The sequence below is a fragment of the Curtobacterium sp. 260 genome, from assembly GCF_030803485.1.
In the GTDB taxonomy this organism is placed as follows: Bacteria; Actinomycetota; Actinomycetes; order Actinomycetales; family Microbacteriaceae; genus Curtobacterium.
In genome coordinates this window covers 336,226-392,663 of the sequence record NZ_JAURUY010000003.1, presented here as the reverse complement: position 1 = coordinate 392,663, position 56,438 = coordinate 336,226, and the positions used below count along the sequence as shown (strand labels likewise).

57 protein-coding genes (2 of these 57 only partly in view) are annotated in these 56,438 nt (G+C 72.9%); 28 read left to right on the top strand and 29 right to left on the bottom strand.

Going from position 1 to position 56,438, the window contains the following annotated elements:
- The 3 genes from J2X59_RS06380 to J2X59_RS06370 all read left to right on the top strand — a co-directional run.
- Positions 1-291: the final stretch of an acrylyl-CoA reductase family protein gene (locus J2X59_RS06380; protein ID WP_326496093.1), read on the top strand. The gene continues 687 nt to the left of window position 1, outside the view; only the last 291 of its 978 coding nucleotides appear in the window; its start codon lies off the left edge, out of view; its stop codon occupies positions 289-291.
- 90 nt (positions 292-381) lie between these two features.
- Entirely contained in the window at positions 382-1,068 is a 687-nt protein-coding gene (locus tag J2X59_RS06375) for a GntR family transcriptional regulator (RefSeq protein WP_326496092.1), read from the top strand.
- 40 nt (positions 1,069-1,108) lie between these two features.
- Positions 1,109-1,894: an ABC transporter ATP-binding protein gene (locus J2X59_RS06370; protein WP_326496091.1), complete on the top strand. Its 786-nt coding sequence runs from the start codon at positions 1,109-1,111 to the stop codon at positions 1,892-1,894.
- A 119-nt stretch (positions 1,895-2,013) separates the two neighbouring features.
- On the opposite strand, the gene hemL is transcribed toward J2X59_RS06370, so the two are convergent.
- The 11 genes from hemL to hemE all read right to left on the bottom strand — a co-directional run bounded on the left by hemL (position 2,014) and on the right by hemE (position 11,960).
- On the bottom strand, positions 2,014-3,378 hold the full coding sequence (gene hemL, locus J2X59_RS06365; protein WP_251154343.1) for a glutamate-1-semialdehyde 2,1-aminomutase: 1,365 nt from the start codon (positions 3,376-3,378) through the stop codon (positions 2,014-2,016).
- Positions 3,375-4,430 (bottom strand): porphobilinogen synthase, encoded by a 1,056-nt coding sequence (hemB, locus tag J2X59_RS06360; RefSeq protein ID WP_326496090.1) that lies wholly within the window; start codon positions 4,428-4,430, stop codon positions 3,375-3,377. Before hemB ends, hemL begins: the two co-directional genes overlap by 4 nt.
- Entirely contained in the window at positions 4,427-5,176 is a 750-nt protein-coding gene (locus tag J2X59_RS06355; protein WP_326496102.1) for a uroporphyrinogen-III synthase, read from the bottom strand. The genes hemB and J2X59_RS06355 overlap by 4 nt, the downstream gene beginning before the upstream one ends.
- A 141-nt stretch (positions 5,177-5,317) precedes the next feature.
- The gene (gene hemC / locus J2X59_RS06350; RefSeq protein WP_326496089.1) at positions 5,318-6,385 is read right to left on the bottom strand and encodes a hydroxymethylbilane synthase; all 1,068 of its coding nucleotides are present in this window, start codon (positions 6,383-6,385) and stop codon (positions 5,318-5,320) included.
- A complete protein-coding gene (locus tag J2X59_RS06345; RefSeq protein ID WP_326496088.1) occupies positions 6,382-7,614 on the bottom strand; it encodes a ferrochelatase in 1,233 nt (410 codons plus the stop codon). The genes hemC and J2X59_RS06345 overlap by 4 nt, the downstream gene beginning before the upstream one ends.
- Positions 7,611-8,384: a hydrogen peroxide-dependent heme synthase gene (hemQ, locus tag J2X59_RS06340; RefSeq protein ID WP_326496087.1), complete on the bottom strand. Its 774-nt coding sequence runs from the start codon at positions 8,382-8,384 to the stop codon at positions 7,611-7,613. Before hemQ ends, J2X59_RS06345 begins: the two co-directional genes overlap by 4 nt.
- A gap of 72 nt (positions 8,385-8,456) precedes the next feature.
- Positions 8,457-8,687 (bottom strand): DUF3618 domain-containing protein, encoded by a 231-nt coding sequence (locus tag J2X59_RS06335; RefSeq protein WP_326496086.1) that lies wholly within the window; start codon positions 8,685-8,687, stop codon positions 8,457-8,459.
- Between the two features lie 34 nt (positions 8,688-8,721).
- Complete coding sequence (locus J2X59_RS06330) at positions 8,722-9,156, bottom strand: phage holin family protein (protein ID WP_326496085.1); 435 nt, start codon at positions 9,154-9,156, stop codon at positions 8,722-8,724.
- Positions 9,153-9,407, bottom strand: a complete 255-nt coding sequence (locus J2X59_RS06325) for a hypothetical protein (RefSeq protein WP_326496084.1) — start codon at positions 9,405-9,407, stop codon at positions 9,153-9,155. The genes J2X59_RS06330 and J2X59_RS06325 overlap by 4 nt, the downstream gene beginning before the upstream one ends.
- Before the next feature lie 97 nt (positions 9,408-9,504).
- Positions 9,505-10,833 (bottom strand): protoporphyrinogen/coproporphyrinogen oxidase, encoded by a 1,329-nt coding sequence (locus J2X59_RS06320; RefSeq protein WP_326496083.1) that lies wholly within the window; start codon positions 10,831-10,833, stop codon positions 9,505-9,507.
- Entirely contained in the window at positions 10,830-11,960 is a 1,131-nt protein-coding gene (gene hemE, locus J2X59_RS06315; RefSeq protein WP_326496082.1) for a uroporphyrinogen decarboxylase, read from the bottom strand. The genes J2X59_RS06320 and hemE overlap by 4 nt, the downstream gene beginning before the upstream one ends.
- A 122-nt stretch (positions 11,961-12,082) precedes the next feature.
- Here hemE and J2X59_RS06310 point away from each other — a divergent pair, with 122 nt between their 5' ends.
- Both J2X59_RS06310 and J2X59_RS06305 read left to right on the top strand, forming a co-directional pair.
- Positions 12,083-13,405 (top strand): glutamyl-tRNA reductase, encoded by a 1,323-nt coding sequence (locus J2X59_RS06310; RefSeq protein ID WP_326496081.1) that lies wholly within the window; start codon positions 12,083-12,085, stop codon positions 13,403-13,405.
- Between the two features lie 23 nt (positions 13,406-13,428).
- Positions 13,429-13,833: an NUDIX hydrolase gene (locus J2X59_RS06305; RefSeq protein ID WP_326496080.1), complete on the top strand. Its 405-nt coding sequence runs from the start codon at positions 13,429-13,431 to the stop codon at positions 13,831-13,833.
- A gap of 51 nt (positions 13,834-13,884) precedes the next feature.
- On the opposite strand, the gene J2X59_RS06300 is transcribed toward J2X59_RS06305, so the two are convergent.
- Complete coding sequence (locus J2X59_RS06300) at positions 13,885-14,163, bottom strand: hypothetical protein (RefSeq protein WP_209684668.1); 279 nt, start codon at positions 14,161-14,163, stop codon at positions 13,885-13,887.
- Positions 14,164-14,267: 104 nt separating this feature from the next.
- Here J2X59_RS06300 and J2X59_RS06295 point away from each other — a divergent pair, with 104 nt between their 5' ends.
- Complete coding sequence (locus J2X59_RS06295) at positions 14,268-14,960, top strand: DUF4232 domain-containing protein (protein WP_326496079.1); 693 nt, start codon at positions 14,268-14,270, stop codon at positions 14,958-14,960.
- Positions 14,961-15,017: 57 nt separating this feature from the next.
- Here J2X59_RS06295 and J2X59_RS06290 read toward each other — a convergent pair whose 3' ends face one another.
- Together J2X59_RS06290 and J2X59_RS06285 are read right to left on the bottom strand one after the other, a co-directional pair.
- A complete protein-coding gene (locus tag J2X59_RS06290; RefSeq protein WP_326496078.1) occupies positions 15,018-16,037 on the bottom strand; it encodes a serine hydrolase in 1,020 nt (339 codons plus the stop codon).
- Complete coding sequence (locus J2X59_RS06285) at positions 16,037-18,001, bottom strand: M13 family metallopeptidase (RefSeq protein WP_326496077.1); 1,965 nt, start codon at positions 17,999-18,001, stop codon at positions 16,037-16,039. Before J2X59_RS06285 ends, J2X59_RS06290 begins: the two co-directional genes overlap by 1 nt.
- A 70-nt stretch (positions 18,002-18,071) precedes the next feature.
- Between J2X59_RS06285 and J2X59_RS06280 the strand changes: the two genes are divergently transcribed.
- The gene (locus J2X59_RS06280; RefSeq protein WP_326496076.1) at positions 18,072-19,409 is read left to right on the top strand and encodes a uracil-xanthine permease family protein; all 1,338 of its coding nucleotides are present in this window, start codon (positions 18,072-18,074) and stop codon (positions 19,407-19,409) included.
- A 103-nt stretch (positions 19,410-19,512) separates the two neighbouring features.
- On the opposite strand, the gene J2X59_RS06275 is transcribed toward J2X59_RS06280, so the two are convergent.
- Complete coding sequence (locus tag J2X59_RS06275; RefSeq protein WP_326496075.1) at positions 19,513-20,175, bottom strand: GAP family protein; 663 nt, start codon at positions 20,173-20,175, stop codon at positions 19,513-19,515.
- 61 nt (positions 20,176-20,236) lie between these two features.
- Between J2X59_RS06275 and J2X59_RS06270 the strand changes: the two genes are divergently transcribed.
- Genes J2X59_RS06270 through J2X59_RS06260 form a run of 3 tightly spaced genes read left to right on the top strand, consistent with a single transcriptional unit; the run spans position 20,237 to position 24,004 of the window.
- Complete coding sequence (locus tag J2X59_RS06270; RefSeq protein WP_326496074.1) at positions 20,237-21,571, top strand: MATE family efflux transporter; 1,335 nt, start codon at positions 20,237-20,239, stop codon at positions 21,569-21,571.
- The gene (locus J2X59_RS06265) at positions 21,568-22,812 is read left to right on the top strand and encodes a lipopolysaccharide biosynthesis protein (RefSeq protein WP_326496073.1); all 1,245 of its coding nucleotides are present in this window, start codon (positions 21,568-21,570) and stop codon (positions 22,810-22,812) included. Before J2X59_RS06270 ends, J2X59_RS06265 begins: the two co-directional genes overlap by 4 nt.
- Before the next feature lie 43 nt (positions 22,813-22,855).
- Positions 22,856-24,004, top strand: a complete 1,149-nt coding sequence (locus J2X59_RS06260; RefSeq protein ID WP_326496072.1) for an ATP-binding protein — start codon at positions 22,856-22,858, stop codon at positions 24,002-24,004.
- Between the two features lie 39 nt (positions 24,005-24,043).
- On the opposite strand, the gene J2X59_RS06255 is transcribed toward J2X59_RS06260, so the two are convergent.
- Positions 24,044-25,123 carry an alpha/beta hydrolase gene (locus J2X59_RS06255; RefSeq protein WP_326496071.1) on the bottom strand — a complete coding sequence of 360 codons (1,080 nt, stop codon included), beginning with the start codon at positions 25,121-25,123 and terminating at the stop codon, positions 24,044-24,046.
- Positions 25,124-25,273: 150 nt separating this feature from the next.
- Here J2X59_RS06255 and J2X59_RS06250 point away from each other — a divergent pair, with 150 nt between their 5' ends.
- Positions 25,274-25,660 (top strand): DUF4190 domain-containing protein, encoded by a 387-nt coding sequence (locus tag J2X59_RS06250; RefSeq protein WP_326496070.1) that lies wholly within the window; start codon positions 25,274-25,276, stop codon positions 25,658-25,660.
- Positions 25,661-25,706: 46 nt separating this feature from the next.
- On the opposite strand, the gene J2X59_RS06245 is transcribed toward J2X59_RS06250, so the two are convergent.
- Positions 25,707-26,861: a substrate-binding domain-containing protein gene (locus tag J2X59_RS06245; RefSeq protein WP_326496069.1), complete on the bottom strand. Its 1,155-nt coding sequence runs from the start codon at positions 26,859-26,861 to the stop codon at positions 25,707-25,709.
- Positions 26,862-26,987: 126 nt separating this feature from the next.
- On the opposite strand from J2X59_RS06245, the gene J2X59_RS06240 reads away from it, so the two are divergent.
- The 4 genes from J2X59_RS06240 to J2X59_RS06225 all read left to right on the top strand — a co-directional run bounded on the left by J2X59_RS06240 (position 26,988) and on the right by J2X59_RS06225 (position 31,177).
- Positions 26,988-28,379, top strand: coding sequence for an MFS transporter (locus tag J2X59_RS06240; RefSeq protein ID WP_326496068.1), 1,392 nt, complete (start codon positions 26,988-26,990; stop codon positions 28,377-28,379).
- Positions 28,380-28,388: 9 nt separating this feature from the next.
- Positions 28,389-29,084 (top strand): endonuclease NucS, encoded by a 696-nt coding sequence (gene nucS / locus J2X59_RS06235; RefSeq protein ID WP_066651293.1) that lies wholly within the window; start codon positions 28,389-28,391, stop codon positions 29,082-29,084.
- Positions 29,085-29,250: 166 nt separating this feature from the next.
- A complete protein-coding gene (locus J2X59_RS06230) occupies positions 29,251-29,919 on the top strand; it encodes an HAD hydrolase-like protein (RefSeq protein ID WP_326496067.1) in 669 nt (222 codons plus the stop codon).
- 10 nt (positions 29,920-29,929) lie between these two features.
- Positions 29,930-31,177 (top strand): MFS transporter, encoded by a 1,248-nt coding sequence (locus J2X59_RS06225; RefSeq protein ID WP_326496066.1) that lies wholly within the window; start codon positions 29,930-29,932, stop codon positions 31,175-31,177.
- 204 nt (positions 31,178-31,381) lie between these two features.
- Here J2X59_RS06225 and J2X59_RS06220 read toward each other — a convergent pair whose 3' ends face one another.
- Together J2X59_RS06220 and J2X59_RS06215 are read right to left on the bottom strand one after the other, a co-directional pair.
- The gene (locus J2X59_RS06220) at positions 31,382-32,215 is read right to left on the bottom strand and encodes an NmrA family NAD(P)-binding protein (RefSeq protein WP_326496065.1); all 834 of its coding nucleotides are present in this window, start codon (positions 32,213-32,215) and stop codon (positions 31,382-31,384) included.
- 70 nt (positions 32,216-32,285) lie between these two features.
- On the bottom strand, positions 32,286-32,927 hold the full coding sequence (locus J2X59_RS06215) for a nucleoside/nucleotide kinase family protein (RefSeq protein ID WP_326496064.1): 642 nt from the start codon (positions 32,925-32,927) through the stop codon (positions 32,286-32,288).
- 37 nt (positions 32,928-32,964) lie between these two features.
- On the opposite strand from J2X59_RS06215, the gene J2X59_RS06210 reads away from it, so the two are divergent.
- Entirely contained in the window at positions 32,965-33,333 is a 369-nt protein-coding gene (locus J2X59_RS06210; RefSeq protein WP_251160072.1) for a VOC family protein, read from the top strand.
- Here the strand turns inward: J2X59_RS06210 and J2X59_RS06205 are convergent.
- Entirely contained in the window at positions 33,314-33,670 is a 357-nt protein-coding gene (locus J2X59_RS06205) for a hypothetical protein (protein WP_326496063.1), read from the bottom strand. The two genes, J2X59_RS06210 and J2X59_RS06205, sit on opposite strands and share 20 nt — an antisense overlap.
- Positions 33,667-34,101, bottom strand: coding sequence for an NUDIX hydrolase (locus tag J2X59_RS06200; protein ID WP_066651264.1), 435 nt, complete (start codon positions 34,099-34,101; stop codon positions 33,667-33,669). Before J2X59_RS06200 ends, J2X59_RS06205 begins: the two co-directional genes overlap by 4 nt.
- Positions 34,102-34,407: 306 nt before the next feature.
- Between J2X59_RS06200 and J2X59_RS06195 the strand changes: the two genes are divergently transcribed.
- Together J2X59_RS06195 and J2X59_RS06190 are read left to right on the top strand one after the other, a co-directional pair.
- Positions 34,408-35,709: an alpha/beta hydrolase gene (locus J2X59_RS06195; protein WP_326496062.1), complete on the top strand. Its 1,302-nt coding sequence runs from the start codon at positions 34,408-34,410 to the stop codon at positions 35,707-35,709.
- A 13-nt stretch (positions 35,710-35,722) separates the two neighbouring features.
- Positions 35,723-36,484 (top strand): DUF4184 family protein, encoded by a 762-nt coding sequence (locus tag J2X59_RS06190; protein WP_326496061.1) that lies wholly within the window; start codon positions 35,723-35,725, stop codon positions 36,482-36,484.
- Between the two features lie 97 nt (positions 36,485-36,581).
- On the opposite strand, the gene J2X59_RS06185 is transcribed toward J2X59_RS06190, so the two are convergent.
- Complete coding sequence (locus J2X59_RS06185) at positions 36,582-37,166, bottom strand: TetR/AcrR family transcriptional regulator (RefSeq protein ID WP_326496060.1); 585 nt, start codon at positions 37,164-37,166, stop codon at positions 36,582-36,584.
- Positions 37,167-37,327: 161 nt separating this feature from the next.
- Between J2X59_RS06185 and J2X59_RS06180 the strand changes: the two genes are divergently transcribed.
- Positions 37,328-37,966, top strand: a complete 639-nt coding sequence (locus J2X59_RS06180) for an AmiS/UreI family transporter (RefSeq protein WP_066657566.1) — start codon at positions 37,328-37,330, stop codon at positions 37,964-37,966.
- 31 nt (positions 37,967-37,997) lie between these two features.
- Positions 37,998-39,242 (top strand): acyl-CoA dehydrogenase family protein, encoded by a 1,245-nt coding sequence (locus tag J2X59_RS06175; RefSeq protein ID WP_326496059.1) that lies wholly within the window; start codon positions 37,998-38,000, stop codon positions 39,240-39,242.
- An 88-nt stretch (positions 39,243-39,330) separates the two neighbouring features.
- Here J2X59_RS06175 and J2X59_RS06170 read toward each other — a convergent pair whose 3' ends face one another.
- Complete coding sequence (locus tag J2X59_RS06170) at positions 39,331-40,653, bottom strand: carboxylesterase family protein (RefSeq protein ID WP_326496058.1); 1,323 nt, start codon at positions 40,651-40,653, stop codon at positions 39,331-39,333.
- 171 nt (positions 40,654-40,824) lie between these two features.
- Complete coding sequence (locus J2X59_RS06165) at positions 40,825-42,120, bottom strand: MFS transporter (RefSeq protein ID WP_066651247.1); 1,296 nt, start codon at positions 42,118-42,120, stop codon at positions 40,825-40,827.
- A gap of 239 nt (positions 42,121-42,359) precedes the next feature.
- On the opposite strand from J2X59_RS06165, the gene J2X59_RS06160 reads away from it, so the two are divergent.
- From J2X59_RS06160 to J2X59_RS06150, 3 genes are all read left to right on the top strand, one after another.
- Positions 42,360-43,160, top strand: a complete 801-nt coding sequence (locus J2X59_RS06160) for a sugar phosphate isomerase/epimerase family protein (RefSeq protein ID WP_326496057.1) — start codon at positions 42,360-42,362, stop codon at positions 43,158-43,160.
- Positions 43,157-44,272: a Gfo/Idh/MocA family protein gene (locus tag J2X59_RS06155; RefSeq protein ID WP_326496056.1), complete on the top strand. Its 1,116-nt coding sequence runs from the start codon at positions 43,157-43,159 to the stop codon at positions 44,270-44,272. Before J2X59_RS06160 ends, J2X59_RS06155 begins: the two co-directional genes overlap by 4 nt.
- Before the next feature lie 254 nt (positions 44,273-44,526).
- A complete protein-coding gene (locus J2X59_RS06150) occupies positions 44,527-45,069 on the top strand; it encodes a hypothetical protein (protein ID WP_326496055.1) in 543 nt (180 codons plus the stop codon).
- Positions 45,070-45,103: 34 nt separating this feature from the next.
- Here J2X59_RS06150 and J2X59_RS06145 read toward each other — a convergent pair whose 3' ends face one another.
- On the bottom strand, positions 45,104-45,907 hold the full coding sequence (locus J2X59_RS06145) for an SDR family NAD(P)-dependent oxidoreductase (protein ID WP_326496054.1): 804 nt from the start codon (positions 45,905-45,907) through the stop codon (positions 45,104-45,106).
- 147 nt (positions 45,908-46,054) lie between these two features.
- Between J2X59_RS06145 and J2X59_RS06140 the strand changes: the two genes are divergently transcribed.
- Both J2X59_RS06140 and J2X59_RS06135 read left to right on the top strand, forming a co-directional pair.
- The gene (locus J2X59_RS06140) at positions 46,055-47,572 is read left to right on the top strand and encodes an MFS transporter (protein ID WP_326496053.1); all 1,518 of its coding nucleotides are present in this window, start codon (positions 46,055-46,057) and stop codon (positions 47,570-47,572) included.
- The gene (locus J2X59_RS06135; RefSeq protein WP_326496052.1) at positions 47,565-48,557 is read left to right on the top strand and encodes an alpha/beta hydrolase; all 993 of its coding nucleotides are present in this window, start codon (positions 47,565-47,567) and stop codon (positions 48,555-48,557) included. Before J2X59_RS06140 ends, J2X59_RS06135 begins: the two co-directional genes overlap by 8 nt.
- 55 nt (positions 48,558-48,612) lie before the next feature.
- Here J2X59_RS06135 and J2X59_RS06130 read toward each other — a convergent pair whose 3' ends face one another.
- From J2X59_RS06130 to J2X59_RS06115, 4 genes are all read right to left on the bottom strand, one after another.
- A complete protein-coding gene (locus J2X59_RS06130; protein ID WP_326496051.1) occupies positions 48,613-49,539 on the bottom strand; it encodes a carbohydrate ABC transporter permease in 927 nt (308 codons plus the stop codon).
- Positions 49,536-50,378, bottom strand: coding sequence for a carbohydrate ABC transporter permease (locus J2X59_RS06125; protein WP_311205688.1), 843 nt, complete (start codon positions 50,376-50,378; stop codon positions 49,536-49,538). The genes J2X59_RS06130 and J2X59_RS06125 overlap by 4 nt, the downstream gene beginning before the upstream one ends.
- 220 nt (positions 50,379-50,598) lie before the next feature.
- Positions 50,599-51,927, bottom strand: a complete 1,329-nt coding sequence (locus J2X59_RS06120; RefSeq protein ID WP_326496050.1) for a sugar ABC transporter substrate-binding protein — start codon at positions 51,925-51,927, stop codon at positions 50,599-50,601.
- Positions 51,928-51,961: 34 nt separating this feature from the next.
- Complete coding sequence (locus tag J2X59_RS06115; RefSeq protein WP_251154378.1) at positions 51,962-53,110, bottom strand: ROK family transcriptional regulator; 1,149 nt, start codon at positions 53,108-53,110, stop codon at positions 51,962-51,964.
- Positions 53,111-53,326: 216 nt separating this feature from the next.
- Between J2X59_RS06115 and J2X59_RS06110 the strand changes: the two genes are divergently transcribed.
- The 3 genes from J2X59_RS06110 to J2X59_RS06100 form a co-directional block, all read left to right on the top strand.
- Positions 53,327-54,232, top strand: a complete 906-nt coding sequence (locus J2X59_RS06110) for an ROK family protein (RefSeq protein WP_326496049.1) — start codon at positions 53,327-53,329, stop codon at positions 54,230-54,232.
- A gap of 111 nt (positions 54,233-54,343) precedes the next feature.
- The gene (locus tag J2X59_RS06105; protein ID WP_326496048.1) at positions 54,344-55,666 is read left to right on the top strand and encodes a hypothetical protein; all 1,323 of its coding nucleotides are present in this window, start codon (positions 54,344-54,346) and stop codon (positions 55,664-55,666) included.
- Positions 55,667-55,709: 43 nt separating this feature from the next.
- Positions 55,710-56,438: the 5' end (the start) of a beta-N-acetylhexosaminidase gene (locus J2X59_RS06100; protein ID WP_326496047.1), read on the top strand. It continues 975 nt past the right edge of the window; 729 of the gene's 1,704 nt are visible here — the first part of the coding sequence; its start codon is at positions 55,710-55,712; its stop codon lies off the right edge, out of view.

Sequence of the window (56,438 nt, the reverse complement as noted above, 5' to 3'; positions counted from 1 at the left end):
GCGACGAAGTGGGGTGGCGCGGTGACGGCGTGCGGCCTGGCGCAGGACTCCGCCCTGCCGACGTCGGTGATGCCGTTCATCCTGCGCGCGGTCTCGTTGCTCGGCATCAACTCGGTCGAGGCGCCGCTGCCACTGCGACAGCGGGCGTGGGAGCGGCTCGCGACCGACCTCGACCCGGCACTGCTCGCCGACGTCACCCGCACGGTCGACCTCGAGCACGCCGTCGCGGTCGGCGCCGAGGTGGTCGCCGGACGGGTGCACGGCCGGACTGTGGTCGACCTGCGACGCTGATGCGATTCCCTTTCAGGTGATTTTCCGAACGCTTGCCAACTGACACGCTAGGTTTGGCACACAGAACATCCGAACCTGTGAGGAGCAGCCATGCCGGTACCCAAGTCGTCGATGGAGCCGTCCCCCCGGAAGCTCCTGCGCGATGTCGTGCTCGAGAAGATGCTCGCCGCGATCCAGGACGGCACACTGCAGGCCGGTGAACGCCTCAACGACGACGAGCTGGTCGCGTGGCTCGGCGTCAGTCGGACCCCGATCCGCGAGGCCATCGCGAAGCTCGTCGACTTCGGGCTCGTCGAGATGGAGGCGAACCGGTACACCCGCGTCGTGTCCCCGACCCGCGAGCAGTACGACGACGCGTTCCAGCTGCTCTTCGGCTTCGCCGAGCTCGCCGCCCGATGGGCCGTGCCGAACCTCGACGAGACCGCCGTGCAGCAGCTCAGCAAGCTCCTCGACCAGGCCCGCGAGCACGCGAACGCCGAGGACCGTGCCCTGAACGACGACGCCGGCGCGCTCATCGCGTTCCTGGTCGAGCACTCGGGCAACGAGCTGCTCATCAAGACGGCCGAGGGCGTCGTCAACCGCGCGAAGTTCGTCCGCCTCCAGCAGCCGGAGTTCGTCTTCTGGGACGTCGAGCACGGGCTCGAGTCGTTCCGCGCGGCGGCGAAGGCCCGCGACGGCGAGGCCGCCGGTGCCGTCATCCGCGGCATGTCCCGCGCGATGGCCGAGCACATGGCGGAGATCCGCGCCGCGAACGCCGACGCCGACGCGACCGCCTGAGACGGGCTGGCCGGGGTACCCGACCGGGCAGACTGGCCGGGTGACCGACGTCCTGCTCAGAACCGAAGCCCTCCGTGTCACCCGCTCCGGGCGGGACCTGCTGCACGACGTGGCGTTGACCGTCCGCAGCGGCGAGCACTGGGCGCTGCTGGGTCCGAACGGCGCGGGCAAGTCGACCCTGCTCGCCGTCCTCGGCGCGAACGGGCAGCCGACCGCGGGCACCGTCGAGCTGCTCGGGCGTCGGCTCGGCCGCGTCGACGTGCGGGAGCTCCGCGAGCACATCGGGCACGTCGACCCGCGGCACCGCATGCTGTCGCCGCTGACGGTCACCGAGACCGTCCTGACCGGGCTGACCGGCACGACGGACCTCATGATGCGGTGGGAGCCGACGCCGGACCAGCTCGAGACCGCCCGACGGCACGTCGCGGACGTCGGCCTCGCGGCACGGGCCGACGCCCGGTGGCCGGTGCTGTCGCAGGGCGAACGCGGGCGGACCCTCATCGCCCGGGCGTTGATGAGCGAACCGCGCCTGCTGCTGCTCGACGAGCCGGCCACCGGACTCGACGTCGCCGCGCGCGAGCACCTGCTCGAGACGGTCGACGCCCTGCGCCAGCGCCAGCCGGACATCGGCAGCGTGATGGTGACCCACCACCTCGAGGACCTGCCCGCGTCGACCTCGCACGCGATGCTGCTGCGCGACGGCGCCGTGGTGGCCCAGGGCCCGGCCGACGAGGTCGTCACGTCCGAGGCGGTGTCGCACGCCTTCGCCTTCCCGCTGGCCATCGAGCGGACCGCTGGCCGCTGGCAGGCGCGCCGCGCGGAGTAGCCGCACCGCGCCTCCCGTCCGCCACCTGGCCCGCGAAACGCAACGTCGGCGGCACCCCGCAGCGCTGTACTGCTGCGAGGAACCGCCGACGTTGCGTCTTGCGGAAGGGAGCGGGCGCGCTACGCCGTGGCGGCCGCCGCTGCCCGCGCGGCCGCGGGCAGCGCGTCGAGCACGCGACCGACGGCCTCGTCGTCGTGCGCCGCCGTGACGAACCACGCCTCGAACACGCTCGGCGGCAGGGTCACGCCCTGGTCGAGCATGCTGTGGAAGAACGGCGCGTAGCGGAAGGCCTCCTGCGCGCGGACGTCGTCGTAGTTCCGCGGTGCCTGCTCCACGAACGCGAACGAGAACAGGTTGCCGGCGTGCTGCACGGTGTGCGCGACCCCCTCGGCGGACAGCGCGGCGCTCGTGGCGTCGGCGATCGTCGCCGCGGTGCGGTCCAGGTGCGCGTACACGTCGGGCGTCGCGGCCCGGAGCGTGGCGGTGCCGGCCGCGACCGCGAGCGGGTTCCCGGACAGCGTGCCCGCCTGGTAGACCGGCCCGAGCGGGGCGAGGAAGTCCATGACCTCACGACGACCACCCAGCGCGGCGAGGGGCATGCCGCCGCCGATGACCTTGCCGAAGGTGACCAGGTCGGGCTTCCACCCGGTGCCCTCCGGGACGGTGCCGTCGGCCTCGAGGCCCCACCAGCCGGCCGGGCCGACGCGGAAGCCGGTCAGGACCTCGTCGACGATGAGCAGCGCACCCTGCGCCCGCGTGATCTCCGCGAGCGCCCGGTTGAACCCGGGCTCCGGCGCGAGGACGCCCATGTTGGCGGCGGCGGACTCGACGATCACGGCGGCGATGCGCTCGGAGTGCTCGTCGAACGCGGCGCGGACGGCGTCGAGGTCGTTGTACGGCAGCACCAGGGTCTGCGCGGCGGTCTCGGCGGTGATGCCCGCACTGCCCGGGAGCGCGAGCGTCGCGACACCCGATCCGGCCTCGGCCAGCAGCGAGTCCGAGTGCCCGTGGTAGTGCCCGGCGAACTTCACGAGGAGGTCACGGCCGGTGTACCCGCGAGCCAGGCGGATGGCGGTCATCGTCGCCTCGGTGCCGGTCGACACCATGCGGAGCTTCTCGATCGGCCCGTCGCCGTCGACCTGCACGCGCTGCTTCACGAGCTCGGCGAGCTCGGTCTCCCCCGGGGTCGACGCCCCGAAGGACAGGCCGCGGGATGCCGCCTGCTGCACGGCCTCGACCGTGCCGGGGTGCGCGTGCCCGAGGATCGCGGGGCCCCAGGACGCGACGAGGTCGACGTACTGCCGCCCCTCGGCGTCGGTGACGTAGGGGCCGTTCGCCGCGGTCAGGAACCGGGGCGTGCCGCCGACCGAGCCGTACGCGCGGACGGGCGAGTTCACCCCGCCGGGGATGCTGTCCTTCGCGCGGCCGAACAGCTCGTCGTTCGACACCGGAGCGGTGCCGGTGGAAGCGGTGGTGGTGGTCATTCGGGGGCCTTCCCGGTCGAGGCGACGCCGGACACCGCCGCGGTGCTGCCGGACGTGCGCAGGCCGGCCTCCTGGTTGAGCTTCCGTGCGATGTCCACGGCGAAGTACGTCAGGATCGCGTCCGCACCGGCGCGCTTGATGCCGACGAGGGCCTCCATCGCGGCGGCGTCCCGGTCGATCCACCCGTTCTGGGCGGCGGCCGTGATCATCGCGTACTCGCCGGAGATCTGGTACGCCCAGACGGGGACCTCGGAGACGTCGGCGGTGCGGGCGAGGACGTCGAGGTAGCTCATCGCAGGCTTCACCATGACGATGTCGGCGCCCTCCTCGATGTCGAGCAGGACCTCGCGCAGGCCCTGCCGGCCGTCGGCGGCGTCGATCTGGTACGTCCGTCGGTCGCCCTGCAGGGTCGATGCGACGGCCTCGCGGAAGGGACCGTAGAACGCGGACGCGTACTTCGCCGAGTACGCGAGCAGCGCCGTGCCGCTGTGGCCGGCGGTGTCGAGCGCGTCGCGCGCGGCGGCGATCTGGCCGTCCATCATGCCGCTCATGCAGACGAGCTCCGCGCCCGCCTCGGCCTGGGCCACCGCCATGTCGCGGTACCGCAGGAGCGTCGCGTCGTTGTCGACCGAGCCGTCCGCCGCCAGCACGCCGCAGTGGCCGTGGTCGGTGAACTCGTCGAGGCACAGGTCGGACTGCACGACGAGTGCGTCACCGACCTCCTCCTTCGCCACGCGGATCGCGACGTTCAGGATGCCGTCGGGGTCGGTCGCACCGGAGCCCTCGGCGTCCTTCGACGTCGGCACGCCGAACAGGTTCACACCGCCGACGCCCTGCGCCGCGGCCTCGTGCAACGCCCGGCGGAACGAGTCGAGCGAGTGCTGCTGCACGCCCGGCATGCTCGAGATGTCGATCGCATCGGTGGCGCCCTCGCGGATGAACATCGGCAGCACGAGCTCGGCGGGGTGGATCCGCGTCTCGGCGACGAGTCGTCGCATGGCGGGGGTGGCCCGCAGTCGGCGGGGGCGGACCTGGGGGAAGCGTCCGGTCACGATGACCTTCCTGTTCTGGGGTTCGGGTGGAGGGTCTCGACGACGGCGTCGAGCAGGGCTTCGGCGGACCGAGCGGCGGCGACCACGTGCACGGGGAGTCCCGCGGCACGGGCGGCGTCAGCGGTGGACGGTCCGATGCACGCGACGTGCGTGCTCGGGTCGAGCGGGGTCATCCGCGCTGCGACCTGTCGGGCGACGCTCCCGCTCGTCACGAGCACGGCGTCCGGTGGGGGGTCGAGGACGATCGGATCGTGGCCCGTCCCCACGGTACGGTACGCCACCACCTCCGACACGGCGATGCCGCGGGCGCGCAGTGCGTCGACCAGGGTGGTCGCGGCGATCTCGGATCGGGGGAACAGCACGGGTGCGGCGTCCGTCGGCAGGGCCGCGGCGAGCCCGGCGGCGGACTCCTCGTCCGGCACCAGGTCGACCGGCCACCCCGCCTGCCGCGCAGCACGCGCGGTCGCGTCACCGACGCAGGCCACGCGGACGCCGGCCGGGAGGCGCGGCACGCGCCCGGCGACCACGCGCACGGCCGTCGCACTGGTCACGACGAGCCAGGGGGCACCGGAGCAGGCTTCCCCGGGACGCGTGCCGACGGCGGGTGGTGCGTCGTGCCTCCCGGCCGGGGCGTCGACGACGGACGGTCCCGACGCGTGGTCGACGGACGGGGCGAGCGCGGCGTCTGCGAACCGGACGAGCGCCGCGTCGAGATCCGCCGGGTCGGCGGGCGGAGCGTCCGTGATGAGCGGGACGACGACGGGCGCGAGCCCGCGCTCCCGGGCCGCGGCGGCGACCGCGTCCCCCCACGCACCGCCGCGCGGGACGAGGACGACCGGGGGCCGTGCCTCGTCCGCGACGCGAGCGGTGTCGTCCGTGGTGACCGCCTAGGCCGTCGTCGTGGAGGTGTCGTCCGCCGGCTGCTCCGCGGCGGGGGTGGCGAGACCGGGCCCGGCGGAGTGGTCACCCTCGGCAGGGGCACCGGACACCGTCGACGCCAGGTCCGCCAGCTCGGCGGCACCGTTCTCGAGGAGCTCGGCGGCCACGCGACCGGCGACCTCGAGCGCCTCGTCGAGACGGTCCTGCGCAGACCCGTCGAGGTGTGCCGCGTGCGACGCCGTGCGGTACTCGGATCCGTCCGGGCGGTAGACCGTCGCGGACACGAGCAGCAGCTCGGCGTCGACCACGGCCGTGGCCCCGATCGGTGCCGAGCAGCCGGCCTCGAGCTTCGCGAGGACCTCGCGCTCGGCCGTCACCGTGAGGCGCGTCGGGGCGTGGTCGAGCTTGCGGAGCGCAGCGAGCAGGCCCTTGTCGGTCTCGTCCGCCCGGATCTCGACCGCGAGTGCTCCCTGGCCGGGCGCACTCGGCCAGAAGCCGAGGTCGAGGAGCTCCGTCGCCGCGTCGAGCCGATCGATGCGCCCGAGCCCGGCGGCGGCGAGCACCACCGCGTCGAGGTCGTCGTCGACGCGGCCCAGCCGGGTGTCGATGTTGCCGCGGATGTCCACGACGTCGAGGTCGGGACGCTTCGCCCTGAGCTGCGCGACGCGGCGGGGCGACCCCGTGCCGACCTTCGCGCCCTCGGGCAGGGTGTCCACCGTCGCGCCGTTCCGGGCGACCAGGACGTCACGGGCGTCCGCGCGCTTCGGCACCGACGCGATCGTGAGCCCGTCGTACGGAGCCGTGGGCAGGTCCTTCAGCGAGTGCACGAGCACATCGACCTCGCCGGCGACCAGGGCCTCGCGCAGGGCGCTGGCGAACACGCCGGTGCCGCCGAGGCTCGCCAGCGAGGCGCGGTTCGTGTCGCCCTCGCTCGTCACCGTGACGAGCTCGACCGGACGCCCCGCCGCCTTCGCCAGGCGGTCGGCGACGTCCTGCGACTGCGCCACCGCGAGCCGGCTGGCACGGGTGCCGAGCCGGATCGGGGCGGGACCGTCGGCCGCGGGACCGTCCGTCACGGGGCGACCCCGGCGGCCGCCGGCTTGAACCCGGCGCGGACGTTCTCGCAGCAGCCCGGGCGGCAGACGTCGTACCAGGGGCCGATGTCGGTCAGGTGCGGGCGCTCGGCCTTCGGCGTGCCGTTGACGCGCTCGAGCACGAGGTCGACGAGACCGGACACGTAGGCCGGGTCGACGCCGGGCGTCTGCGTGCGGAGCGACCAGAAGCCGAGTTCACCGGCGGTCTCGGTCGCCTCTTCGTCGAGGTCCCACATGACCTCCATGTGGTCGCTCACGAAGCCGAGCGGGACGATGAGCACGGCACGGGTCGGGCCGCCCTTGAGCTCCTCGTTCATGTAGTCGTTGATGTCGGGCTCGAGCCACGGCTGCGTCGGGGGGCCCGACCGCGACTGGTAGACGAGCTTCCACGCCGGCTTCGACGTGCCCTGCAGGTGGGCGAACTCCGGCTGCTCGAGCAGCTCGTTCCACGCCTGGTCGAGGACGACCTCGCCGACGGCCAGGTGCTGCGCCTCGTACGCACCGTGCTCGTCGAAGCCCCGGTAGTCCGGACCGGACTTGGCCGCGTCGGTCGACGGGATCGAGTGCGTCGAGAACAGCACGTGCAGCTCGGTGGCGACGTCGATGCCCTCGTTCTCGGTGATCGCGCGGGCCATGCCGTCGCGGACACCGTCGACGAACGGGCGGACGAAGCCCGGGTGGTCGAAGAACTGCCGGACCTTGTCGATCTGGATCGTGTCGGTCAGCCCGGTCTCGGTCAGCACGCGGGCGTAGTCCTCGCGGTACTGCCGGCAGCTCGAGAACGACGAGTAGGCGCTCGTCGCGATGGCGATGAGCTTGGTGTACCCCTTGTCGGCGGCCTCGGTGAAGGCTTCCTCGAGGTAGGGCGCCCAGTTGCGGTTGCCCCACAGCACGGGCATGTCGATGCCGCGCTTCGCGAGCTCGCCCTCGAGCGCTGCCTTGAGCGCACGGTTCTGCGCGTTGATCGGGCTGACGCCGCCGAAGTGTCGGTAGTGGTGTGCGACCTCCTCGAGACGCTCGTCCGGGATGCCCCGGCCGCGCGTGACGTTGCGGAGGAAGGGGATGACGTCGTCCTGGCCCTCGGGGCCGCCGAAGCCGGCGAGCAGGATCGCGTCGTACGCGGTCGGGACCTCGACGTGCTCGGGGCCGTCCGCCGCGGCGGGGGTCGCGGCGAGGACCTTCCCGTTGGTGATCTGGCTGGTGTCGGTCACGACAGCACCTCCGGCAGTTCGGCGGTCGTCACTCGACGACCGGTGAAGAAGGGGACCTCCTCGCGCACGTGCAGGCGCGCCTCGGTGTAGCGCAGGTCGCGCATGAGGTCGACGAGGTCGACGAGCTCCGGGCTCTCGAGCGGCAGGATCCACTCGTAGTCGCTGAGGGCGAAGGTCGCGATCGTGTTGGTGAGCACGCGGCGGTACTTCGCGCCGGCGATGCCGTGGTCGCGGAGCATCTTCGAGCGCTCCTCCTCCGGCAGGAGGTACCACTCGAAGGACCGGACGAACGGGTACACCGTGATCCAGGCCTCGGGGTCCTTGCCGCGCAGGAACGCCGGGGTGTGGCGCTTGTTGAACTCGGCCTCGCGGTGCATGGCCATCGCGTGCCAGACCGGCTCGGCGTCCTGGAACAACGCCGTGCGACGGAGATCGCGGAGCGCAGCCTGGATCGCCTGCGCGTCGTCGCCGTGCAGCCAGATCATGACGTCGGCGTCGGCCCGGAAGCCGGAGACGTCGTAGAAACCGCGGATCGTCACGCCCTGGCCGGCGGCGCGGGCGACCGCGGCGTCGAGCTCGGCGACGGCGTCGTCACCGACGCGGTGGATCGGCCCGAGCGGACGCCGGAACACGGCCCACAGCGCGTACGCCGTGAGGAGGTTCGGGTCGATCCCGCTCGCCGGGTCGGTCTCGTGCGCCGGGCTGCCGCCGTGCGCGGCGGCGTTGTCGGGGACGTTCTCGTGCGTGGCTGCGTGCACGTCGGAGCTCATGGTTCCTCGTCTTGTCGGTTGCCTGGGTCGTGGCTGCGCGCCGCGTCCGGGAGACCACCGATCAGAGGCGGTCTACCGCCGTCGGAGCACCACTACGACGATACTCCCGACCACCGCCACACCGGCTGCGAGGCCGGCCAGGTACGGCACCGGCTTCTCGTCGATCCCCTGCTTGACCCTGGACGCCGCGATGCCGAGCTGCTTCGGGACGTTGAGCTTGTCCTCGATGGCGTCGAGGGTCTCGAACAGCTGCGTGCGGGTCGCCGCGACGCGGTTCGCCAGGTCGTCGTGCTGATCGGTCACAGGGGTCCTCCGGTGGGGGTGTCGGTCGCCCCGCTCAGGAGCGGGTGATCCGGTCGTGCTGGCCGGGCTTGTTACCCATGCCCTTCACGGCGTTGATGTCGTCCTTGACGCTGTCGATCGTGCGCTTCGGGGTGAGGGGCAGGCCCTTCTTGAAGCGCTTCCAGCCGACGAATCCGAGGATGCCGGCCACGAGGAGCATGACGACGGCGAGCAGCAGGGCTGCGAGCCACGCCGGCATCACGGTCGCGAGGCCCATCACGGCAGCGGTCAGCAGCACGCCGATCGCGTACAGCACGATGACGAGCGCGCCGATGAGGAGCCCGGCGGCGAGGCCGAACACCTTCGCCTTGGCGATCATCTCGGCCTTCAGCAGGTCGATCTCGCCCTTGACGAGGTTCTTGACCAGCTTCGGGATGTCCCCGACCAGACCGAACAACGATCGCGACTTGCGGTCGCGGGTGTCGGTCATGAGGTGGTCGAGTCCTTCTTCTGGCTGACCTTGCGGACGACCTTCTTGGTCTGCTCACCGACGAACTCGGCGACGTCCGGGCCCTTGTCCTGGATGAACTCCTCGGCCCGGTGCACGCCCTTCTGGACGTTGCCGTTGTTCCAGATCTTGCCGCTGACGGTCTTGATCTGCTCGTACCGCGCCCGTCCGGCTCGCGATCCCAGGACGTACCCGAGTGCGGCGCCGGCGACGAACAGGAGCTTGCCTCGCATGTGCGATCCTCCGTTGTTGAGGGTGTGCGGTGGTCATGCGCCGAACGGAATACGTCCGGCGTCGTCAACAGTAGCCCTCGGGTGCTCCTCGGTCCGCTCAGGATCCCAGGATGCGTGCAGCGGACGCGCGGGCGGCGGCGACGATGCCCGCCAGACCACGGCCGGACGAGGTCTCCCCGATGCCGACGACCCCCTCGGCCAAGCCGGCTGCGGTCAGGTCCGGCCCGTGCCAGCGGACGCGGGCGGCGCCCTGCACACGGTCCGCGGTCACGGGGACGCCCAGGAGCGCGGTCGCGTCCCGGACGGCGCGGGTGCCGACGGTGTCCTCCGGGTCGACCGGGAGGCTCGTCCCCACCCCGTCGTCACCGGTCACCGGATCGTGGGGTGCGGTCGCGTAGCTGAGCCGCAGGACGTGGCGGCCCGCGGCCGCCTCGGCCAGCCAGGGCCACTTCACCGTCGCGTGCGTCAGGGCCTTCGCCCCGACCCCGGCGGCCTCCGGGTGCACGAGCATCCCGGTCCCGCGCGGCCCGGCGTCGAGCTCGGGCTGGTCGACGACCAGGGTGACGAGCTCGATGCCGGTGCGGTCGGCCGCCGCGGTCCGGCCCGGGTCGGCCGTCGACGCGAGGACGTGCTGTGCGGGCAGGCGCTCGCGGGTACCGTCCGCTGCCACGGTCTCGACGGCGAAGCGCTCGACCGCGGTGGCGCGGGTGCCCGTCCGGACGTCGACGCGGTAGGTCTCGAGGTCGGCCACGAGCTCGTCCACGAGCCGGGCGATGCCGCCGCGGATGCCCTGCACCGCCGAGCCCGCGGTGGACCGGGAGCGCAGGGCGAGCACGGCGCGGGCGAGGGAGCCCTCGCGCTGCAGGGCCGCACGGAGCCCGGGGGCGACGCGATCGGGGTCGAGCTGGTCGGGGTGCGTCGAGTACACGCCGCCCGCGACCGGGACGACCAGGTCGTCGAGCACGCGCTCCCCCATGCGCTTCCGCACGAGGGCGCCGAGCGACTGCGCCCGGGCACCGACGGGCGACGGCAGCAGCGAGTCCATCTGTGCGCGGAGGCCACCGCCCTGGCCGACCACCGCGAGGACGTCGGCGGCCATCGGGCTGCCCGGGATCCCGAGGAAGCCGGTCTGCGGGATCGGGGCCGTCCGGCCGTCGCGCGTCATCAGCCACGCACCGCGGGGGTCGGGCGACACGACGTCGTTCCCGAGGCCGAGCTCGGCCGCGAGCCGCTCGACGGCGTCGGTGCGGGTCGCGAAGGACTCCGCGCCCATGTCGAGGTCGAGCCCGGCGACGGTGTGCCGGCGGATCATCCCGCCCAGGCGCTCCCCGGCCTCGACGAGCACGACGTGCGCGCCGCCCTCGGCCAGGTCACGGGCGGCGACCAGGCCGGCGACCCCACCGCCGACCACGACGACGTCGGTCACGCCGCGGCTCCGGTCCCGTCGCCCCGGCCGTCGCCCAGCCCGTGGACCAGTTCGACCACGCGGGTGAGCACGGTCGGGTCGGTCTCCGGCGGGACACCGTGGCCCAGGTTGACCACGTGCGCCCGGGCAGCGCCGCCACGGCGGACGACGTCGCGCACGTGGGCCTCGAGCACCTCCCACGGGGCGGCGAGCATCGCGGGGTCGATGTTGCCCTGCACGGTGACGCCGGTGCCGACGCGGCGGACGGCCTCGTCGAGCGGGACACGCCAGTCGACGCCCACGGCATCGACCGCGACGGCGTCCGACGGGTCGCCGAGCGTCGTCATCTCGTGCAGGACCTCGCCGCTGCCGACGCCGAAGTGGATGCGCGGGACACCGAGGTCCGCCACGTGCGACAGCGCCGTCGCCGAGTGCGGGGCCACCGAGGCGACGTAGTCCCGGCGGGAGAGCGAGCCGACCCACGAGTCGAAGAGCTGCGCGGCCGAGGCACCGGCCGTCACCTGCGCACGGAGGAAGGCGCCCGAGACGCCGGCGGCCCAGTCGAGCAGCCGTGCCCAGGTCTCCGGGTCGCTGTGCATGAGCGTGCGCGCGCGGATGTGGTCCTTCGAGGGGCCGCCCTCGACCAGGTAGGCGGCGAGCGTGAACGGTGCACCCGCGAAGCCGATGAGCGGGGTGTCCCCGAGCTCGGCGACGGTGCGCTGCACGGCCTCGGTGATCGGCGCGAGGGCACCCGGGTCGAGCGGGGCGAGCGCGTCCACGTCGGCCGCCGTGCGGATCGGGGACCCGAGCACCGGGCCACGGCCGGGGACGATCTCGACGTCCACGCCCGCGAGCTTGATCGGCACGACGATGTCGCTGAAGAAGATGCCGGCGTCGACCCCGTGCCGACGGACCGGCTGCAGGGTGATCTCGGACGCCAGCGCCGGGTCGAGGCACGCGTCGAGCATCGCGGTGCCGACTCGCAGCTCCCGGTACTCCGGCAGTGATCGGCCGGCCTGCCGCATGAACCACACCGGCAGCGTCTCCGGACGGTCCCCGCGGAGCGCCCGGACGAGCGGTGACCCCGAGGTCCTGCCGGTCACGAGCGGGTGGCTGTCGGGCAGGGCGGCGGGTGCGGCGGAGGTCACCCGTCGATTGTCCCATCCGCGGCCGAGCACGACCCGCCCCGGACACGGGCGCCACCGCACAGTCTGCTGTGCACGCGGAGGGCGAACAGCCGGTGGCCCGAGCGCGAGTTACGATGGAAGACGTGCTCATCTGTCTCACGGCGTCGCACCGCAACGCCAGCTTCGACCTCCTGGAGCGACTGAGCATCGGCGCACCGACCGCCGCGAGCCGTCTGGTGACGGACTCCGACGTGCTCGACGGAGCCGTCGTCCTCGCCACCTGCAACCGCTTCGAGGCCTACCTCGACATCGCGGGCGACGACCGTGACTCCGCCGTGTCGGCCACCGTCGACGCCGTCGCCACAGCCAGCGACCTCGTCCCCGCCGAGGTCCTCGACTCCGTCAGCGTGCTCGGCGGCGGGGACGTCGTGCAGCACCTGTTCGCCGTGTCCAGCGGGCTCGAGTCCGTCGTCGTCGGCGAGACCGAGATCTCCGGCCAGGTCCGCCGGGCACTCGAGGACGCCCGCGCCAACGGCACCACGACGTCCGACCTGGAGCGCCTGTTCCAGGAGGCAGCGCACACCTCCCGCGGCGTCAAGACCCGCACCCGCATCGGTGCCGCCGGCAGGTCGCTCGTCCGTCTCGGGCTCGAGCTCGCCTCGTCGCGGATCACCGACTGGGCCCGGACCCGCGTGCTGCTCGTCGGCACCGGCAGCTACGCGGCCACCACCATCGCCGCGCTGCGTGACCGCGGCGCCGCCAACATCCAGGTCTTCTCGCCGTCCGGCCGCGCGCCCTGGTTCGCCGCGAAGCACGACCTGGTCGCCGCGACCGACCTGCGCCAGGCGATCGGCACGAGCGACGTCGTCATCACCTGCACCTCGAGCGAGGTCCCGGTCGTCGAACCGGCCGACCTCGCCGACGGCCAGCGCCGCATCGTCATCGACCTCGGGCTGCCCCGCAACGTCGACCCCGACGCGGCCCACGTCGAGGGCGTCGAGCTGCTCGACCTCGAGACGATCAGCATCCACGCGCCGATCGCCGAGCTGAACGCCGAGTCCGAGGCGCGTCAGATGGTCGACGACGCCGTGTCGCGCTTCCGTGCGCAGGCGCTCGAGCAGTCGACCACGCCGGCGCTCGTGGCCTTCCGCAAGCACGTCTTCGACATCCTCGACGACGAGATCGACCGCGCGAAGCGTCGCGACGGCGACCCGGAGTCCGTCGAGCAGACCGAACGGGCCCTCCGGCACCTGGTCGGGGTCCTGCTGCACCGCCCCTCGGTGCGTGCGCGTGAGCTCGGTCGCGCCGGTCGCGGCGAGGAGTTCGTCGGGGCGCTCGACGCCCTGTTCGGCGTGCACCCGGAGCCCGAGGCGGAGCTGCCGTCGCCGATCGTGCCGCTCGCGGAGCGCACCGCGCCCGAGTGCCCCGTCTTGACGGACCGCACCGGCGAGGCGGACGCGAGCTGAGCCTCCCGGCAGTCCCCCGCACGTTGCGCGTCAGCGCGCTGCTGCTGGTCCGTGACCGGCAGGTCCTGATGGTGCGTGCCCGCGGACGCGACGTGCTCTACCTGCCCGGCGGCAAGGCGGAGCCGCACGAGACCGACGTCGAAGCTGCGATCCGCGAGGCGCGCGAGGAGACCGGGCTGCACCTGACCGAGGCGGACCTCGAGCCGTTCGGCACGGTGACCGAGGCCGCGCACGGCCAGGGCGAGGGGACGATGGTCGCCATGGCCCTGTTCCGGGTCCGGCCGGGAGGCACCGCCGATGCCGCCTCGCCCGTCGCCTCCGCAGAGGTGGACGAGGTGGAGTGGGTCACCGCGGCGGACGCGGACCGGTGCCCGCCGGCGGGCGTCGAGACGCTCCGCCGGCTGGTCGCCGCCGATCTGGTCGACTGAGCTCCTGTCGCCTGAGGATCCGGTCAGCTCCGACCGGTGCCCCTCGGCGCCTCACTCGTCCTTGTCGACGTAGTGCCCGGCCTCGCCGTCCGGCGTGGGCTCGGCCTCGCCGGGGATGTCCGACTCGACGTACTCACCCTCGTCCGCGCCGCCCGCGCCCTGGGGCCGCGTCTCGCCGGGGATGTCGCTGGAGACGAACTCTCCCGCGGGCTCGTGCGACTCGACGTGCTGCTCGCCCGGGATCTCGCTGTCGGTGAAGGCGCCGGCGCGGGTGTCGACGCCGTCCGCCCGACCGTCCTCGCCGCGTGCCTGCTCGTGCTTGCCTGCCATGTTCCGACCTCCGTCGCTCGTGTTCCTGGCTGTGACGCGAGTGTGCCCGTGACGACTGGACGCTCACCGAGTCCCGAGGACCGCGGCGGGTGTTGCGTCGAGGCATGCACCGCAGCACACGTTCCGCCATCGTCCTCGCGAGCACCGGGGTCGTGCTCGCGCTCGCGCTCTCCGGCTGTTCGTCGGGCGGCCCGGGCCCGGCGCCGACGGCGACCCAGACCGTGACCGCGTCGGCCGGGGGCTCGTCGCCCTCCGCCGCGACCTCGGCTCCGTCCTCGTCGTCGGCGGCGTCCTCGTCGTCGGCGTCGTCCTCGTCGTCGGGCGGCTCGGCGGGTGGCGGGTCCGGCGGGGACGGTGGCCGGTGCACCACCGCGTCGCTCGCGGGCAGCGTCGAGTCCGGCAGCGGTGGGGCCGCCGGCAGCACGTACGTGCACCTCGCGCTCCGCAACACCGGCTCCACGACCTGCACGCTGCAGGGGTGGCCCGGGGTCTCCTTCGTCGGCGGCGGCTCGGGTGAGCAGATCGGCGCCCCGGCCACCCGTGACGAGGCATCGGCGCACCCGACCGTGACGCTGGCGCCCGGCGCGGTGGCCGTCGCACCGCTGAAGATCACCCAGGCGGAGAACTACCCGACGGCGACGTGCGACCCGGTGTCCGCGGACGGGTTCCGCGTGTACCCGCCCGGGTCGACCGAGTCACTGTTCGTGCGGGACTCCGGCATCACGGCGTGCCGGTCCACCGACGCGGGGCTGCTCAACGTGCAGGGCCTGGTGCCCGAGGGGCAGGCGGCCGACTGAGCCGTCGCGCCCGCCGGCGCCCGTCTGCGCCCGCCCGTCCGTGCTCGTCCGTGCTGGTCAGCGGCGGGCGGGGGTGTGCACGGCCTCGAGCACCTCGGTGCCCATCGTCCGCAGGGCCTCGACGACCGCGAGCCGCCGCTGCAGTGTGGCGTCGTCGAAGGTCACCGTGACCGCGTAGCTCACCGACGATCCGGGTCCCCGGAGGATGCCGGCCTCGGCGCGGACCCCGGTCGACGAGCCGGTCACGACGACGGCCTGCAACCCGTGGTCCAGCGCACGGTGCGCCAGGGGGTCGAGGCCGAACGAGGCCGCCACGAGCGTGGTGTCGCTGGCCAGGCTCAGCCAGCCGAGCACCCGGTTCGACACCGCCTCGTCGACGACCTCGCCGAGGGCCAGGCCGCGCATCAGCCAGGCGAGCTCGCCTGCCGGCGCCACGGAGGCGTCGGGGGCGTCGTCGGGACCGCGCCGGTCCCGCACGCGGTCGATGAGTGCCGTGCGGTCGATGCCGAGCGCCTCGGCCCGCTGCCGCACCGCGTCGATGCCGACGGTCGACAGCAGTGCGTTCATCGCCCACGCGTCCGCCGTCGCCCCGACCAGGGTCGCCAGGTCCGGCACCTGCATCGTCGGTTCCTGCAGGAACTGCCACAACCCGGCACCGGTGGCGGTGTCCCGTGCCATCCGCTGGAGCCGGTCGCCGTGCAGCCGGCCGTCCTCGAGCTGCGCCGCGACCTCGATGAGCAGGAGCACGCGACCGAGGCTCGCGACCGGCTGCACCAGGGTGTCGTCGACGGCGAGCAGGGCCTTGCCGGTCGACGTGTCGATGATCGACGCGCTGACGGCGGCACCGTCACGGGCGACCGAACCGAGGGCGTCGACCGTCGCGCCGAACCGCTCGTCGGCCCCGCCGCGGTGGCGTCCGCACGCACGAGCGCCGTTCCCGCCGCCGACCTGGTGTCGGCGGCGGGGACGGCGGGCGGCACCGGTGTCGGCACCCGGCGTCTCGCCCGGCGCAGCGCTGGGCGTCCCGCTGTGGTCAGCGCTCGGCTCGGACGACGGAGCCGCGTCCGGCTCGGTCATCACCAGATCGCGACGCGCTCGGCCGGGTCGAGGTACATCGTGTCCGACTCGGTGACACCGAAGGCCTCGTAGAAGCCGTCGATGTTCCGCACGATCTGGTTGCAGCGGAACTCGTTCGGCGAGTGCGGGTCGATGCTCAGCAGACGCGCTGCCTCCTCCGGACGGATCGCCATCCGCCAGGCCTGTGCCCAGCTGAGGAAGAAGCGCTCGGCGCCGGACAGCCCGTCCACGACCGGGGGCTCCTGGCCGTCGAGGGACAGCAGGTACGCCTTCCACGCGATCGACAGCCCGCCGAGGTCACCGATGTTCTCGCCGATGGTCAGCGCGCCGTTGACGTGCCCGTCCGGCACCTCGGTCGGCACGAGCGCGTCGTACTGGGCGATGAGGGCCTTCGTGCGCTCCTCGAACGCCGTGCGGTCGGCCTCGGTCCACCAGTTCTGCAGTCGGCCGTCACCGTCGTACTGCGAGCCCTGGTCGTCGAAGCCGTGTCCGATCTCGTGCCCGATGACGGCACCGATCGCGCCGTAGTTCGCGGCGGCGTCGCGCGACGCCTCGAAGAACGGGAACTGCAGGATCGCCGCCGGGAAGACGATCTCGTTGAACCCCGGGTTGTAGTACGCGTTGATCGTCTGCGGGGTCATGAACCACTCGTCGCGGTCGATCGGCTTCCCGATCTTGCCCAGCTCGCGGTCGACCGCGAAGCTCGCGACGGCCCGGACGTTGCCGATCAGGTCGTCGGGGCTGACCGACAGGGCCGAGTAGTCGCGCCACGTCACCGGGTAGCCGATCTTCGGCGTGAACTTGTCGAGCTTGTCGAGGGCACGGGCGCGGGTCTCGTCGGTCATCCAGTCGAGCGCGGTGATGCTCTGCCGGTACGCCTCGACCAGGTTGGCGACGAGGTCGTCCATCTCGGCCTTGGACGTCTCGTCGAAGTGCTCCTGCACGTAGATGCGACCGACGGCCTCGCCCATCGCGCCCTCGACCAGCGAGACGCCGCGCTTCCAGCGCTCGCGCTGCTTCGGCGCACCGGTGAGCGCCGTGCCGTAGAACGAGAAGTTCGTGGCGGACATCGCGCTCGTCAGGTACGCCGCGGAGCCGCGGATGACCTGCCAGCGCAGCCAGTCCTTCCACGCGTCCAGCGGCTGGGAGCGCAGGAGCTCGGCCAGGCCGGAGATGAACGACGGCTCGCGCACGACCACGGTCTCGAAGGCGCCGGCCGGGGCACCGATCGCCTGCCACCACAGGTGCAGGTCGGCGCCGTTCGCGAGCGCGGCGACCTCGTCCCAGGTCATCTTGTTGTAGGTCTTCTGGCTGTCGCGGGTCGTCACGTTGTCCCAGTGCGCCGCGGCGAGCGCCGTCTCCAGCGCGATGACGGCCTCGGTGCTCTGCCCGGCGTCGGCGAAGCCCGCGAGCGGGAACATCGACGCGACGAACTCGCGGTACTTCGACCGGATGTCGGCGAAGCGCTCCTCACGGTAGTACGACTCGTCGGGCAGGCCCAGGCCGGACTGCTCGAGGAAGACGACGTACGACTCCGGGTCACCCGGGTCGTTGTCGACGAAGAGCTGGACGAAGCCGGGCAGGCCCAGGCGCTCGAAGCGTCCGACCATCGCGATGACGTCGTCGGTGGTCTCGACGGCGTCGATCTCGCCGAGCAGCGGGTCGATCGGTCCGGTGCCGAGGGCCTCGAGTCGCTCCTCGTCGGTGAAGGACGTGTACAGGTCACCGACCTTGCGCTCCTCGGTGCCGGGTGCGGCCTGCTGGGAGCGCTCGACGATCTCACGCACGGCGACCTCGGCGTCCTCGGCGAGCACGGTGAACGAGCCGTACCGCGCCTTGTCGTCGGGGATCGGCGTCTGCGCGATCCACGTCCCGTTCACGTGCCGGTAGAGGTCGTCCTGCGGGCGGACGGCCGGGTCGAGCTCGTCGGTGTGGATCCCTGAGGTGCGTGCGACGTCGGTCATGCGCTCCACGATAGCCACCGGGTCCGCGTCGGGACGGAGCCAGCAGCCGCGCAGCCGCTACGGTGCTGCCATGGGACTCGGCTGGAAGCTGCACGGTGACGGCGCGACCGTCTCCTCCTCGACCATCGTGGCGCCGGACGAGCGCCTCTCCTGGGGTCGCACCATCGGGCTCGGCGTCCAGCACGTCGTCGCGATGTTCGGTGCCACCTTCCTCGTGCCGCTCATCACGGGCTTCCCGCCCTCGACGACCCTGCTCTTCAGCGGCGTCGGCACGATCCTCTTCCTGTTGATCACCGGCAACCGGCTGCCGAGCTACCTCGGCTCGTCGTTCGCCTTCCTCGCGCCGATCGGCGCCGCGACGAAGATCGGCGGCATCCCGCTCGCGCTGTCCGGGATCATCGTGGTCGGCGTGCTGCTCGCCCTGGTCGGCGCGATCGTGCACCTCGCCGGGGCCGGGTGGATCGACCGCCTGATGCCCCCGGTGGTGTCGGGAGCGATCGTCGCCCTGATCGGCTTCAACCTCGCGCCGGCCGCCCGCGACAACTTCGCGAAGGCCCCGGTCGTCGCGCTGGTCACCCTCGCGGCGATCATCCTGGTCACGGTGCTGTTCAAGGGACTGCTCGGTCGCCTGTCCATCGTCATCGGCGTCCTCGTCGGCTACGTCGCCGCCCTGCTCTCCGGCCAGGTCGACCTGTCGACGGTCAGCGCGGCCCCGTGGATCGGCCTGCCGACCTTCACCGCCCCGGCCTTCGACCCGGGCCAGCTCGCGATCTACCTCGGCTTCGTGCCGGTCGTGCTCGCCCTGGTCGCCGAGAACGTCGGTCACGTCAAGGGCGTCGGACAGCTCACCGGCCGTGACCTCACCCCGCTGACGGGTCGCGCGCTCTTCGCCGACGGCGTCTCGACCGTGCTCGCCGGTGCCGGCGGCGGTTCCGCCACCACGACCTACGGCGAGAACATCGGCGTGATGGCCGCGACCCGCGTCTTCTCGACGGCCGCGTACTGGGTCGCCGCGATCGTCGCGATCCTGCTGGGGCTGTCGCCGAAGGTCGGCATGGTCATCTCCTCGGTGCCGGCCGGGGTGCTCGGCGGTGCGACCACCGCCCTGTACGGCCTGATCGGCGTCATCGGCATCCGCATCTGGGTCGAGAACCGCGTCGACTTCGCCAAGCCGAAGAACCAGCTGACCGCCGGCATCGCGCTGATCATGGGCATCGCCGACTTCACGTTCTCGTTCGGCGGCGCGACCTTCGGCGGCATCATCGTCGGCACGGTCGCCGCGATCGTCGTCTACCACCTCATGGACCTGGTCGGGCGGGCCCGCGGCACGGACCCGGCGACGCCCCGGGCGTCGGACGAGGCGCGCGCCGCCACCGGGGCGATCCCGGCAGAGCCGCGCGCGGACTGACGGCGGGACCACCGGACGGGAGGCCCGTGGCGACCCCGCCACGGGCCTCCCGTCCGTTCCGTCCCCGGTCCGGTCCTGCGCGCACCCGCCCTGTCGGCCAGCGTCAGCGGAGACCGACCACGCCGACGGTGAGCTGGACCACCGCCAGGACGGCGAGCACCGCGACCAGTCCGACGGATCCCCACCGGGCGATGCCCGCGCGCATCGCGGCGAGCGGACGGCGAGCGCGACGACCGGCCGCGAGCACGAGGACCACGGGCAGCACCGTCGTCGACGCGGCGACCACGACGAAGGCTGCGCCGGCGAGCAGTGCCTCGCCGAGGTCGGGCTCGGCGCCCCCGAACGCGAGCCCCGCGGTCAGGGCGAGCACGACCGCCTTCGGGTTGCAGAACAGCAGCATCCCGAGCCCGAAGCCGTGCACCGGACCGACCCGCTCGACCACGTCCGCCCAGCGGGTGCTCGACGGGGAGCCGTCCGGCAGCCGGCGGACCGTCCACTGCCAGACCGCGAGCGCGGCGAGCACCACCCCGGCGACCACGGCGACGATCGCCTGGACGGACGAGCCACCGGCCGTCTGCACGGGGAGCCGCTCCCCCACCGCGACCGCCAGGACGAGCGCCGCGGCGACGGCCACGGTCCAGCCGGCGGCGCAGGCGACGGCGGGGGCGGAACCGCGACGGTGCCCGAGCAGGACGACCACGGACGCGACGGGCAGCGGGCTCAGGGCGATGCCGACGGCGCCGGGCGCGAGCGCGAGGAGGTCCACGCGCGCAGCGTACCGACGGCGGGACGGACCGGTGCTGCTCCGACTCCGGCAGGATGGTCCGGTGCCACGACCGACCTCGCCCGCCGCGACGACCGAGCGTCGGTCGGTCGACCGGGACATCGTCCGGCTCGCGCTGCCGGCACTCGGCGCGCTCGTCGTCGAGCCGCTCTTCCTGCTGACCGACACGGCGCTCGTCGGACACCTCGGGGCGACGGCGCTGGCTGCCGTGGGCCTCGCGAGCGTCGTGCTGCAGACGGTGACCGGACTGCTCGTCTTCCTGGCGTACTCGACGACCCCCGCGGTGGCCCGGGCGCTGGGCGGCGGCGACCGTCGCGGAGCGGTGCACGCCGGCATCGACGGCATGTGGCTCGCGCTCGGGCTCGGTGTCGTGCTCGCACTCGTCGGCTGGCCGCTCGCCGGACCGCTCGTCGAGCTGTTCGGCGCCTCGGCGGAGGTCTCGACCGCGGCGACCGCGTACCTGACGGTGTCGCTGATCGGGCTCCCCGGGATCCTGGTCGTGACGGCCTCGACCGGACTGCTGCGGGGCCTGCAGGACACGCGGACACCCCTCGTCGTGGCGACGATCGGCTTCGTGGCGAACGGGCTGCTCAACGCCGTGCTCATCTACGGTGCGGGCTGGGGCGTCGAGGGGTCTGCCGCGGGCACCGTGATCGTGCAGTGGGCGATGGCCGCCGTGTACGTCGTGATCGCCGTGCGTGCGGCCCGGGCATCGGGTGCACCGCTGCGACCGGGGGCGTCCGGCGTCGTGCGGGCGCTCCGGTCCGGGGCATGGCTGTTCCTGCGCACGGCGTCGTTGCGCGTGGCGATGCTCGCGACCGTGGCGACCGCCTCGGGCCTGGGCACGACCGGCCTGGCGACGACCCAGGTCGGTCTCACGGTGTTCTCGACCCTGGCCTTCGCACTCGACGCCCTGGCGATCGCCGGACAGGCGCTCGTCGGCCACGGGCTCGGCGCGCGCGATCCGGCCCGGGTGCGGCTGGTCACGCGCCGGCTCGTGCTGCTCGGCATCGTCGGCGGGACACTGCTCGGGGTTCTGACCCTCGCGGTGAGCGGACTGCTCGGACCGGTCTTCTCCGACTCCGCCGCGGTGCGCTCGGCCCTGCCGCTCGTGCTCGTCCTCATCGCCGTCGGGATGCCCGTCGCCGGCTACGTGTTCGTGCTCGACGGCGTGCTCATCGGTGCCGGGGACGCGCGCTACCTCGCCGTCGCCGGGCTCGTGAACCTGGTCGTGTACCTGCCGCTGCTCTGGTGGGTCGGCGGGACGCTCGCCGGGCTCTGGGCGGCCTTCGCGCTCGGCTACATCGGCGTCCGGGCGGTGACCCTCGGGGTGCGGGCGCACCGTCGGGGCTGGGTCGAACAGGCGCTGGCGCGGTGAGCGGGCACACGCGCGGGCGCGCGCACGGGCACGGGCGCGTCGCGTCGTCGGCGCTGCTCGCCACCGTCGGCATCGGCGTGCAGGGGCTCGCGAAGCTGCTCGTCACCGTCGTCGTCGGCCGGGTGTTCGGCACCGAGACCCTCGGGCAGACCACCGCCCTGCTCTCCCTGTCGGTCTTCACCGCGCTGCTCTGGCCGAACGCCGCGGGGAACACCGCGTCGAGGGTGCTGGCGATCGCTCTGCGCGGACGTCGCTCGGACACCGCGGTGAACCGGCTGCTCGGGGCCTCGATGGCGGTGTCGAGCGCCGTGCTCGCCGCCGTGACCGTGCCGGTCGCGCTCGCCTGGGGAGCGAGCCCGGGCATGGTCGTCGGCGGGGTCGGGGTCGTCGTCGGGTACGGCCTGTACTGCTACGCCCGCGGAGCGCAACTCGGGTACGACCGTGCGCCACGCGTCGCACTGTGGGACACGGTCACGAGCCTGCTCGCCCTCGGCCTGCTCGTCGCGGCGTGCGTCACCCGCCTCGAGCCGCTCGTGCTGCTGCCCCTGGCGATCGGCTACACCGTGTTCGCGATCGCCTGCTGGCCGCGGGGGAACCGCGCCGTCGGCGCACCGGAACCGACCGCGGGGGTGCTCGCCTTCGCGGCCTGGAACGTGCTCGCGGTCGTGACCTCGAACGGGCTGCTGCAGCTGACGATGATCTCGGCGCAGGTCTCCGTCTCGGCGCACGAGGCCGGTGTCTACGCGGCGGCGTTCACCCTGGCGACCCCGGCGTCGATGGTCGGCCAGGCGCTGGGCCAGGTCCTCGTGCCCGCGTTCGCCCACCGCTCGGACGGCGGGTCGCTGCGCTCACGCGGGGTGCTCCTGCTCGTCGGGGGCTTCACCGGCGGGACCGCCGTGGTGTTCGGGCTCGTGGCGTGGCTCGCCGGGTGGTTCCTGCCGCTCGTCTACCCCGCCGAGGGGGCCGAGGCCGTGTCGGACCTGCGGTACCTGATGGTCGGCGTGTGGGTGTTCACCGTCGGGCTCGTGCCCGCGGCACTGCTGCTCGCGTCCGGGCGGTCGCGGCAGGTGGCACTGGCGTCGGTCGCCGGGTTCGTCGTCGGGGTGGTGCTCATGGCGGTGCTCGCTCCGACGTGGGGCGTGGCCGGGGGCAGCACGGGGTTCCTGGTCGGGAGCGCGGTGAACCTCGTCGCCGTGGTCGTGCTCGGGCTGCGCGGGCCGCGGGTGGGAGGAGTGCGATAGATTGTTATGAAAGACGTCTTTCATAACAGATCATCGGAGGCCCATGCAGCCGAGCCCCTACACACCGGGTGAGATCGCCCGCACCGTTCCCGGGCGCGCCCTCCAACTCGCCGATCTGGACGAGCGCCTGTCAGTCCTGGTCGACCTCCACCGTCTGGTGGGTCGGATCCGGGTGGACCACGCCGCGCGAGGCTTCGGGAAGACGTCACTGCTCCGCGAGTACCAACGCCGGGCTTCTGCGCGCGGCGCGGCCACCGTTTGGGTGACGGCAGGTGAACCGCAAGGGCTCGTCGAGCAGATCCTCGACGAGTTGCGGCGGACCGTCGGAGCTACCGGCGCCCCGCACGGCAGGGCTCTCCGCGAGAAGGTCGAGTCACTCCGGCTCTCGCTCGGGGTGCCGGGCGTCGCCACCGCGACGGGGACCTTCCGCTCGAGGGCTCCGGAGGACGAGCGCGCTCGTGCGGGCGCCCGCGGCCTTGAGGACGTCATCCAGGCCGCCACGACGGAGCGCCCGCTCGTCATCTTCGTCGACGAGATCCAGTCAGCGGACGCGGCAGGCCTCCGCACGCTGGTCTACGCCTGGCAACACCTCCAGGCGGAGGGCACGGACGTCCCCGCCGCGGTCTTCGCTGCTGGACTGCCGAACGCGCCGGAGACCATCGCCGAGATCGTCACCTTCAGCGAACGCCTCGCGTACCGACCGCTCGGCCCCCTGCATCGTGATGCCGAGGAGATCGCGCTGGTCGGACCGGCTCGCCTCCTCGGAGTGCAGTGGACGCCGGAAGCCGTCGACCGCGCGTTGTCGATCGCGCAGGGTTACCCGTACTCCGTCCAGCTCATCGCCGACTCCGCGTGGGCGGCTGCAGGGCGGCCCGATCCGGGAGCGGTGATCGACGTCGGTTCGGTCGAGACCGGACACCGTTCCATGCAGGCCGACCTGGAGGCGCTCTTCCGGGCGAGGTGGTCGGCGTGCTCGACCTCGGAACGGCGTCTGCTGACGGCGATGGCACGGCTCGGCGACGGTCCGACTTCGCGGGCGTCGATCGCGGAGGCGCTGGGGACCGGGACGAACCAGCTCTCCACGCCGCGGGCGCGGCTCATCGACAAGGGACTCGTGCAACCAGCCGACCGGGGGATGCTCCAGTTCACGATCCCCGGATTCGCCGCCTTCATCCGTTCCGAGTACTCCTGAGCGACCGGCGGCCGGAGCCCTCGAGTGGCGAGCGAGCCGTCAGGACGCCGCGAGTCCCACGCGCGGCTCCAGCCACGCCATCCCGGCAGCGATGGCCGCGCGTGCCATCGCCCAGTCGTGCCCACCTCCCGGCACGATCCACCGCGTCACGTGCATGCCCGCCGCAGCAGCGTGCGCGGCGACCACGGGCATCGCCGGACCGTAGTGCCGGTCCAGCTGCGCAGCGGTGAAGAACGCGGACGTCCCGGTGTAGGAGCCGTGCTGGGCCATCACCGCGATCGGTTGCGCCGCACGCCAGGCCGCGACGCTGCCACCGAACCCGTGCAGGGTCTCGGCGCGGGTCAGCTCGGTCGGGCCCAGCTCACCGGAGACGTCGATCACGTTGCCGAAGCGCTGTGGGTCGCCCGCCCCGAGCTGGATCGCGCAGGTACCGCCCTGCGAGAAGCCGCCGACGGTCCACGCCGTGGCACCGGTCTGCACGCGCAGGTGACTCGTGATCCACGCGGGGACGTCCTGCTCGAGGTACGTCCGGCTGTTGCCGAGCGGCCCGTCGACGCACATCGGGTTGCCCGATCGTGGACCGAGCTGATCGGGCACGACGACGATCGGCGCGAGGCCGCGGTGCAGGCCGGCGAGCGCATCCATGGTGTGTGCGATGTGCCCGCCGGTCTCGACGTCGTCGGGGCCGGCGCCCCGTGACTGCCCCGACATGAGGACGGTGACGGGGAGTGGCGGCGGATCGGCGACCAGTGCCGCCGGTGGGAGCCAGAGCAGGGCGTCCCGCGCGACGAAGTGCGACCGGGTGCCCGGGATGGCGACGTGCAGCAGGCGCCCCTGCTGCGGGAGGTCGGCGGGCGGGGTCCACGTCGTCGCGAGGTCGACGCTCGACGGTTCGTGCGACGTCGGGCGCTCCGTGGCGGGGATGCCGCGGGAACTCGTCGGCACACTCCGGGTGCGCTGCGGCGCGATCAGCGTCGCGCTCGGTGCCGGAGCAGCAGCCGCCTGGTCGGGCGACCCCACCGATCGCACGACGACGACGGTGAGCGCGACCGAGACGAACGCGACCACGAGGACCACGACGAGCCACACCAGGTCCCGGGAACGATCGATCGGCTGCACGTGACGGAGCGTAGGGAGCGCTCCTCGTGAGCAGTCGGTGGCAGGGGCCTGCGGCGCTGAGGAAACCCCCAACCGACACCCAGCCGGGGCCGCGCTCTGCCATCCGCTACCGTTGGGGCACGCGACAGCGGACTCGACGAGGGGGAACCGATGAGTGACGACCAGCACCCGGGCCAGGGGAACCAGGGCCAGCACCAGCCGCAGTACGCGCAGCAGCAGCAGTACGCGCAGGCACCGCACTACGGGCAGCCGACGCACGTGACGGTCGGCTACCAGCCCGCTCCGCCGCGTGGTCTGAGCATCGCGAGCATGGTGCTCGGCCTGGTGTCGATCGTCCTGGGGTTCACCTTCCTCGTGCCGCTGGTCGGGTTCGTCCTCGGCATCGTCGGCCTCCGGAAGGAACCCGCCGGTCGCGGGATGGCGGTCACCGGTCTGATCCTGAACGGGCTCTTCGTCGTGGGGTGGGCGCTGCTCGTCATCTTCGTGATCGGCATCGGCGCAGCAGGCATCGCCACCAGCGGCACCTCGGGCGCCTAGCCCCCAGCGCTCCAGCAGGAGGCGCGCGGGTCGCGGACCCGGGCGCTCAGTCGCCGATCGCCCGGCGCACCGGCCCCGTCGTGTCGCCCACGCGCAGCTCCGACCGGAAGGCCGCCGGCTGGGGCTCGTCGCCCTCGAGCATCGCGAGCGCGGCGCGTGCGGCGGCGCGACCCTTCTGCTCGAACGGCTGCACCAGCGTCGTGAGCTGCCGGATCGGCGAGCGGTGGAGCAGGCTGTCGTCGACCGTGATGCCGTCGAAGCCGATGACGCTGACGTCCTCGGGCACCCGGAGTCCCGCGTCGAGCGCTGCCGAGACCACCCCGACGGCGAGCAGGTCGCTCTGTGCGATCACCGCGCTCGGGACCGGTCCGTCGCCGGTGAACAGTGACTGTCCGGCGATCCGGCCCTCCTCGACGGAGCTGGCGGCGGCCTCGACCGCGACGGCGTCGGGGTAGACGCCGCGCACACCACGGAGACGCTCCAGGGTGGTGTGGGCGACCCCCTCCGCCTCGCGCGCTGCGTCGACGGGGCCGCGGCGGCGCTCGGCGTCGAGCGGGAGGGTGACGACGGTGACCGCGGTGTGCCCGAGCTCGCGCAGGTAGTCGGCGGCACGACCGGAGGCCTCGCGGTTGTCGAGCTGGACGGGGACCGCGCCCTCGATGTCGTCGGCCTCGATCGCGACGACGGGCATCTGCCGTCGGCGGAGCACGGCGACCGCAGGGTCGATCCGCACGTTGCACCCGACCAGGACGACGGCGTCCATCGGGGCGTCGACGATCGGCCCGGCGCCGTGCTCGTCGTCGAGGGGACTGCGCACGAGGAGCAGGGAGGCGCCCGCCTCGCCCGCGACCTCGGCGATGCCGTCGAGCGTCAGGACGTTGACCGGGTCGCGGAACGCATCGCTCAGCCGCTCGTCCATCACGACACCGATCACCCCGGACCGGCCCCGGCGGAGCGAGCGCGCCCGCGGGTCCGGGCCCCCGTAGCCGAGCTCGGCAGCGGCGGCGAGCACCCGGGCCCTCGCGTCCTCGGACACCGGGCCGGCACTGCTGAAGGCGAGGGAGGCGGTCGACGGTGCGACCCCCGCTGCACGGGCGACCGCGGCGAGCGTCGGTCTGGGCCCACGGCGCACGGGACCGTCGGCGTGGTCGCGGGGGTTCGTCGCCCCGGACGTGCCGGGTGCTGTTGCCGGGTGGTCCATCGCCCGTTAGCGTAGTCACACGAACCGGTCGAATCGATTCGACCGGACAGCCGCAGGCAGGAACCCGATCAGGGACGGCCTCGCCGGCGGCCCACGACACGACCAGCACGAGACCGGAAGCTCCGCATGACGACGACGTCCACCCGAACCGCCCCGACGACCCGCACCTGGATCATCGCGGTCTTCGTGGCCTTCACGCTGTCCGGTCTGGCCATCGCCACCTGGCTCGGACGCATCCCCAGCGTGCGCGACTCCCTCGGTGCCACCACCTTCGAGATGGGGCTGCTGGTGCTCGGCATGGCGGTCGGTTCGATCGGCGGCCTGACCTTCGCCGGCCACATCGTCGCGAAGGTCGGCGCCCGCCGGGGCGTGCAGGTGGCGTCGGCTTGCCTGGCGGTCGGCCTCGTCTTCGCGGGCGTCGCCGTCTCCGCCGGCTGGGGCTTCGCCGCGATCTGGATCGGTCTCATCGCGTTCGGCTTCGGCAACGGACTGGTCGACGTGTCGATGAACGTCTCCGGCGCCGCCGCCGAGAAGGCCGGTGGGCGCACGATCATGCCGCTCTTCCACGCCGCGTTCAGCGTCGGCACGCTCGCCGGTGCCGGGCTCGGCGCCCTGACCGAGGCGCTCGACGTCCCCGTCGTGCTGCACTTCGCGGTGCTCGGCGTCGTGGTCTGCCTGGTCATGCTCGCGGCGGCGTCGCGCTTCGGGGACGAGCACCGGTACGAGGAACACGAGTCCACCGCGACCAGCCCGACCCCGGTGCAGCTGACGCGCTGGCAGGTCTGGGCACAGCCGTCGACGCTCCTCATCGGTGTGATCGTGCTCGGCATGGCGCTGGCCGAGGGCTCCGCCAACGACTGGCTGCCCCTCGCCATGATCGACGGGCACGGGCTCGACAACGCCGCCGGCTCCGCCGTGCTCACGGTGTTCCTCGCCGCGATGACCGCCGGACGCATCGCGGGCAGCCCGCTCATCGACCGGTTCGGCCGGGTGCCCGTGCTCCGCGTGAGCGCCGCCGTCGCCGTGGTCGGCCTCGGGCTGCTCATCTTCGTGGACGTGATCCCGATCGCGATCGTCGGTGTCGTCCTCTGGGGCCTCGGTGCGAGCCTCGGCTTCCCGATGGGCATGTCCGCCGCCGCCGACGACCCCCGCTCGGCAGCGCTCAAGGTCAGCGCCGTGGCGACGATCGGCTACGTGGCGTTCCTCGCCGGTCCGCCGCTGATCGGGTTCCTCGGCGAGCACATCGGCCTGCTCGGCGCGCTGCTCGTGGTGTTCGTGTTCATCATCGCCGCCGGCCTGGCATCGGGTGCGGCGCGCGAGACCGGCGCGGCGGCCGAGACGCTGCGGAAGCGGCGCGGACGCGACGACGGTGACCACGGGGCGGCACGCGACCAGCAGCCGGACGCGGCGCAGTCCGGCGGGGGCGAGCCGCGCCTCCAGACCGACCGCCCGCACCACGGGACGGACGACACGGTGGCGGACCCCGCCGCGTCCGGTGGGACGCGCACCGACCGTTAGGATCGCCGGGTGCGTCTCGTCATCGCCCGCTGCTCCGTCGACTACGCCGGACGCCTGTCGGCCCACCTGCCGCTCGCGACCCGTCTGCTCATGCTCAAGGCGGACGGCTCGCTGCTCGTCCACTCGGACGGCGGCAGCTACAAGCCGCTGAACTGGATGAGCCCGCCGTGCTCGATCGAGATGACCGAGCCCGACGAGGAGCAGGCGAGCGCCGGCATCACCCAGGTCTGGACCGTCACGCAGAAGAAGACGCAGGACAAGCTCATCGTCAGCCTGTACGAGGTCGTCGCGGACGAGAGCCACGACCTCGGCGTCGACCCCGGTCTGGTGAAGGACGGCGTCGAGGCGCACCTGCAGCAGCTCCTCGCCGAGCAGATCGAGCTCCTCGGCGACGGGCACACGCTCGTCCGACGCGAGTACATGACGGCGATCGGCCCGGTCGACATCCTGGCGCGCGACGACGCGGGAGCGAGCGTCGCGGTCGAGATGAAGCGCAACGCCAACATCGACGCCGTCGAGCAGCTCACGCGGTACCTCGAGCTCATGAACCGCGACCCGCACCTGCGGCCGGTGCAGGGCGTCCTGGCCGCGCAGACGGTCGCACCGCAGGCACGCACGCTCGCCGAGGACCGCGGCATCCGCGTCCTCGTGCTCGACTACGACGCGATGCGCGGCATCGAGGGCGGGCACACCCGCCTGTTCTGACGGTCGTCTGGCGCGCTCGGCACGCGCTCTGCGACACCGCACCCGTCGATCGACGCGTGCGATGTCGCAGGACCGGCACCGAGCCGGGAGGCTCGCCCCACCGCCCTGCGCGCCCACCGGCCCGCCCCGTGGCCGGCCCCACCGCCGCGACTAGGCTGGTCAGGACATGACGCGCCCCTACACCGCCATCCTGTTCGACCTCGACGGGACCATCAGCGACTCCGCCCCGGGGATCCTCGAGAGCATGACGCACACCTTCCGCACGGTCGGCGTGCCCGTGCCGGACCACGCGACGCTGATGTCGTTCGTCGGCCCGCCGATCATGGACACCTTCCGGACGGCGATGGGCATGGACGACGGCGGTGCGGAGCGGACGCTCGCCGTGTACCGCGAGCACTACCTGTCGCACGGGGCTCTCGACTCGGCGATGTTCACGGGCATGGACGTCGTGCTCCGCACCCTGCACGAGGCCGGACTGCCGATGTCCACCGCGACGAGCAAGCCCGAGACACCGGCCACGGTGATCCTCGACCACTACGGCCTGACGGGGTACTTCGACTTCGTCACCGGTGCGAGCGACGACGAGGTCCGGAGCGCCAAGGCCGACGTCGTCGCCGAGGCCCTGCGACGACTCGAGGAGGCCGGCCACGACGTCAGCCGCCCGGTGCTCGTCGGCGACCGGCTGCACGACGTCGAGGGCGCCCGCGTGCACGGCGTGCCGGTCGTCTTCGCCGAGTGGGGCTACGGCTCCCCCGCCGAGGCCGAGGGCACCGTCGCCCGTGCCGCCACCCCGCTCGACCTGCTGCCGATCCTGCTGCCGGACGCGGCGGCGTGAGCAGGGACCGGTGAACACCGTCGCCCGTCGCGGACTCCGCGGTGCGGCCTGGCTGCTGCCGGCGGCGATCGTCCTCATCGCCCTCAACCTGCGCGGGCCGATCGTGGCCCCGGCGCCGGTCATCGGCGACCTGCGCGTGGACCTCGGGCTGACCGCGACGATCGCCGGGCTCCTGACGACGATCCCGGTCCTGTGCTTCTCGCTGGCGACGCCGTTCGCCAGCTGGGTGATCGCGAAGGCCGACCCGGAGCGTGCGGTGTCGCTGGCGCTCGTGATCGTGCTCGCGGGCACGGTCGTCCGGTCGACCCCGTCGGCGGCGGCGCTCCTGGTCGGCACCGCGATCATCGGCATCGGCATCACGATCGGCAACGTCGTGATCCCGGTGGTCATCCGACGGGACACCTCGCCCGAGCGCGTCGGGCTGGTGACCGGCGTGTACACGTCGGCGCTCAACGTCGGGTCGATGATCACCTCGCTCGGCACCGCCCCGATCGCTGCCGCGTGGGGGTGGCCGGTCGCCATCGCCGTGTGGGCGGTGTTCGCCGTCGTCGCCGGGGCCGCGTGGACGTACGCGGTCGGGGCGCGCGCGGCGTGGCTCCGGCCGTCCCGGGTCGAGCCCGTGGTCGCGACGGGTCCGGTCGAGCTCCTGACCGAGACCGGGTCGATCCGCACGCTGCCGGCAGCGTCGGAGCCCGTCCGACCCGCGCGCCGGCTCATCACGTGGGGGCTGACGCTGGCGTTCGGCGGGCAGGCGTTCTCGTACTACGCCCTGACCGCGTGGATCCCGACGCTGCTGCACGACGAGATCGGCTTCTCGGCGGAGTCCTCGGGCGCGAGTTCGTCCGTGTTCCAGATCCTGGCGGTGGTCGGCGCGCTCGGCGTCCCGGTGCTCGCGACCCGCTGGGCGCCCCGCGCGATCATCGCCCTCGTCGCCTTCCTCTGGCTCGCGATGCCCCTCGGGCTGCTGTTCGCGCCGCAGCTCTGGCTGCTCTGGTCGGTGCTCGGCGGAGCGGCGCAGGGCGGCGGGATCACGGTCGTCTTCATCATCGTCGTGCGGATCGTCACGAGCGACGACGACGCCCGGCGGATGTCCGCGTTCGTGCAGGGCGGCGGGTACCTGATCGGCTCGGCGGGACCCCTCGTCGCCGGGGCCCTGCACGGCGCGACCGGGAGCTGGACGGCCCCGCTGCTCGTCGTGCTCGTCGCGGTGCTGACGCTCGGCGTCGCGGGGACGCTCGCGGCCCGACGCGTGCGCTGACGCGGCGCAGCGGCGCAGCGCGACGCGGCGGCGAAGCGCGGCGATCGGCCCGTACTCGAGGACGTGGTTCGACGCGCTCGCGAACAACCGACGGCACGTCGCACCACGGAAGGACGTGGTGCGACGTGCCTCCCGTCGTGCAGCAGCACCCGCAGCAGTACCCGCGGTCGACACGGCGGACGCGCCCCGTGCCTCCCGGCCGGGTCAGTCCGCCTGCAGCACCTCGCGCAGCGACAGCGGCCGACGGCCGGTCACCCGCTCGACGTCCGTCGAGACGTGCGCGAGCGCACCCTCGGCGATCGCCGTGTAGGTGCTCACCCACGCGTCCGCCTGCCACGGTTCCGGGTTCCATCGCGCACGCGAGGCGTACGCCTCCGCCACCGTCTCCGGCTGGTACGTCACGGCGCGGCCGCGCACCTCGGACACGGTGGCGGCCGCCTGGGCGAGGGTGATCGCCTCCGGTCCGGTGAGCTCGTACGTCCGGTCGACGTGGTCCGACGGGTGCAGCAGCACCTCGGTCGCGACGCGCGCGACGTCCGCCCGCGCGACAGCGGCCATCGCGCCGACACCAGCCGGTCCGCGGATCACGCCGTCCTCGCCGACCAGGTCCTCGACGAAGTCCAGGTAGAACGAGTCCCGCAGGAACGTGTGCCGCATCGAGGTCTCCTCGATCGCCTGCTCGGTCGCCCAGTGGTCGCGGCCGAGGGTGAAGGTGGCGTCCGGTGCCGCACCCACGAACGACGTGTAGACGACGTGGGCGACGCCCGCGTCCGCGACTGCGGCCACGAAGGCGCGGTGCTGGTCGAGGCGGTCCTGCGCCTCGGCGCCGGAGACCATGAGCAGCAGGTCGACGCCCTCGAGCGCGGCGCGGGACGCGGTCGCGTCGGCGTACGAGGCGACCGCGACCTCCGCTCCCGGCAGCTCGGGTGCCCGGGCCGCGTCGCGGACGAGCATGCGGATCGGCGTGCCCGCCCGGGCGAGCGCGCGGGCGACGGCCCCGCCGATGTTGCCGGTGGCTCCGGTGATGGCGATGGTCATGGTCGCTCCTGTCCTTCGGTGCTGCTGGTCGGGTGGCTCGGGTCGGGCCGCCCTGGTCGTCCGGCTCCGGTCAGGTCCGGACCGTCCGGGAGGCTCGGGTCACCGTGGCAGCGACCCTCGCCGCGTTCACGCCGTCGACCTCGAGCGCCCAGGTCCGGGCCGACTCGTGGTCGCGTCCGTGCCGCACGTGTCGGCCCACCAGACGGTCGACGCGGACACGATCGTCCACGACGCACGCCCACGTCTCGGTGAAGAGGTCGGGCAGCACGGACCACGGCGCGTCGGTGTCGAGCAGGTAGTTGCCCTCGGAGACGACGAGCCGGGTGCTCCGCGGCACGGCGATGCTGCCGGCGACGGGCTCGTCGACGCGGCGGTCGAAGTCCGGCGCCCAGACGACGTCGTCGTCCGCGACGACCAGACGACGGACGAGGGCGACGTAGCCGGCCGCGTCGAAGGTGTCGATCGCGCCCTTGCGGTCGTGCCGGCCGAGGGCGTCGAGTGCCGCGTTCGCCAGGTGGAAGCCGTCCATCGGGACCTGCACCGCGGTGCCGGGCCCGTGCGCGGCGTCGACGGCGACGACGATCCGGCGTGCCAGCGTCGACTTGCCCGCCCCGGGCGCCCCCGCGATGCCGAGCACCGCGCGGCCGGGAACCGCGGCGAGCGCCACCGCCCGCTCGACGGCGGCGTCGACGGACAGCTCGGTCGGGGTCACCGTCCCATCCTGACAGGAGCGGTGGTTCACTGGCCGCATGGTCGATGCGACGACGGCGTTCAGCGGGTTCTCGGTGCGTGACGTCCCCGGGGCGCGGGCGTTCTACGAGGGCGTCCTCGGGCTGCCGGTGAGCGAGGACCACGGCATGCTCGTGCTGCACGTCGGCTCCGGCGCCGGGGTGCTCGTCTACCCGAAGGGGCCCGCGCACGAGCCGGCGTCGTTCACGGTGCTGAACTTCCCGGTGCCGGACGTCGACGCCGCCGTGGACGAGCTGTCGGCGAAGGGCGTCACGTTCCTGCGCTACGAGGGCGTGACCGACGAGCGCGGGGTGAACCGGCACGGCGGTCCGCTCATCGCGTGGTTCACCGACCCGTCGGGCAACGTGCTCAGCGTGCTCGAGGGCTGATCCGGTCCCACGCGTCGCGCACGGGGCCGGGTGGCAGCACCGCGGCGACCTCGGCGGTCAGGCTCGCCAGGGCTGTCAGGTGCTCGGGCAGGAGCAGGTCCCACGGCGGGGGTGCGACACGCTCGAGCGACCGGAGCGTGGCGGTGTCGGGACCGGTGCCCCACTGCTCGGCGAGGGCGTGCACGAGGACGTCCTGCTCCAGGCGCAGCTCGCGCAACCGGTCGAGCAGCCGGCGGACGCGGTCGGGGTCGGGGTCGGCCGCAGCGGTGACCAGGTCGCCGAGCAGCGCCCGCTCGTCCCAGAGCCGGGCGGACAGGTCGGTGGCCTCGCCGCTCACGGTCGTCGAGCCCAGCCGAGGGCGATCGGCACGAGCAGCCCGTGCCGCCGGTGGGGCAGCTCGGCGACCGGGACCCACGCGGCCTCGTCGGTCGAGCCGTCCGTCTCGCTGCGCAGCTCGCCGCCGGTGACGGTCACGCGGAACACGACCTGCACCGCCTTCATCGGCCGCCCGTTGTCGTGCATCCGGCGCTCCTTCGGCACGATGTGGTGCCGGACGCCGAGGAGCGGACCGCACGTCGCCTCGTACCCGGTCTCCTCGAGGACCTCGCGCACGACGGCCTGCTCGACGGTCTCGTCGAACTCGACCCCGCCGCCCGGCAGCGTCCACGTGCCGGCCTCGGGGACCCGCAGTCGGGCCAGGAGCACACGGTCGCCCTCGGTGATCACGCCGTAGGCGGCGAGCCGGGTGTCGTAGTCCGTGTACTCCATCCGCCGACCTTGCCAGGATCCCCTGGAGGGCACACCCAGACGCGCCGCCCTCCACCGTCCGGTGCGGGGACGGTGCGGTCCTCCGCACGGTCGGCGGACCACCCGGGCCTGGCCGCTCGGACAGCTCCGGACCGTCGGCCGGCCACCCCCCCGTGCAGGATCGCTCAGGATCAGCCGGGAGACCGCCGGGGACGGGCTCCCCGCTGCCGGTCCGGACACCTCGGCTCGCTACCGTCGCTGGACCACGCCGCTCCTGTCCCGTCACCCGCCGGGTGCCCGAGAGCGTCCCGACCGTCGGACCCGCCCGTGACCACCCTGCCGCTCCTGTCCGCCCACGTGCTGCTGCCCGTCGACGCCCTGACCCTGGTCGCCGCCGTCCTCGTCCTCACCGCCGTCCGCCGCTCCTGGCGCTGGGCAGCCGTCGCGATCGTCGCGGGTGCGCTGGTCGGGACCCTGCTCTCGTGGTTCCTCGGCGACGTCCTCGACGTGCTCGGCGTCCCGCCGACCTGGGTCGACCGGGTCTGGACGGGTGTGGTGTGCGCACTGCTCGGGGTCGCGGTCGTCGGACTCGTCCGCGGTGGCCGGGCACCGCGGCGCCGGTTGCTGACCCGGGTGGTCGCCGCGCTGCTGGTCCCCCTCGCCCTGGTGTCCGGCGGACTGGCGGTGAACCGGGACGCCGGGCTCTTCCCCACGATCGCCGACGCACTGGGGCAGTCACACGTGCCGCCCCTCCGCCTGCCGGACGACCCGGCCCCGGGATCGGCCCCGGTCGACGCCGCGAGCTGGCGACCGCCGCGCGACATGCCGGCCCACGGCCGTTACGGTGCGGTACGGATCCCGGGCACCGTGTCGCACTTCCACGCCCGACCCGCGATCGTCTGGCTCCCCCCGGCCGCCCTCGTCGAGCACGCCCCGGAGCTGCCCGTCGTCGTGATGCTCTCCGGGCAGGGACCCGGCGCCGCTCCGGCGAACATCGTCGAGGCCGGCCGCATGGCGACCCGGCTCGACGCGATCGCCCACCGGCACCGCGGACTCGCACCGATCGTCGTGATGCCGGACCAGCTCGCCCGGGCATCGAACAACCCGATGTGCGTCGACGGTCCGCTCGGGAACAGCGCCACCTACCTGACGCGCGACGTCCCGACCTGGGTCCACGAGCACCTGCACGCTGCCGCCGGCGGGGCGGACTGGGCCATCGCGGGCTTCTCGCAGGGAGGCACCTGCGCCCTGCAGCTCGGGGCCGGCCGGCCCGACCGGTTCGGTTCGTGGATCGACGTCTCGGGACAGATCGGGCCGGTCCTGCAGGGTCGCGACGACACCGTCTCGAGGGGTTTCCGCGGTGACCGGGCGGCGTACGAGGCCGCGCAGCCGCTCCGAGTGCTCGCCGAGCGGGCGACGTACCGCGACTCCGCCGCGTTCGTCGCGGCCGGTGCGGACGACAGCCGGTACGGACCGGTCGTCCCGCGGGTCGTGGCGGCCGCACGTGCAGCCGGCGTCACGGTGACGGAGCGCATCATCGAGGACGGTGGCCACGACTGGCACACCGCCGGTGTCGCCCTGGCCGAGGGCGTCGAGTGGTTCGTGCACCGTACGCACCTGGCCCGATGACGAGGACGTGACCGTGCCCTTCACCGTCAGCCACGCGGTCGTCGCCCTGGCAGCACGTCGCCTGCCCGTGCCTGTCGCCGCCGTCGCGATCGGTTCGATGGCGCCGGACACGGTGCTGTTCGCGCCGTTCCTGCCGCCCTACGAGGACGCGCACTCGTGGTGGGGCGTCCCGACCATCGACCTCGCCGTCTCCCTCGTGGTGCTCGCCACGTGGTGGTTCCTCGTGCGGCCGGCATGGTCACCGGTCGTCCCGGGGCTGCGTCGGCGTCTGCCGCGGGGCTGGGGTCGCCGGCCGTCGCTCGGTGCACGCGACGTGCTGCCGGTGGTCGTGGGCTGCCTGCTCGGCAGCGTCACGCACGTCGTGTGGGACAGCTTCACCCACGAGCACGGCTTCGTGGTCCGGGCCTGGCCCGCACTGCGGGACGCCGCCGTCGGCGGGTACCCGCTGCCCTTCCTGCTGCAGGACCTGTCGAGCGTGCTCGGGCTGCTCGCCCTGCTCGTCGTCGCTGCGGTGTGGTGGCGACGCGCCGACGTCCGGCCGGTCGGGCCCCTGCGCCCCGTCGAGCGGGTCGTCCCGGTCGCGGCCCTGGCCGTGGTCGTCGTCCTGGCGCTGGCCGTCGGGGTGCGGTCGTTCCTCGCCGGCGGCGGGATCGGTGGCGTGGTCACCGCGCTGGCGTTCCGGGTGCCGGCACTCGTCGCGGTCGCCCTGGTCGTGGGTGCCGTCGTGCTGCTCGTCGGGCGTGGACTCCGCGGGCACGGGACACGCGGGTCCTAGGACCCGGCACCGGCAGGGCGCTGCGAGAACGTCCGGGTGCCCGCGGGTACCGGCAGGGCGCTGCGCGAACGTCCGGTGCCCGCGCGGCCGGCTCCCCTCAGGCCGCGACGGCGGCGGCGGCCCAGCCGGCCCGCATGCGTGCGACCGCACGGTCCCACCCGGCGAGCAGGTCGGCGTCGTCGCGGAGCATCGCCTGCAGCTGCAGCCCCTCGAAGAGCGCGACGAGCTGCTCGGCGGCGTGCCGCGGAGCAGCCCCGCGGGACTCACGACCGGCGACGACGTCCCGCACGAGGGCGAGGGTCACATCCTCGAAGAGCATCGTGTACTGCTGCCGGAACCACCCCGACGCCGGGTGGCCCGGGGTCGAGGTCGCGCTGAGCAGCGCGACGCGGACCCGCACGACCGCGGGGTGCTGGTGTCCGCGGTCGAGCCGGGCTCGGAGGTACGCGACGGCCCCCTCCTGCTCGGCGACCCCGCGGAGCGCATCGCGCCCGTCCTTGGTCCACCGGTCGACGACGGCCACGACGAGCAGCTCCCACGACGGGAACACGCGGTGCACCTCGGCCACGGTGACGTCGGCGGCCCGGGCGACGTCATCCGGGCCGACCGTGTGGAAGTCGCCGTCACGGAAGGCATCGGCGGCACCGGAGACGATGCGGGCGCGGAGGTCGGCGTCGGGCATGTGGTCGATCCTGCCCACGGAGCGGTGTGCGCGCGACCTCCCGTCCGGGGGCGAGCGACGTCGGGAGCAGCAGTGAGCGCTCGACGTCACGGATCGTCACCGTCGGACACAGTGCGACACAACCCTTCCGCGGCGGTCCCCTCGCTGCCACGGTCGTCGCCATGGCGTACATCTGCTTGGTGCTCTCCGGAGCGGCACTGCTCATCAACGGGCTCACCCTGCTCGGTCGGGTCCCCGGCCGTGACAGCGGTGTGTTCAACGTCCTGATCGGCGGGCTGCAGCTCGTGCTGTGCACGGCCGTCTCCGTCACGGCCGACGGGTCACTGCCCGTCCTGCTCTCGATCGCGGGGACGTTCCTCTTCGGCCTCACCTACCTGTACGTGGGGATCGACGCGCTCGCGGGGCTCGGCTCGACGGGGCTCGGCTGGTTCTGCGGCCTCGTCGCCGCGATCGCCGTCGTCTTCGCGGTCACGAACGTCACCGTCGACCCGGTCCTCGCCGTGCTGTGGGCGACCTGGGCCGGGCTCTGGACGCTCTTCTTCCTCCTGCTCGCCCTGGGTCGTGACCTCGGCCGGTACACCGCCTGGGCCCTCGTCCTCGCCAGCCAGACCACCACGACCGCGCCGGCGCTCCTCGGGCTCTCCGGTCGGTGGCCGGCCGGGGCCGCGTGGACCGTCGGCGCCGCCCTGGTCGCGCTCGTCGTCTTCGTCGGCGCGGCCGTGCTCTCCCGACGCGGGGGTCGCAGAGCACCGTCGACCCCCGCCCAGCCCCAGGTCGTCACACCGACGGCCACCGCCTGAACAGCACACGCAACCCGGAAGGCACGACACCATGACCGACACCACGGCCGACCAGCTCGGCACCGCCCAGACCACCGCACCGGTCGACTACGAGACCCTTGCCGGTCGCTTCCGGCCGATCTTCGACCGCATCGCCGCCGGCGCCTCCGAGCGGGAGCAGGACCATCGGCTCCCCTTCGACGAGATCCGCGAACTCGCAGCCGCCGGGTTCGGCGCGGTCCGCGTCCCCGTCGCGTTCGGTGGCGCGGGCGCGACCCTCCCGCAGCTCTTCCGCCTGCTCACCGAGCTCGCCGCCGCGGACAGCAACATCCCGCAGGCCCTGCGCGGGCACTTCGCCCTCGTGGAGGACCGTCTCGTCGGGCGCTCCGGCGAACGCGATGCCTGGCTCGGACGCTTCGGTCGGGGCGAGATCGCCGGCAACTCCTGGACCGAGGTCGGGGCCGTGCAGGTCGGCGACGTCGTCACGAAGGTCACGCCGCAGGACGACGGCACCTTCCGCGTCAGCGGGCAGAAGTACTACTCGACGGGCAGCATCTTCGCGGACTGGATCGACACGTACGCGGAGCGCACCGACACCGGCGAGCGGGTCATCGCGATCGTCGACGCACACCAGCCGGGGGTCGCCCACTCGGACGACTGGGACGGCTTCGGCCAGCGGACCACGGGCTCGGGGACGAGCACGTTCACCGACGCCGTCGTGCAGGCCGACGCGGTCGTGCTGTTCGACGACCGGTTCAAGTACCAGACCGCGTTCTACCAGGCGGTGCTCCTCACCGTGCTCGCCGGCTCCGTCCTGGCCGCCGAGCGGGAGATCGCGCTGCAGGTCAGGAACCGCAACCGGGTGTTCTCGCACGGCAACGCCGACACCTTCGCCGCGGACCCGCAGATCCTGCAGGTCGTCGGCGAGGTGTCCGCGGCCGGATTCGCGGCGACCGCGATCGTCGACCGGGCAGCCGAGGCGCTGCAGGCCGCGTACGAGGGTGCTGCCCTCGACGAGGCAGAGGACGAGCGACGCAACGACCGCGCCGAGCTCGCGACCGCACAGGCGCAGGTCTCGCTCACGTCCCTCGCGACCACGGCGACGTCACACCTGTTCGACGCCCTCGCGGCCTCGGGTGTGAGCACGACGAAGAACCTCGACCGGCACTGGCGGAACGCCCGCGCCGCGGGGAGCCACAACCCGTGGGTGTTCAAGGCCCGGATCGTCGGCGACCACGCCGTCAACGGGGTCGAACCGCCCCGGGTCTGGGCGATCGGGGCGACGCGTCGCGGCTGAGCACCGCGACACCGCAGCACACCGTCGCAGGGGTCGGGGCCGAGTGCCCCGGCCCCTCGCGGTGCAGCCGGTGCGGGCCCGGTGGAGGTCACCCCCGGTCGAACACCAGCGTCTCGTCGTCCGCCGCCGTCACCCGTCCGGTCCGCGCGAACTCCGCCCAGACCGCCCGGAACGCCCGCCCGCGCCGTTCGACCTCCGGCCAGTCCCGCTCCGGCACGAAGCGACTGCCCACCCACGCCGACCGACCGCCGAGCAGCAACGGCAGGTCGCTCATGTGCACCGCACCGACCGGCGCCACGGACGGGTGCCGCAGCAACCGGTAGACCGTCGCCCGTCCACCGGCGGCCCGGTGACGGTCGGCGAAGCGCCGCGCATCGCGGCCGTAGATCACCTCGGACAGGGGCCGCACGAGCAGCCAGCGCAGCAGGGGTCGGACCAGGCGGGACCGCGCGGCCGTCCGGAGCCCCGGGACGAGCGGCACGTACATGCCCGCCTCGTCCGAGCCGGACCCGATGAGCACGTCGACCTCCGGTGCGACCGACCGCCAGGCCCGGTCGGTGTCGCGCTCGGCGGGCAACGGTGCGAACCCGTACTGCGTGCCGAACGGCATGCCGCCGGCCAGGCCGTACCGGCCACCGGCCTTCGTCGCGAGGGCCTGCCGCTCGAGGACCTCGTCGAGCGACGTGTCCGCCGCGACCGACCCGACGGCCCGGACCATCGCCCGGTTCATCCGCGCCCGCCCGCGCGAGAGCCCGAGCGGCGCGCTCTGCACGATCGCGCGGCGGAACAGGCCGCGGGCGCCCTCGCTGATCATGAGGTGCGCGATCGCGTCGGCTCCGGCGGACTGCCCGGACGCGGTGACGGAGTCGGGGTCCCCGCCGAACGCGGCGATGTTCCGCTGCACCCACCGGAACGCCTCGACCAGGTCGAGCAGTCCGAGGTTGGCCGGCACCGTCTCGCCGTCACCGAGGAACCCGAGCACCCCGAGCCGGTAGGTCACCGTGACGACGACCACGCGCTGCTCGGTCACCAGGTCGTGGGCGTCGTGGATCGGCAGGTCACCGCCGCCGAGCACGTAGGACCCGCCGTGCACCCAGACCACCACGGGCAGGAGCTCGTCGGGTCGGACGTCCGAGGGCACCGTGATGCTGAGTCGCTGGCAGTGCTCGTCGACCTGCAGGTGGTCCATCGACGGCAGGAGCTGGTCGACGAACTGCGCGCTCGGCTGCGGTGGGACGGGCGCCGGGGTGCCCGCGCGGAACGGCCCGCTGAACGGCGGTTGCGGCGACGGCGGCGCGAAGCGGTCGGCCTGCGCGTAGGGGATCCCGAGGGCGCGGGTCACGTCGCCGTCGACGACCGCCTCGATCGTGCCGGCCGGGGAGTCGAAGGAACGGGTGTCGGTGGAGCGCACCGACCCACGGTAACGACGCGACCTGCGGACCGACGGTGGACGCCAGACGAACGGACCGGAGGCGCGGTGCCAGCTGGCACCGTCCTCCCTCGCAGGCTCGGTCGGCGCGCCCCGCCCAACGCTTCGCGTTGCCGCTGAGCGGGGCGCGCCAGTCCGTCAGTGCGACGGGCGTCAGCGGACCCGCTTGATCGGGATGACCACCAGCGCACCGAGCAGGGCGACGATGCCGGCGGCCCAGCACATGAGCTCGTAGTTGTCCGGGTGGCTGCTGCCGATCTTCAGGAAGAAGAGCGAGATCGCGGGTGCGAGCGACTGCGGCAGCGCGTTCGCGATGTTGATCACACCGAGGTCCTTGCCCGGGCGGTCGGCGTTCGGCAGGACGTCCACGACCAGGGCCGTGTCGATGGCCGAGTAGATGCCGTAGGCGAAGCCCATGACGACCTCGGCGACGTAGAAGCCCGTCACGGTGTCGGCGTGGGCGAGGATCACCAGGCCGACCGCGAACAGCGCCGTCGATCCGCCGACGAAGACCTTGCGGCGGCCGATGCGGTCCGACGCCCAGCCGGAGAGTGCCGCGCTGACGAGCAGGGCGAGCGTGTAGAGGAGCACGCCGAACGCGACCGCCTCGGTGGCCTCCTTCAGGTCCGCGATCCCGAGGTGCTCCTGCATGTAGAGCAGGCGGTAGGTCGTGAACATGAACGTCGCCAGGATGATCAAGAACCGCGACCACCACGCGAACGCGAAGTCGGGGTTCTTGATCGGGTTCGTCCAGAACGACGAGATGAGGTTGATCCAGGTGAACGGCTTGAGCTTGTAGGTGGGCAGGTCGTCACGGGCGACCAGGGCGTACACGACGACCAGGACGATCGCCAGGATGCCGGGAGCGATGAACAGCACCGGCAGGTTCGCGACGAAGAACACCGACAGGTAGGTGCCGGCGAGCACGGCGATGTTCTGCGCCAGGGCGATGATGCTCGACGCCCGGCCGCGCTGGAGCTGCGGCACGTTGTCGGCGAAGCTCGCGAGCAGGGTGGCGAGCGTGGCGTTCGCGGCGAGCTGCGCGAGCAGCCAGCCGAGCGTCAGGTTGAGGACGTCGGGCGCGTAGGCGATCCAGGCGAGCGCGATCGCGAAGACGACGACACCGCCGAGCAGCCATGGGCGGCGGCGGCCCCAGCGCGTGCGGGTCCGGTCGGACAGCGCGCCGGCCAGCGGGTTCATGATGAGTGCACCGAACGCGCCGATCGGCAGCACGGAGCCGATGACGTTCGCCGCGTCGTCGCCGACCAGGGCCTGTGCCTTGATCTGCATGCTGACGTAGACAGGGGCCATGAGCGCCACGAACAGGCCGAACTGTCCGAGGAACAGGGCGACCTGGTAGCCGATCCCCACCTTGACGGTGCTGACGGGCTGGGTGATGCCCGCTTCCGGGTCCAGCAGTGCGGGGCTGCCGGGTTCGGGTGTGCTCATGACGCCTCCTTGAGTCGATCGGAAACCTTGTACTGCAAGGTTTTCCGTCGGCGAGCATACATCGCCCGAGGGGTGATCGACACGTGTCGTCCAGACGGCGCGCGAGTGCGGCACCGGCGACGCGCGACAAAAACTACACAGCGGGTGGTTTTTGGGGTAGCGTCGGTCTCGATCTCGCCGGGGAGCATCGATCCTCGACGGGCCCCGACAACCTGACAGGACCGAAGGAGCCCTCTGCCATGCCCACCACCTCTGTGCAGCTGTACTCGCTGCGCGACGCCATCGCCGAAGACCTCGACAAGGCCATCGCCCGGGTGCGCGAGATCGGCTACGAGAACGTCGAGCCGTACGCGTTCGTCGAGCGCGCCGCCGACCTCGAGAAGGCCTTCGCCGCCACGGGCCTGAAGGCCCCGTCCGGCCACGTCGCCGTGATCGACGCCGAGGACACCGCCCCGATCTGGGACGCCGCGGAGCGCCTCGGCATCCAGACCGTCATCGACCCGTTCATCCCGACCGACCGCTGGCAGACCGCCGACGACGTCGCGAAGATCGCCGAGCGCGTCAACGAGCTCACCGCCGAGGCCACCGCGCGCGGCCTGAAGTTCGGGTACCACAACCACCAGTGGGAGTTCACGAACAAGGTCGACGGCGGGACCGTCTACGAGCTCTTCGTGTCGCAGCTCTCGCCGGAGACCGTCCTCGAGGTCGACACCTTCTGGGCGACCGTCGGCGGCGCCGACGCCCCGGCCGTCCTGCAGTCGCTCGGCGACCGCGTCGTCGCCATCCACGTCAAGGACGGCAAGGTCGACGGTGACATCCTCACCGCGCTGCCCTCGTCCGAGAGCGCCCTCGTCGTGCCCGAAGCACTGCAGCGCGCCTTCGAGAACCAGACCCCGGCCGGCCAGGGCGACGTCGACGTGCGGGGCATCCTCGCCGCCGCACCGCAGGCCATCCGCGTCGTCGAGTTCGACGCGTACTCGGGCGACGTCTTCCAGGGCATCACCGAGTCGCTCGAGTGGCTGAAGGGCAACGACAAGTGAGCCGCGTCGGAGTCGGCGTCATCGGTGCCGGCAACATCTCGGACCAGTACCTGACCAACCTGACGCAGTTCGCCGACGTCGAGGTCCTGATGGTCGCCGACCTCATCCTCGAGCGCGCGGCATCGCAGGCCGAGAAGTACGGCGTGCCGTCGTCGGGCACGGTCGAGGAGCTCCTCGCCCGCGACGACATCTCGATCGTCGTCAACATCACGATCCCGGCCGAGCACGCGAAGGTCGGCCAGCAGATCATCGCCGCCGGCAAGCACACCTGGAGCGAGAAGCCGGTCGCCACCACGGCCGAGGACGCCCAGGCGCTCCTGGCCGCGGCTTCGGCCGCCGGTGTGCGGTACGCGACCGCCCCCGACACCGTGCTCGGTGCCGGCATCCAGACCGCGATCCGTGCCATCGCCCGCGGTGACATCGGCACGCCGCTCACCGCGACGACGATGTTCCACGTGCCCGGCCCGGACCAGTGGCACCCGGACCCCGAGTTCCTCTACGCCGAGGGCGCCGGTCCGCTGTTCGACATCGGCCCGTACTACGTGACGACCCTGCTCCACGCGTTCGGCTCGGCCTCGCGCGTGCAGGCCGTGTCGTCGAAGTCCCGCGAGACCCGCGTGATCGGCTCCGGCCCCCGTGCCGGCACCGAGTTCGCGGTCGAGGTGCCCACGCACCACGCCGCGCTCATCTCGTTCGCCGACGGGCAGTCCGCACAGACGACCCTGTCGTTCCAGCACGCCCTGCCCCGCAACGGCTTCGTCGAGATCAACGGTTCCGAGGGCACGATCGTGCTGCCGGACCCGAACGTCTTCGACGGCGACAGCACGCTGTGGACGCTCGGCAAGGACGAACCGACGACCCTCGAGCACAAGGGCTCGACCTGGGGTCGCGGCACGGGCGTCGTCGAGATGGCACGTGCGATCGCCGAGGGCCGCCCGGAGCGCGCCTCCGGTGCCGTCGCGTCCCACGCGCTCGACGTCATGCTCGGCATCCGGGACGCCGCCGACTCCGGCCAGCCCGTCGAGATCACCTCGCGCATCACGAAGCCGGAGCCGCTGCCGGAGGACTTCGACCCGGCTGCTGCGGTGCTGGCGGAGGGCGCGAACGCCTAGCCAGCCATCTGACCGGACGGGAGGCGCGGTGCCAGCTGGCACCGCGCCTCCCGTCCGTCCGCGTCGTGGGCGCGTCCGGCCCACCGAGCGGGCCAGATCCGTCACGTCCGGAGCCGCGCACCGACGTCCTCCGCCCTCCGGGCGGAGGACGAGCGGCGTGTCCTGCCGGCTCGTGCGGAGCGGAGCGGGACGAGCCGACCGGCCGACCGGCCGTCGGCTTCGTCCCGCAGGGGGATGCCGACGGGAGCGCTGCCATGTCAGGGTCGAGCAAGGGGGATCCGACCGCTGTCGAAGGAGGCGCCACGGCCACGACGCACGACCGAGCGCCACGACGACGGGTCCTGCCGGTCCTCGTGTCCGCTGCCGCGCTGGCAGTCCTCGCCACCGGGGCCGGCATCGGCGTGCACCTCGAGCACGCTGCCGAGACCGCGCGACGCCTCCCTCCGGCGGGTGCCTCGTCGGAGCAGGTCCTCCGCGCAGCCGAGGCCCACGACTGCGCGGTGACCGAAGCCCTCACGGCTGCGCACGCACCGTCATCACCCGACCAGGCGTGGTGCGGGCAGCGGCAGCCGACGTCCTGGTTCGACGAGCACCCGGACCTGCTCGTCCACCGGAACGTCGGCGCCGTCGAGCGGATCCCGGCCGACGAGCGCGGCGGGGTCGCCGAGGAGTGCATCCCCGTCGACGTCACGGAGACGAACATGAGCGGCGCCGACCCCGGGACTCTCGAGGGGTGGCAGTTCTGCTTCCGCCACACCGCCGACGGGTGGCGGCTGTACGACGAGGGCTACGGGTGAGCGGCTCGTTGCACCGAGCGGCTGACCTCGGCGATCACTCTCCGCCGGTGACGAGCGCCGACAACCGTGCCATCAGTCCGCGCGGGACGAACCGGTGGGCGTTCGCCGTCACGGCGTTGCCGAGGCCGGACACCACCGTCGGGCCGCCCTGCCGAGCGAACGCCCGGAGCCCCACGGCCGCGACCTGCTCCGCCGACTGCCGCCCGCGTTCCATGACGCCCGCCGATCCCGCTCCCCGGGCGGCCTCGTCGAAGAAGCCCGTCGCGGTGGGGCCGGGGCAGAGTGCGAGGAACCGGACCCCGCTCCCCCGGTTCTCCTGCCACACCGCCTCGGTGAACGAGAGCACGAACGCCTTCGTCGCGCCGTAGACGGCCATCTGCGGCGTCGGCTGGAACGCGGCCGTCGATGCGACGGTCATCACGCCACCGAGCCGGCGCTCGAGCATCCCGGGCAGGAACGCGTGGACGAGGCGGACGACCGCGGTGCAGTTGAGGTCGACCTGGGTCCGGAGGCGCTCGTCCGTCGAGGCGGCGAACGGGCCGTGGTCGCCGACGCCGGCGTTCGCGACGAGGATGTCCACCCGGGTGCCCCCGAGACGCGCGACGACCCCGTCGACGCCGTCCGCCGTCGCGAGGTCCGCGGGGAGCACCGTCGCCGCCACACCGTGGTCGCGGCGGATCCGCTCGGCGAGCGCGTCGAGCCGGCCCTCGGACCGGGCGACCAGCACGACGTCGGCGCCGGCTGCGGCGAGCCCGAGGGCGAGCGCCTCGCCGATCCCCCCGCTGGCGCCGGTGACGAGGGCGCGGAGGCCACGGAAGGGGCTGCGGGGACGGCTCATGGGTCCTGCGTACACCCGGTGGTGGCGCGGTCGACCGCGATCGCGGTACAGTCACGCCCAGAGGGAAAAATCCCGCTCCGCTCCGGCGGACGGGAGCGTGCACGCGTCTCACGGGAGTCGCCACTTCTTCATCGAAGGAGTGCACCCGTGTCTGCACACACCCCACCCGCCCGTCTCCGTGACGCGTGGATCGCCCTGTCCGGGCTGTCCGCCGTGTTCCTGTTCGAGATGCTCGACAACTCGGTCCTCACCGTCGCCCTGCCGACGATCGGTCGGGACCTCGCCGCGTCCACCGCCTCGCTCCAGTGGGTCTCGAGCGCGTACTCGGTCGCGTTCGGCGGGCTCATGCTCCTGTTCGGGGCGGTCGCCGACCGGTTCGGCCGTCGCCGCACGATGCTCGTCGGGCTGGTGCTGCTCGCCGCGGCGAGCGCCGCGACCGTCCTGGTGACCAGCGTGGAGCAGCTCGTCGTCGTCCGGGTCCTCACGGGCCTCGCCGCCGCGATGACCACGCCCGGCTCGATGGCCCTGACCTTCCGGCTCTTCTCCGCCGACGACCTGCGCGTCCGGGCGTTGACCGTGGTGTCGACCGCCGGGCTCGTCGGGCTGGCGGTCGGCCCGACGATCGGCGGGTTCGTGCTCGCGGTGGCACCGTGGCAGGTGCTCCTGGTGGCGAACGTGCCGATCGCCCTCGTCGCGCTCGTCGGCATCCGCTCCGGGATCGTGGCCGATCGGCCGGCGGACCTGCACCGGCAGCCGCTCGACCTCGTCGGCGCCGTGCTCGGCACGGCCGCCGTCGTCGGCGTCCTGGTGACCCCGACGCTCGCCGTGTCCACCACCGGCTGGCCGACCTGGGCCGCGGCGACCGCCACCGTCGCCGCCGTCGCGGGCTTCGTGGTGCGGGAGCGGACGGCCCCGCACCCGCTGCTCGACCTCACCCTGGTGGCACGGCCCCTCGTCGCGAGCGGTCTGGCGTACAAGGCCGCCGCCGGGCTCGCCACCGCCGGGCTGTCCTACGCGGTGACCCTGCAGCTGCAGGCTGCGTGGGGGTGGCCGCCGGCCCTCGCCGCGCTCGGCACCCTGCCCCAGGTCGTGGTGCTCCTCGCGAGCGGCCGCTTCGTCGGGCCCTTCGTCCGGCGGGTCGGGCTCGATCGGGCCGCGTGGACGAGCGCGACCGCCGCCGTCGTCGGGCTCGCCGTGTTCACCCTGTCCGGGCGCACCGGGTACCCGGCGGTCGCGGTCGCCCTCGTGCTCGTCGCGGCCGGGATGCGTGTCGTCGGAGCGGTCGCCGGGGCCAGCGTCCTGTCCGGGCTCCCGACGGACCGCACGTCGATCGGGGCGGCACTCGTCGACACCGCGAGCGAACTCGCCACGGCGGTGGGGATCGCTGCGACCGGGACGGTGCTCGCCGCGCTCGTCCCCGGCAGCGTGACCGTCGCCCGGACCACGGCAGCGCACGCTGCCGCCGTCGTCGGTGCGCTGCAGGTCGCCGGGGCCGTGATCACCGTGGTCGCAGCGCTGCTCGTCGCCGTCGGGGTGCTCCGCGCGCGACGCGGCGTCGGCACGCCGGAACCGACGCCGACCTCGACCCCGCCGATGCCGTCCACGTCCTCTTCCTCTTCCTCGACCACTTCCACCGACCACCACCAGGAGTCCTCCCGTGCCTGAGACCACCACGCCCCGCCCGCCCTTCGACCCCGAACTCGGCGTCTTCCTCACCGCACTCGAGGCCCGCGGTCCCTTCACGATCGACGCCGCAGCCCTCCCCCGCATGCGTGCGCTCGAGATCACCGAGCACGAGCTCGACGACCGCCTGCGCGCCCGCGGGCTCGAGCGGCGGCGCGTCACCGTCCCCGGACACGGCGGTGACCCGATCGACCTCGCGGTCATCCAGCGCGCCGGCCGGACCGGTCCGACCACGGGCGTCTACACGATCCACGGCGGGGGCATGGTGATGGGCCACCACCTCGGCAACCTCGACTCGTACGACGACTGGCTGCTCGACCACGACGTCGTGCTGGTCAGCGTGGACTACCGTCTCGCCCCGGAACACCCCGACCCGACCCCGGTCGAGGACTGCTACGCCGGACTCGTCTGGGTCGCGGAGCACGCCGACGAGCTCGGCATCGACCCGGCGCGCATCGTCGTCGCCGGCCAGAGCGCCGGCGGGGGCCTCGCCGCGGGGACCGTCCTGCTGGCCCGGGACCGCAGCGGCCCCGAGGTCCTCGCGCAGGTCCTGGTCTCCCCGATGCTCGACGACCGCGACGCCTCCGTGTCGACCCGGCAGATCGACGGCGTCGGCGTGGCCGACCGCCAGGCGATGCACTTCAGCTGGGGCGCGTACCTCGGCGAGCGCCGGGGCACCGACGACGTCTCCCCGTACGCGGCACCGGCGCGCGCCGAGGACCTGTCCGGACTCCCCCGCACCTACGTCGACTGCGGCAGCGCCGAGGTCTTCCGCGACGAGACCGTGGCGTTCGCGAGCGCACTGTGGGCCGCCGGGGTCGACGCCGAGCTGCACGTGTGGCCGGGCGCGTTCCACGGCTTCACGAGCATGGTGCCGGGAGCGGCGGTCTCGCGGTCGGCGGTCGCGGCCCTCGCCGACTGGACGACCCGGCTGCTCGGGGAACCCGACCCGGCGCCGCGCACCTGACGCGCACGGACGGGAGGCACGGTGCGGGCCCGCACCGTGCCTCCCGTCCGTCGCGTCAGCCCTTCACCGCTCCCGCCGACATCCCCGAGACCAGGTTGCGCTGGATGATCATGAAGAACACCACGACCGGCAGCGAGAACAGCACGGACGCGGCCATCTGACCGGTGAAGTCGGTGCCGGTCGTCTGGGTGGTGAACGACGCGAGCCACACGGGCAGCGTGTAGTGCGCCTGGTCCTGCATGAACGTGTACGCGACGATGTAGTCGTTCCACGCGGCGATGAACGCGAAGACGCTCGTCGCGATCATGCCCGGCATCACCAGGGGGAAGAGCACCTTCGTCAGGACCTGCCACGTACTGGCACCGTCGATGCGCGCTGCCTCCTCGACCTCCATCGGGATCGCGAGGAAGAAGCCGCGCATGACCCAGATCGAGAACGGCAGCACCGCAGCCACGTAGGCCAGGATCAGCCCCGCGTAGGTGCCGGTGAGGCCGACCTGGTTGAAGATGAGGAACTGCGGGATGAGCAGTGCGGTCCCCGGCAGCATCTGGACGAGCAGGATCGTGACGAGGATCGTGCGACGGCCACGGAACCGGAACCGCGAGAGTGCCGCCGACGCCAGGATGCCCAGGGCCAGCGAGAGCACGACGGCCCCTGCCACGACGATGGTCGAGTTGCCCAGGTAGACCAGGAAGTCCGCTCGGGTGAAGGCCGTCACGAAGTTGTCGAGCGTGGGGTGAGCCGGAGCGAAGAGCGGGGTGCTGGTCAGGGCCTCGGAGCGGGGCTTGAAGGCCGTGTTGATCATCCAGTAGACCGGGAAGATCCAGACGACGCAGAACACGATCGCGATGGAGCTGCTGATCCAGCGCACGGGGCGCCGGCGACGGCGGATGCGTCTCGTCGCCGCGACGCCCTCGGGGGTGGGGGCGGCTGCGGGGACGTCGGCTCGGACGGGGACGCCCGTCGGCATCGCGGTGGTCACAGCTCTTCTCCCGATCGGACGAGGTTCCGGATGTAGAGGGCACTGAGCGCCATGAGGATCAGCGCCGCGATCACGGCGACCGCCGAACCGGTCCCGATGTCGTGCCCGACGAACGCGGTGACGTAGGTGAAGACACCGAGGGTGGACGTCGCACCGTCCGGACCACCCTGCGAGACGAGCCAGATCTGGTTGAAGACGTTGAAGTCCCAGATGATCGAGAGCATCGTGACGAGGAGCAGGGTCGGTCGGAGGTACTCGATCGTGACGACGCGGTACACCGTCCACTCGGAGCCGCCGTCGAGCCGGACGGCCTCCTTCACCTCGATCGGGATCTGCGTCTCGGCGGCGTACAGGGTGAGCGCGATGAAGGGCACCGCCTGCCAGACGACGAGCATCCAGATGGACGTGTACGCCAGGCCGGCGCTGTTGCCCCAGTCGGTGTCGGTCATGTCGCCGAAGACCCGGAGCTGCGTGAGCGCCCAGTTCACGACCCCGTAGCCCGGCTGGAAGAGCCAGTTCCACACGAGCGAGGACGCCACGTTCGGCATGCCCCACGCACAGATCAGGACGATCGTGACGGCGTAGCGGAGCACCACGCCCAGCCGGGTCATCAGGTGCGAGACGCCCGCGCCGATCAGGATGCTCCCGAGGACCATCGCCGCCGTGAACAGCACGGTGCGGACGAGCGATGCCCAGAAGGCCGGGTCGGAGAGGATCTGCCCGTACTGCGCCAGCCCGACGGCGTCGTACGCACCGGTGAAGAGCGAGCGCTGGTCGTAGTCGGTGAACGACGTGAAGACCAGGAAGACGATGGGGGCGACCGTCACGAAGACGAGCACGAGCCCTGCTGGAGTCAGGAGCCAGAGGGGGGCGAACGAGCGGGTTGCCCGGCGCTGCAGAGCGCCGCCGGGACGATCCCCGGGCGAGCGGTCGGGGCGGCTGCGGCGCTCCGTGCTCGGGCGGGTGGCTGAGACGGTCACGTCTGGCCTTTCCGGTCGGGGCGGGCGGTGCGGGAGCCGTCGCGTGACGACGGCACCCGCACCGTCCTGGTGGGTCGTCCTACTGCTTGTTCAGGACGTCGTCGGCGGCCTTGTCGAAGGTCGCCGCGGCTTCCTCCGGCGTCTTCGAACCGGAGACGATGCTCGAGAACAGGGTGTTGATGCTCTGGTCACCCTCGAGGTCGGCCCACCGGGCGTTGGCCGGGGTCGCCTTCGAGTTCAACGCCGCGGTGAAGAAGGCCTTGTTGATCTCGCTCAGGCTGGAGTCGGCGGCCTTGATGCCCTCGGTGCTGTTCGGGATCCAGCCGTTGTCGCCGTAGACGTACTTGCTCTGGACGTCCGGGCTCGACGCGATCTCAACCCACTTGAGCGCCAGGTCGGTGTTGCCGGACTTCGCTGCGATGCCCCAGTCCGATCCACCGAGCATGACCGGCTGTGTCTTCCCGGACTTCCCCGGGAACGGGAAGGTGCCCATCGTGTCCGCCGTCATCTCCGGGTTCGCCTGCTCGATGAGGCCGAGCGTGCCGCTGGTGCTGAGGATGGCCGATGTCTTGCCGTCCGCGAAGACCTGGTTCATGTCCGGGCTGTCGGTGTTGAGGGTGGCCGAGGCCTTCGTCGAGTACGCGTTCGCGAACGCCCGGAAGTCCTCGAGGCCCTGCTGCGCCTTCGCGTCGCCGAACCCGGCCTTCCACGTCCCGCCGTCCTCGGTCGCGATGTCACCGCCCGCGTCCCAGACGAACTGCATCCCGGCGTACCAGTACTGACCGGGCATGTAGAAGGCGGAGAAGTCCTTCGCGGTGTTCGCTGCCTTGACCTTGTCGAGGTCGGCCGTCAGTTCCTCGTAGGTGGTCGGGACCTCCGTGATGCCGGCGTCCTTCCACATCTGCTTGTTGTAGATGACCGATCGTGCGCCGGCGAAACCGGGGACGCCGTAGAGCGAGCCCTCCACCGTGGCCGGGTCGGACAGGCCGTCGAGCCAGGTCTGCCCCTGTGCCAGGTCCGACTCGTACGGGGTGAGGTCCAGCAACGCGCCGTTCGCGGCGTAGCTCGCGACCTGCGTGTTGCCGAGGTCGAGGACGTCCGGCGGCGTGTTCGTGGCCAGCGCGGTCGAGACCTTGGTCGTGATGCCGTCCCACTGCTGGACCTGCACCTTGACCTTCGCGCCGGTCTCCTTCTCGAACTGGTCGTTGATCGCGGCGATGGTCTTGTCGGAGTAGTCCCCGGTCATCGCCCACACGGTCAGCGTCTTGCCGTCCCCCTTGACGTCCCCGATCTCCTTGGTGCCACCGCTGCCGCCAGCACCGGTGTTGCCGGCGCTGGAGCACGCGGTCACCCCGAGGGCGACGGTCAGGGCCACGGCAGCTGCTGCCGCGAACTTCTTCGTACGCATTGCTTCTCCTTGGTGGTCGTTCTGCTGTGTCGGATCAGCTGACCCCGAGCTCCGCGGCGAGCAGGAACGCTGCCCCGCCCCGGAGGATCAGGTCGCTGTTGGTGGACGTGGCCGTCACGGCGAGGTCGTCACCCACGCTCGCGAGCGTGCGGGCCGAGACGGTGTCGTGCACGGCTTGCACGAGGGGGCCCTCGACGAGGTCAGCGGGCCCGGTGACGACGATCTCGGTGATGTTCACGGCACTGACGATCGGAGCGAGCACCCGGCCGAGGGTGTCCCCCGCAGACCGGAGGAGGCCGGCACGGTCGGCGACGGGGGCAGCGTCGAGCCGCCGAGCCAGGTGGTCGGCCCCGATGATCACCTCGAGGCACCCACGGCGCCCGCAGGGGCACGGCTCGCCGTCCTCGTCGATCGTCAGGTGGCCGATCTCACCTGCCGCGTAGCGCTCGCCGAGCACGAGTCGTCCGCCGAGCACCATCCCCGTCCCCACGCCGTGCTCGAGCGCGACGACGAGCACGTCCCGGGTCGGGTCGACCTCGAAGGCGTGGACGCCGAGCGCCGCGACGTTCGCGTCGTTGAGGACGTGCACCGGGAGCCGGAAGTGCTCGGCGAGCTGCCGCTGCAGGGGCAAGCCGCCCCCGAGTGCGACCGAGTCGAGGACCGTGCCCGTCTCGTCGATGACGCCGGGGCACCCGACGGCGATCCCGAGCAGGCGACGCGACGTCGTCGCCGCCAGGCGCTCGACGAGTCGGATGATGCGGTTGAGGGCCTGGTCCCCGACGGCACCGTCGACCTCGATCTTCGCGCTGTCGACGACGTCGCCACGCAGGTTCGTGACCGCCCCGACGAAGTGGTCGGGGACGGAGAGGTCCACGACGACGATGTGGAAGGCGTCGACGTTCAGGTTGATCAGGGTCGCGGGCTTCCCGACGCGCAGGTCCTCGCGGGGCCCGAGTTCGGTGACGAGGGCATCGGCCTCGAGTTCGGCGACCAGACCGGAGACGGTCGGCCGGGTGAGCCCCGAGTGCCGGGAGAGGTCCGCTCGGCTCATCGCGCCGTCGGTGAAGAGCGTCTGCAGGATCAGGGAGCGGTTGAGCGCCCGGCTGTGCTGCGGCAGGGCCTTGCTCCGTTGACGCCGTACCTGCGCCGCGAAGGGTGCCGGAGCATCCGTGTCGTTCGCCAATGGGGTTCCTCCCTCCGAGTGGTTGCCTTAGTAAAGGACCGTTCCTAATCCGATGTCAAGCACCGATCTGGAGCCGTAACAGCCCCGTGATCTCGCGGAAACACTGCTCGACACGCTCTTGCCAGCGTCCAGTTAGGCGTGTTTACTAACCCGCATGCGCAGCCTTGACGCCGCGTCCTCGCTGACGAGGCCGCGCACCCCCAGGACGGGAGCACCATGAGGATCGGCCTCGACATCGGCGGGACGAAGATCGACGCCGTCGCCGTCTCACCGGCGGGCGACGTGGTCGATCGGGTCCGGGTCCCGACCGGCTTCGGGCCCGACGCGGTGGTGGCCGAGACGCTCGCCGTCGTCCGGTCGCTCGAGGTCCGGACGCGCTCGACCGCGGACACCATCGGCATCGGTGTCCCCGGTCTGGTCGACCACGAGACCGGCTGGGTGCGACACGCTGTCAACCTCGGGCTCTCGGAGGTCGCACTCGGTCCGCTGGTGGCCGCTGCGACGGGCGCGGCGGTCCAGGTCGAGAACGACGTGAACGTCGCCGCGCTCGGTGCCGCGCAGGCGATGCAGCTCGACGGGCCGCACGCGTACCTGAACATCGGGACGGGACTCGCCGCCGGACTCGTCGTCGACCGGCGCCTGTGGCGCGGAGCACGGGGCAACGCCGGCGAGGTCGGGCACATCCCGGTCGTGCCGGACGGGCAGCCCTGCGTGTGCGGTCAGCGCGGCTGCCTCGAGACCCTCGCATCGGGGTCCGCCCTGGCAGTCGCGTGGCCGGGCCACGGCAGCTCCGCAGCGACGGCCCTGTTCGACTCGGCCGACGCGGGTGATCCCGCTGCCGTCGCCGTCCGCGACCGCTTCGTCTCGGGCCTCGCATCGGCCGTGCGCATCCTCGTCGTCACGGCCGACGTCGAGTCGGTCGTCGTCGGCGGTGGGCTCGCCACCCTCGGCGAACGCCTGCTCGCCCCCGTGCGCGCCGGCTTCGACGGCGCCGCGCGCACGTCCCCCTTCGCCGCCTCGCTCGACCTGTCGTCCAGGGTCCACATCGCCCCCGTCGACCGTCCGCTCGCCGCACTCGGGGCCGCGTTCCTCGCGCCCGCGCCGGCCGTCTCGACCGCCTGACCGCGCTCGAGCCAGCCGTCTCGACCGCCTGACCGCGGTCGACCGGCCGCCCGCACCACCGAAGCCTCGAACCCACCGATCGCGTCCCGACGCAGCGGAAGTGAGCACGCCATGACCGGACCATCCCGTCCCTCCGACCACGACAGCCCCCGAGCGAGCGGCACGCTGACGCGCCGAGGGATCGTGCTCGGCGCCGCGGCGACCGTCGCGTCCGCCGCGGTCACGCTCGGCGCCCCGGGCATCGCCGCCGCGATGCCGCCGGCCGTACCGCGCGGGGGTGCTCGACCCCCGACCGGTCCGGTGTCGCACGCCCGTTCCCGCGACCTCGCCTACGAGTACCTCGACCTCCGCATGGACGAGTACGGCTCCGGCACGGAGCTCCGCCTCCCCCGCAGCTACTTCGGTGGGTACTTCGCGTCGCTGCCCACCGAGTTCGTGTCGTCGTTCGCCTACGACGATGCCCTCATGGTGCTGGCCTGGCTCGGCCGGGGCCGGCACCGCGACGTCCAGCGGGCCACGGTGCTCGGGGACACCCTGCTGGCGCTGCAGGCTGCGGACCCGATCGGCGACGGTCGGACCCGGGCCTCGTACCAACCCGACACCTTCCCCGTCGCGACGCCCCCGCGTCCGATCGACATCGGTTCCCCCGCCGCCTACACGGGGATCCAGTCGTGGGTCGGCATGGCGTTCTGCCGCTTGTTCGTGGTCACCCGGGAACGTCGGTTCCTCGACGGCGCGCTCCGGCTCGGCGCCTGGATCGAGACGAACGCCCGCGACGACGTACGGCAGCCCGCCGGGTACACGGGCGGACGGAACGCCGACGACCAGCCGATCACCTACAAGTCGACCGAGCACAACATCGACGTGACGGCGTTCTTCACCCAGCTCGCCCGGCTCACCGGCGACCGCACCTGGTCCCGACGAGCGACCCTGGCGGAGACCTTCGTCCGCGCGATGCAGGACCGGACCGACGGGCACCTCTGGACCGGCACCGACCCGGACGGCACGACGATCAACCGCACGCCGATCCCCGAGGACGTGCAGGTCTGGGCGTACCTCGCCACGCTCGATCGCCGGTACTCCGCATCGGTCACCTGGGTGCTCGACCACCTCATCGCCCACGACGGTCCGTACACCGGCCCGTCCTTCTCGGACACGGACGTCAGCAAGGTCTGGTTCGAGGGGTCCGGTCAGCTGGCGCTCGCCCTGGAGGCGCGGGGCACGCGAACGGACCGCACCCGGTCCGCCTCGGTCCTCGACAGCGTCCAGCTCGCGCAGCGCACGCAGGCGAACGGCGACGGGAAGGGCATCGTCTCGGCGTCGTCCGACGGACTCGACACCGGGTTCGGCGACCTCTACCACTCGAGCCTGCACACCGGTGCGACGGCCTGGTACCTGCTCGCCGTCACCCGCACGAACCCGTTCCGCCTCTGACCATCCCGATCCGTCCCCGACCACCCCGGAAGGACATCACCGCATGCTCATCCCCAGCCCCCGCTCCCGCGTCGACGGCGCCGGCTCGTTCACCCTCGACGAGCGGACCCGCGTCACCGCCGACCCCGCGGCCGAGCCGGTCGCGCAGTACCTGCAGCAGGTCCTGCGCGCCTCCACCCGTCTCCCCCTGTTCGGCGCCGCCGGCGCGACCGACGTCCCCCTGGTCGCCCTCCGGATCGCCGCCGATCCGAGTGACCTGCCGGAGGGCCCCGGCGGTGACCGCTCGGAGGCCTTCCGGCTGGAGGTCACCACCGAGGGCGTCGTCGTCACCGGCGGCGGCCCCGCCGGCGTCTTCTACGGCGTCCAGGCACTGCTCCAGCTGCTCCCCGCCGACGTGTACCGCCGCGGCCAGGTGCGCACCGAGGGGTGGATGCTCCCGGTGACGGTCGTCGAGGACGCCCCGGCCTTCGCCTGGCGCGGCGTGATGCTCGACGTCGCCCGGCACTTCCGCACGAAGGCGGAGGTCCTGCGCCTCGTCGACCAGCTCGCCGTGCACCGGCTCAACCGCCTGCACTTCCACCTGACCGAGGACCAGGGCTGGCGCATCGAGATCACGAAGTACCCGCGGCTCACCGAGGTCGGGTCGTGGCGCACCGAGTCGCAGGTCGGCGCACACGTGCCGGACGCGGACGGCACGCTCCGGGTCGCAGGGAAGGACGGACGCCCGCACGGCGGCTCCTACACCCAGGACGACATCCGCGAGATCGTGGCC

Coding starts and splice junctions, on each gene's coding strand:
- J2X59_RS06150 (WP_326496055.1), top strand. CDS start 44,527: ATGTCAGGGTCGAGCAAGGGGGATCCGACCGCTGTCGAAGGAGGCGCC.
- J2X59_RS06260 (WP_326496072.1), top strand. CDS start 22,856: ATGCAGCCGAGCCCCTACACACCGGGTGAGATCGCCCGCACCGTTCCC.
- J2X59_RS06290 (WP_326496078.1), bottom strand. CDS start 16,037: ATGACCGAGCCGGACGCGGCTCCGTCGTCCGAGCCGAGCGCTGACCAC.
- J2X59_RS06110 (WP_326496049.1), top strand. CDS start 53,327: ATGAGGATCGGCCTCGACATCGGCGGGACGAAGATCGACGCCGTCGCC.
- J2X59_RS06210 (WP_251160072.1), top strand. CDS start 32,965: ATGGTCGATGCGACGACGGCGTTCAGCGGGTTCTCGGTGCGTGACGTC.
- J2X59_RS06180 (WP_066657566.1), top strand. CDS start 37,328: ATGGCGTACATCTGCTTGGTGCTCTCCGGAGCGGCACTGCTCATCAAC.
- J2X59_RS06300 (WP_209684668.1), bottom strand. CDS start 14,163: ATGGCAGGCAAGCACGAGCAGGCACGCGGCGAGGACGGTCGGGCGGAC.
- J2X59_RS06165 (WP_066651247.1), bottom strand. CDS start 42,120: ATGAGCACACCCGAACCCGGCAGCCCCGCACTGCTGGACCCGGAAGCG.
- J2X59_RS06185 (WP_326496060.1), bottom strand. CDS start 37,166: ATGCCCGACGCCGACCTCCGCGCCCGCATCGTCTCCGGTGCCGCCGAT.
- J2X59_RS06200 (WP_066651264.1), bottom strand. CDS start 34,101: ATGGAGTACACGGACTACGACACCCGGCTCGCCGCCTACGGCGTGATC.
- J2X59_RS06145 (WP_326496054.1), bottom strand. CDS start 45,907: ATGAGCCGTCCCCGCAGCCCCTTCCGTGGCCTCCGCGCCCTCGTCACC.
- J2X59_RS06160 (WP_326496057.1), top strand. CDS start 42,360: ATGCCCACCACCTCTGTGCAGCTGTACTCGCTGCGCGACGCCATCGCC.
- J2X59_RS06250 (WP_326496070.1), top strand. CDS start 25,274: ATGAGTGACGACCAGCACCCGGGCCAGGGGAACCAGGGCCAGCACCAG.
- hemQ (WP_326496087.1), bottom strand. CDS start 8,384: ATGAGCTCCGACGTGCACGCAGCCACGCACGAGAACGTCCCCGACAAC.
- J2X59_RS06220 (WP_326496065.1), bottom strand. CDS start 32,215: ATGACCATCGCCATCACCGGAGCCACCGGCAACATCGGCGGGGCCGTC.
- J2X59_RS06120 (WP_326496050.1), bottom strand. CDS start 51,927: ATGCGTACGAAGAAGTTCGCGGCAGCAGCTGCCGTGGCCCTGACCGTC.
- J2X59_RS06295 (WP_326496079.1), top strand. CDS start 14,268: ATGCACCGCAGCACACGTTCCGCCATCGTCCTCGCGAGCACCGGGGTC.
- J2X59_RS06375 (WP_326496092.1), top strand. CDS start 382: ATGCCGGTACCCAAGTCGTCGATGGAGCCGTCCCCCCGGAAGCTCCTG.
- J2X59_RS06285 (WP_326496077.1), bottom strand. CDS start 18,001: ATGACCGACGTCGCACGCACCTCAGGGATCCACACCGACGAGCTCGAC.
- J2X59_RS06175 (WP_326496059.1), top strand. CDS start 37,998: ATGACCGACACCACGGCCGACCAGCTCGGCACCGCCCAGACCACCGCA.
- hemL (WP_251154343.1), bottom strand. CDS start 3,378: ATGACCACCACCACCGCTTCCACCGGCACCGCTCCGGTGTCGAACGAC.
- J2X59_RS06240 (WP_326496068.1), top strand. CDS start 26,988: ATGACGACGACGTCCACCCGAACCGCCCCGACGACCCGCACCTGGATC.
- J2X59_RS06325 (WP_326496084.1), bottom strand. CDS start 9,407: ATGCGAGGCAAGCTCCTGTTCGTCGCCGGCGCCGCACTCGGGTACGTC.
- J2X59_RS06245 (WP_326496069.1), bottom strand. CDS start 26,861: ATGGACCACCCGGCAACAGCACCCGGCACGTCCGGGGCGACGAACCCC.
- J2X59_RS06230 (WP_326496067.1), top strand. CDS start 29,251: ATGACGCGCCCCTACACCGCCATCCTGTTCGACCTCGACGGGACCATC.
- J2X59_RS06105 (WP_326496048.1), top strand. CDS start 54,344: ATGACCGGACCATCCCGTCCCTCCGACCACGACAGCCCCCGAGCGAGC.
- J2X59_RS06280 (WP_326496076.1), top strand. CDS start 18,072: ATGGGACTCGGCTGGAAGCTGCACGGTGACGGCGCGACCGTCTCCTCC.
- J2X59_RS06330 (WP_326496085.1), bottom strand. CDS start 9,156: ATGACCGACACCCGCGACCGCAAGTCGCGATCGTTGTTCGGTCTGGTC.